Raw genomic sequence first — 57,017 nt, 5'->3', positions numbered from 1 at the left:
GTGCGTAGCATCGCGGCGCTGGGTTATCACCGTCGCCGAGGTTGAAGTCCCCGGCGGAATAAGCTGCCAGGTCGCGTCCCAACTGAAGGGCTGAGTAGCGTGTTCAAGTTCGGTCAGGCGCATCAGGTACTGGCGGCGCAAACAGGCCGTCTGCTCACCACAGGCGTTGCGATTTTTCAGCCACTGCCGCTGGTCAGTCTTGAGGACTTGGGCATCGGGGACATTAGCCAATGTCGAATGCCACAGCTTGCCCAGCTTCTCGTCGAACAGCGAAATCTGCGGATCGCCACAAATGGCTTTTTCAGCTTTGCTGTTGGCCGTTGCGCAATCGAAACTGCTGGCTTGGGTGACAGCGGCAACCGCAAGGGACATCAGCGCCAAGGCATGACGCAGGGAGATCGCGAACATCGAGAGATTCCATTCTTCGGACGGCGCGCAGTATGCCAGTGCTGCTGCCGGAAATCCCCACTGTAGGAGTGAGCCTGCTCGCGATAGCGTTCAGTCAGACGATGCTGCGCCAACTGACACACTGCTATCGCGAGCAGGCTCACTCCTACAGGTTTTGTGTGGGTTGTCAGAACGTGATTCCGGCTGCGGGTATGACGTCGATCCGCGCCACGGAGCCAGTCAGATGCGCCAGATCCTTGTTGTGTTCGGCGATGATGTCTTCGGCGCTCATGTTGCCGTTGTCGACGGTGGAATGCGCGTCCGCAACGAGCACCACGTCATAACCCAGTTGATGAGCCTGACGCACGGTGGCGTTGACGCAGTAATCGGTTTGCAAACCACAGATGACCAGTTTTTCGAAATCTTCGCTCGGCAGCAGTTTGCGCAAGTCTGTCTGGTAGAACGAGTCCGGCGTGGTTTTGCGTACGCGCAGGTCTTTGGGCGAAGTCTCAAGCCCTTCGGCCAATTGCCAGCCTTCGGCACCATGGGCCAAGGGGCTGTCCTTCTCTTCGTGCTGAATCAGCACCACTGGCACACCTGCCTGGCGGGCGCGGGTGCTGAGACCGTTGATGGTGTCGATCACCCGGTGAATGTCATGGCACTGATATTCGCCCGAACAGAGGGCGCGCTGGACGTCGATGATCAGTAATGCAGTGGTCATGATGAGCCTTCCTTGATCAGTCCTTGAGACAGGGGCGGACGTGAGCCCGCCCCCTTTTTACGCCCCTCAGTAACCCAGTGACAAGCCGGTGTTGCGGCGCGGATCATTGGCGCCGTAGAAACGGTTTTTGCCAACGGGCTTACCGCCCAGCGACGGTGCGCCGACCAGAATCGCGGCGATGTGGTTGGCGTCCTGCGGCCCGGCGAACTTGTGCCCCCAGCTCTCGAGAATCTTCTTCGTGTCCGGGCTGGCGGCGAAGTCTTCGAGGTTGGTTTCCTCCGGCATCCACTGCTGGTGGAAGCGTGGCGCATCGACCGCCTCCTGCAGGCCCATGCCGTAGTCAATGACATTGAGCATGGTCAGCAACGTCGCGGTGATGATGCGGCTGCCACCCGGAGTGCCGACCACCATTACCACTTTGCCGTCCTTGGTGACGATGGTCGGACTCATCGAGGACAGCGGTGCCTTGCCCGGAGCAATCGCATTGGCTTCGCCCTGCACCAGACCGTACATGTTCGGCACGCCGACCTTGGAGGTGAAGTCATCCATTTCATCGTTGAGGATCACCCCGGTCTTGCTCGCCATCACGCCCGCGCCGAACCAGTCGTTGAGGGTGTAGGTGACTGACACCGCATTGCCCCACTTGTCGACGATCGAATAGTGGGTGGTGTTGCTGCCTTCATGGGGCGCTACACCGGGCTTGAGCTCAGCCGAGACACCGGCCTTCTGCGGCTGGATGGCGTCGCGCAGTTTGGTCGCGTAGTTCTTGTCCAGCAGATGCTCGATCGGGTTTTTGACAAAATCCGGATCGCCGAGGTAGCTGTTGCGATCGACATACGCGTGGCGCATCGCTTCGATCTGATAGTGCATGCCCTGGGCCGAATGGAAGCCCAGATCCTTCATCGGATAGCCTTCGAGGATGTTCATGATCTGGCAGATCACTACCCCGCCGGAGCTTGGCGGTGGCGCCGAGACCACATGATAACCACGGTAGTCACACTCCACCGGCGCCAGTTCGCGAGTCTTGTATTTGTCGAGGTCGGCCTGGGTGATGATGCCTTTGTTGGCCTGACTCGAGGTGACGATGGCATCCGCGACCCAGCCTTTATAGAAGCCGTCGGCGCCTTTTTCGGAAATGGTCCGCAGGGTCTTGCCGAGGTCCTTTTGCACCAGTTTCTGCCCGACCTGCATCGGCTCGCCGTTGTGCAGGAAGATCGAGCCGGAATCGCGCATGTCCTTCTTGAACACGTCGGTGGCGTATTCCAGCAGCTCGACGTCACCTTGCTCAAGCTCGAAACCGTCTTCCGCCAGTTTGATCGCCGGGGCAATCATCTCTTTGCGCGGTTTGGTCCCGTATTTGCTCAGTGCCAGCTCCATGCCTGAGACCGTGCCGGGCACGCCCACCGCCAAGTGGCCGCGCGTACTCAGGTCGGGAATGACGTTGCCTTCCTTGTCGAGGTACATGTTGGCAGTCGCCGCCAACGGCGCTTTTTCGCGGAAATCGAGGAAGGTCTTGCGCCCGTCCGCCAATTGAATGGTCATGAAACCGCCACCACCGAGGTTGCCGGCTGCGGGATAAACCACCGCCAGCGCGTAACCCACGGCGACCGCCGCATCGACGGCGTTACCGCCACTTTTCAATACGTCGACGCCCACATGGGTCGCCAGATGTTGCGCGGTGACTACCATGCCGTTTTCGGCAGCAACGGGTGCGACTGACGCCGCGTGAGCCATGAGACAGCTGAGTGCCAGTGAGGTCGCTATCAGCGATTTGGCCAAAGGTTCGTACTTCATGAGTCGATCTCTTTTTTGTTGTTTTCAGGGTCTGTGCAAAACAGAGGAGGAACGCTTCAAGAGCACCAAGCAGTATGGTCGGCTTTGCGTATTGCGCCTCCCCGATCAGGCAGTATGCTGGGCACTGTTGCCGCCCTGATCCGGAGTCTGCCGTCATGTCCTATACGTTCATCACCCTGCCCTCGCCCGTCGGCGAGTTGAAGCTGGTCGCGAACGGCTTACGACTGGCAGCCATCCTCTGGGAAAACGACAAGCCGAACCGGGTGCGCCTCGGGCCGATGAGCGAGGCACACAACAACCCGATCCTGATTCGAACGGCTCGACAACTTGAAGAATATTTTTCCGGGACGCGGGACTGTTTTGATCTGGAACTGGATTTCGCTGGCACCGACTTTCAGAAAAAGGTCTGGGCGGCGTTGCTGACCATTCCATTCGGCGAGACGCGGACCTACAGCCAGATTGCCGAGCAGATAGGCAGCCCCAGCGCCGTGCGGGCAGTGGGCGCCGCGAACGGACGCAACCCGATTTCCATTGTCGCGCCGTGTCATCGGGTGATCGGCGCGTCCGGAAAGTTGACCGGGTTTGCCGGTGGACTCGAGGCGAAAGAGCGCTTGCTGACCCTGGAGGGTGGCAACTGGTCGACGGTTGGCAAAACCGGGGATTTGTTTTAGTCAGTCAATACAGATCAAGAGATCGCAGCCTTCGGCAGCTCCTACCTGGAATGCGTTTTCCTGTAGGAGCTGCCGAAGGCTGCGATCTTTTGATTTATCAGTTAAACAAGTTATTCATCGCCGCATACTGCAACAGCATGATGGTCTTGGCGTCGCAGATCTCACCGCGCTGAAACGCCGCCAACGCTTCCTCGAATCGCCACTCCAGCACTTCGAGTTCTTCGGTCTCCTCTTCCAGACCACCACCGTCGCTGACCTTCGCTGCCGCGTCGTATTCGGCAATGAAAAAATGCAGCTTTTCGGTCACCGAACCGGGACTCATGTACGCCTCGAACACCTTCTTCACGTCGTGTACGCGATAGCCGGTTTCCTCTTCGGCTTCATCGCGAATCCGTTGCTCCGGCGCAGCGCCTTCAAGCAACCCGGCAGCCACCTCGATCAGCAATCCGTCATGGCCATTGACGAACACCGGCAAGCGGAACTGCCGGGTCAGTACCACTGTGCGCTGTTCACGGTTGAACAACAAAATCGCTGCACCGTTGCCTCGGTCATAGACTTCACGAGTCTGACGCTGCCACTCGCCGTTGTTGCGGTGATAGTCGAAGGTGATTTTCTTCAGCAGATACCAGTCATGGGACAACACCTGAGTGTCGACGATGTTGACCCGCTCGGCAGTGTTGGACATGACGCCTGATCCTTTTCATTGAAGGCCCCTGGGTAGGTAAAAGCCCTTTTTTGTGAACGAAAAAACGAAACCCTATACCGCCCCACAAACTATGCCGAAATATCCTACAGATATCGCCTACTCGCCCGACTTCTTTCCTGATTGATCCCCCGCAAAGTCCGCGCACCTTTTTGATGTGCGCGAGAGACTGCGAATGCTTCCAACCGATCGGCTGCGGGCCCTGAACAACAGCATCGGCCTGCTCGTTGTTGCTGCTTTGAATCCCGATGAGCCGGACTTCGAACACCTGATCCGCGAGTTCCGCCTGTGTCTGAACCACTACGACGCCTGGGCCGAGCAGTTCTGGACAGGCACCGCGCTGGATGTCGAGCAGGTGTTCACCGTCGGCAACGACGTGCGCCTCAGCGCGCCGATCAAGTCGCGCCAACCGCTCAGTTCATCGGTGGTCATGTGCTCGGCCAGCGGGGCGTTGACGCTGGTGCATATGTTCGAGGCCGCGCGGTTTGTGCCGATCGGCAACACCCCGGTGACGCTCGAACCGGTGCTTGCCGATGTCGGCGGTGTGCTGACTTTCGGCGAGCCGCTGCGTTACACCATCGGCCCCAGCGGCATTCTGCAGGTGACCGATTGCGATCGGGGCCAGCGTTATCGCATCACCTTCTTTCCCGATGTGTCCACGGACCATGTGCGTGCGCTGTATGCCTCTTATGAGGGTGTCATTGCAGGCCTGGAAGGCTGGCTGCGCGCTGAGTGGGCAGGGTTTCAACCACAGTGGACGGAGTTTTCCAGCGCTGGATTTCTTGAGCGTTACGGTCAGTTGCAACAGGCCGACTGGCGCGGGCTCGAGAAAGCCCTGAATGGCGTCTGGGACGACATTAAACAGGTATTCGCCCTCCTCGCCGACCTGCAGGCCAACAGCGAAAAATTGCTGGAGTACCTCAGCGAGGCCGAGCTTGAGGCGTTATTGAATGCCTCCAGCGACGCCATTGCCAACGGCTTGCTGGTCCTCAGTGACGAACCGTTGCTGTTCATTCATATGGCCGCGTTTAGCAGTTGGTTGAAGATGCTGCCGCCGCAGTATCTGGCTGAAGTGGTGGCCGAGGTTCGGGCCGAACTGCTGATCGGTTTTCTGCTGACGGCGTTGTCGGGTGGCGTCGGCGTGCCGGTGCGCTTGAGCAGCAAAGTGCTGGCGAAGGTCAAGTCACCACGCGCGCGGGAATGGCTGGCGGCCTCGGCGTTGCGCTTGGCCGAACTGACGTCCTCGGCGGATCTGACGCGGCACGCCAGCGTTTTGAAACCGCTGATGCTCAATGTGCGCGACGTTGAGTTGAAACCGACACCGGCGATACCGCTGAACATTCGTCAGGCCGATTCGCTGGTGTTGACGGTGCCGAATCCGGCGCCTGTTGTGCGGGACAAGTCTGGCGCTTCGAGCCGGTTGGAACGGCATGAACCTCACGACGACTCGCCGGATCAGGCGAAAAATCCCAACGGTGACAGCGCCGATTGCGTGCCCTTCACCTGCACGAACGGTTGTCCGGTGTCGATGGTCACTGGCGAAGAACTGCTGAACCTCACCGATGCGGTGCTCGATGGCGTGTTGCCGTTTGAGTTCACGCGGTTGTATCGCAGCAGTGCCGCTGAGATCGATGTCGGGTTGGGGTTTGGCTGGAGTCATTCGCTGGGGCATCGGCTGGTCTTTGAAGGCGACTTTGTGGTCTGGGTCGACCACGAGAACCGGCGTACGCAGTTTCCGCTGCCGAGCGCGGCGCGGCCGGCAATTCACAATAGCCTGTCGCGGGCGGCGATTTTCCTTGGCGATGAACCGGAGGAACTGATCCTCGCGCTGGCCGGGGAAACGGCGCGGTTCTATCACTTTCGTGCAGGACGGCTGACGGCGATCAGCGATGCCTATGGCAATCGTCTGACGGTACAGCGCGATCGGTCTGACCGGTTGCAGCGGCTGGACAACGGCGCCGGGCGTTCGCTGCTGTTGCGATATGACCGGGCGCAGTTGCTGGGTGTGGATTATCAGGTTTTTCAGAACGCGGAGTGGGTAACTGAACAAGCGCTGGTCAGTTACCGCTACGACCCTTATCGGCACCTGATCGAAGCGACCAACGCCGTCGGTGACAGCGAGCGTTACGACTACGACGACGCCCACGTGATTCTGCAGCGGCAACTGGCCGGCGGCGCGAGTTTCTTCTGGGAGTGGGAGCGCTCGGGGAAAGCCGCTCGGTGCGTGCGCCACTGGGCGTCGTTCTCGCAGATGGACACGCGTTACGTCTGGAATGACGACGGCAGCGTCGCAGTGCATTACGTCGACGGCACTGAAGAGACTTACGTGCACGACGAGCGTGCGCGGCTAGTGCGTAAAGTCTCGGCGGATGGTAGCGAGCAGCTCAAGGCGTATGACGATGCGGGGCGGTTGATCGCCGAGCAGGATGCCTTGGGTGCGGTCACCGAATACCGCTACGACGAGGTCGGACGGCTGATTGCGCTGATTCCGCCGGCTGACGCGCCAACGTCCTACGAGTATCGCAACGGTTTCCTGCATAAACGCTCTCGCGGTGACGCGGAGTGGATCTATCGGCGCAATGCCGAAGGCGATGTCACCGAAGCGGTCGATCCTGACGGTCAGGTCACCCATTACTACTACGACACCCGTGGCCAGTTGCTGTCGATCCGTTATCCGGACAGCAGCCGGCATCGCTTGGTCTGGAACAGCCTCGGCCAGTTGACCGAGGAAACCCTGCCCGACGGTGGCGTACGGCGTTTTTCCTACGACGCGCTGGGGCGCCGGACCACGGCTGCGGACGAACACGGTGCAGTCACCCGGCAACATTGGGATGCGGTTGGCCGACTGATTCAGACGACGTTTCATACCGGCAGCACCCGCGCCTACAGCTACGGCGCCTACGGTCAGGTCACCGCCGAGCGCGATGAGCTCGGGCGTATCACCCGTTATGAATATGACGACGACCTGCACCTGGTCTCGCGGCGAATCAACCCCGACGGCACACGGGTGCAGTACCGCTACGACCATGCGCAACTGCTGCTCACCGAGATCGAAAACGAGTCCGGGGAAAAGTACCGGCTGGATTACACGCCGACCGGACTGATTCGTCAGGAAAGCAGTTTTGACGGCCGCCGCACGGCGTACGCCTACGACCTCAACGGCCATCTGCTGGAAAAGACCGAGTTCGGTGATGACGGCTCGCAACGGGTCACCACTTATGAGCGCGATGCGGCCGGGCGTCTTCTGGCCAAAACCCTGCCCGACGGGATCAAGGTTTCCTACCAATACGACCGCCTCGGCCGACTGATCGGTGTCGACGACGGCCAGCAACACCCGCTGGCCTTCGAGTACGACCGTCAGGACCGCTTGATCACCGAGCATCAAGGCTGGGGCACCCTGCGTTACCGCTACGACGCCTGCGGCCAGCTCAAGCGCATGCGTCTGCCGGACAACAGCCTGCTCGACTACCACCACGCCAAGGGCGGCGCGCTGACCGGCATCGACCTCAACGGCACGCCGCTGACCCGTCACGTCTACCAGTCCGGGCGCGAACAACAACGTCAGCAGGGCCTGCTGCTCAGCGAATACTCCTACGACGATCAGGGACGATTACTCGCCCACGCCGTAGGCCATCAGCGTGATGCGCTGTACCGCCGCGATTATGCCTACAACGCCAACGGCAATCTCGCGCACATCGCCGACAGCCGCCACGGCCAACGCACCTACGGCTACGACGCCCTCGATCGCCTGATCCGCGTTCATCACTCACGCGACGAGCTGCCGGAATCCTTCGCCCACGACCCGGCCGGCAACCTGCTGATGCAGGACCGCCCCGGCCCGAGCCAGATCAAGGGCAACCGCCTGCTGATGCAGGGCGACCGCCACTACGACTACGACGCCTTCGGCAACCTGATCCGCGAACGCCGTGGCCGCGCGCAGACTCTCGTCACCGAATACCGCTACGACAGCCAGCATCGCCTGATCGGCCTGACCCGTCCCGACGGCCAGACCGCGACTTACCAATACGACGCCTTCGGCCGACGCATCCGCAAAACCGTCGGCGACGAGACCACCGAGTTCTTCTGGCAAGGCGACCACCTCGTCGCCGAAAGCAGCGAACACGAATACCGCAGCTACGTCTACGAACCCGGCACCTTCCGCCCCCTCGCCTTGCTCGATGGCAAAGGCCCGAAAAAAGCCTGTCCGTTTTATTACCAACTCGACCACCTCGGCACCCCGCAAGAACTCACCGACTACAGCGGCGACATCGTCTGGTCGGCGCAATACGACACCTACGGCAAAGTCGCCGCACTGACCCTGGCCGGCGACGACTACCTGAACCAGCCGCTGCGCTTTCAAGGGCAGTACTTCGATGGCGAAAGCGGCCTGCATTACAACCGCCACCGGTATTACGACCCGAGGCTGGGGCGGTATCTGACGCCGGATCCGATCAAGTTGGCGGGTGGGTTGAATCAGTACCAGTACGTGCCGAATCCGACGGGGTGGGTGGATCCGTTGGGATTGAGTTCCAATTGTCCGCCGCCGAATAAGCCTGGGTGTGAGGTGCCGGGTGGGATTAGCGGGGCTAAGGTTGATGAGGGTGAGTCACAATTACCGGACTTGATTCATGGTGTTGACCCACATTCAGTGAAGCGAACGCATGCAATTATGGGAAAAAATTCAACTAAACGCGTCGAAAAAATAAGAGATCAGATGCGAGCAGGTGGCTACGATGTCAGCTATCCCATAGACGTAGCAGAACATCAGGGCACCTTCTATATTCTAGATGGACATCACCGTGCAGCAGGTGCAAGACAAACAGCAACGCCAATAACTATAAATTTGATCACGAACATCAGAGAGCACAAAGGACAACTTAATACGATCGAAGAAGTCATTGAATCAGCTAACAATGTCGGACACGACCGATTGGAGCATCACAGACGAAGATGAAAACAGCCGATAAAAATCTTGAGGACCTAATAACCGACTTCCTTTCAAAAGTTGAAAGTGCTACGGAGTTGCTGCAGAAAAAATTTGGAACCCGAAATATTTTAAGACTATGGCGGAGTGAGCAAATCGAACGCTGCGGAGAAATAACCAATGGAATTCAATATGAGCTGCACGGCGTAGGGTGCGCTATTCACTTCCCATCAGAATCAGTGGACTTCGATTACGGCTCGAACAGCAGAATCGACGGCTTTGACGTATGGCGCCTTTACATTTACGCTTCGGACAGGCCGCTTACATATGAAAAATACTGCAACAAGAAAACACTCGAAAAAGAATTCAAAGAGCTTATCTATTTAAACAGAATCGAAAAGATGTCGATCAATGACAATCTTTATGTCCTGGTTAAAACCGAATAAAAACATACCCACACGCATTCCAAACCAACAAAAAAGCCCGGCAGCACTACCGGGCTTCTTTATTTGCAACTAACGAGCGATGTGCGAAAGCTTGTCATCGACATCCGACTCGGCGGAACTCACTCCATGAATCAACGGCCCATAACGCCGACTGAACTCCCAGTTGTACGGCAAGCCATCCTTGCTGGTGCCGTTGTCCCAGTTCACCGACCAGGTCATCAGGCCTTTGATCGGTATCCCCTTGATCGCCAGACGTTTGAGGACATTCCCGACCACGGTTTTGTCGATCACATAACCGGTGGCAGCCGCATCGTTGTTGGCCGGCAGGCCGATCACGAACTTGTCCGCCGGGATCCGTGTGAAGCCGCGCGTGCCGGTCACCAGACTCTCGGTCAGGTAGTAGAGGAAATCCTCTTTCAGCGGATCGTTGTTCTGCGCAATCCACGCACCCGCGCCATTGTTGGCTTCCGGTACCCAGACACCGTCGCCACCCTGGTTGTAGAACTGCGGGGCGATGAAGTCGTAGTAGCCTTCCAGTGCCTGCAAATAACTGATGTATTTGCCGGTGCTGGTCAGGTATGGAAACTCCGGGGCCATGCTGATGATGAAGTGCTTGCCCTGACCTGCGTAGTGATCCTTGACCAGTTTCAGTGCGGCTGGCAGAACGGTCTTGTTGGCAGCGAAGTCAATCGCGCTCTGTTCAAGATCGATGTCCAGCCCGTCGAAACCATAGGTTTCCACCAGACGGATGATTTCATTGGCCAGCGCTTGTTCCTGACCACTGCGCAATTCGATGTGCGCATCGGCGCCACCGAGGGAAATCAACACTGCTCGCCCCTGGCTGTTGAGCACGCCGACCTGGCGGCGGAACTCGGCATCGGAAACGTTGAACGGCTTGAAGGTCGGAATCCCGCTGCCCTTCATGAAGGCCACCGCGACCACGTTGTACTCCTTGGGCACTTCCTCCAGCGAAAGGCTGGCGAAGCGGCCCTGGCGGTAACCATCATTCGAGCCTGCAGGCCAGTTGTGCCAGAAGCCCATGAGGATCTTTTTGCCGGCAATGCTCGGCATCAGCGAAGCGGCATCGCTCGCGGCGTTTTGCACTAAAGAGAAATCGATTTTTGACATGTTCTAATCCTTCAGAACGTGTGGGTTTGGCGACGCAGCGCCGTTATTTGAAGTCGACGTCGAAAGCCTGATAGAAGGCGTTGCCAGTGTTGGCGACGATCCACATCAGCACGATCACGTGATGGCCCTTCTTGTTGGCCGGTAGTTTCACCGCGTGATTGACCTTGGCCTTCAGCTCATTCGGATAGCTGTAATAAGGCACCTGAGTGTAGAAGTCCTCGAAGAACGGTTGCGCTTCCAGTTGCGCGCGGCTGATGCGTTGTTTCGGGTCCCAGCCATCCTTGGTGATCAGCCAGCGGTAGCCGCGGGTGGTGTGCGGCGCGGTGTATTCCCATTTGATTTCGAGGGTCTGCCCCGGGGTGACGTTAAGCAGCGGCCAGGTGAACGGACGAGCGAGCTTCTTGCTCATTTCGTCACTGGTGAAGTTCACGCAATCGCGAGCATCGGCCTTGCCGCCACTGAGGATGTAGCCATCGGCCGGTGGCGTGACACTGTCCGAGTCGCTCTGGTAAGGCGCCGGAAATGGCCCCGCTGCCAGCGCCGGGAAATTCTTCCCGCCTTCCATTTCGTTGACCTGCCAGGCGCCGAGCAATCCTTGCTCGATCGCTACCGCACCGCGGCTTGCAGGGGAAATGACACGACCGTGTCGCAGTTGGGTTTGTGCTTGTGGTTGATTCATGTTTTTCACTCCGTTGATTTAAGAACTCTCCTTTCCGAGGAGAGGCCTTCAAGCTAACGGAGAGGGATTTTTTGTCCATCGGCGGTTTTGTCGCAGTCAGCAGCCTTGAACCGTAAAAACATCGAAAACACTGGATGCATATACAGCCTTCTGCGACAACGCCCACCTGAGATGTGGTCAAAAGATTACACGGCAATGCTGCAAAAGCTGCCATTCAGTACTCATGGCAACTGTGCGTTGAACTCCTTTTCGTACTGCCCGGCGAGTTGCTCTTTCTGTTTTTCGTTGAGCAACTTGCCGGCCATCTGGAAGAACTTCTGCTCTTCTTCCTTGAGATGGTGATGAACCTTGTCAGAAAGCTTTTTCGCGATGACCAGCCAGGCCGGGCTGGACATCTCGGTCTCATCGAGCTCTTCCATCATCTCGTCCATTTCATGGTGTTCGGCGATGGCATGGCGGCTCAGATCGACACCGTCATCAAGCTCCATCAACGGAATGTAGAAATGGCGCTCTTCCGCAGTTTCATGGGCCTGGAGCTCTGCCTTGAGCTGTTTGTAGGCTTCAACCCGCTCCGGCGTGTCGCCACTGGTTTCGATCAAGGTCTTGGCGTAGCTGCGCTGGCGATCATGGCTTTCACGAAGGGCTTCGAAAATATTCATGGGGGTTCCTTATCAACCGCGTGCTGGAATGACGCTGTAAAGGCTAGACCCCGACGTGAGAGCGGCAGTTCCACCGGGTTGAGGCAGGGCTTGGAAGACAGGCGTCGGGCAGGATAGGCTGCGGATTCAAACCACAAGGAAGTCCTGCATGAACTTGCGCATCGAGCTGTCGCAACATTCCACAGAAGAGGAACGCCAGGCCATTTTGGCGCCCCTGCATGCTTATAACGTGGCCAAGGCCGGGATCGCGGTATCCGAGCCGCTCACCCTGCTGGTGCGCGATGATCACGACCAGATTCTGGGCGGACTTTATGGCCGTCTGGTCTGCCAGTGGTTGTTCATCGATTTGCTGTCAGTGCCTGAAGCAGGCCGGGGCCAGGGAATTGGCTCGAAGCTGATGCACATGGCCGAAGAGCTGGCGCGTGAGAAAGGCTGCATCGGCGCATGGCTCGACACGTTCGACTTTCAGGCACCGGAGTTCTACAAGAAGCTTGGATATAGCCAGTTTGGTGAGATCGTCGACTATCCGCCGGGGCACAAGCGGCACTTTTTCCAGAAGCGACTTGTAGGTTGAATGTACCGACCCCTTCGCGAGCAGGCTCGCTCCCACATTTGGAATGCATTCCACGGTAGGAGTGAACCTGCTCGCGATGCCGACAGCCGCCTCAACACATGATCAGAGACACGTCGCCAACGCCGCCAACCGGCGCTTGGCGACAAAGTCATCCTTCTGCGCGTAGTAATTCAGCGTCGTACCCGATGCCTCGGTAATCACGTCGACAAACGACTCAGCCGACCGGGTATACACCGTCGTCCCACCCGACTTGCGCGGTTCCAGATACGCCGCCGCGTCCACGCCGAACACCGCCTCGTCCTGCCAGCCGAACTGCACACACTGCGCCACGACTTTCTCGGCTTTGTCCGAAGTCAGTACTTTATAGGGGGCTTTGGTGCGAGCATCGTCCATCACCGAGCCTGCGCAACCGGCCAGCAGCGTTGCCGCCAGCGCTACCATCAGAATTCGCATTGCATTCGCTCATTCAGAAAAAAGCGGACTGTATCACCGCAGCAGCAGAAATCGTTCTGCTTTACTGCATTTATAGCGCGACACGCGCGGGCCGCTGCGGCAACCTAAGGTCATCAGCCTCACAAGGAAAACACATGGCGCCTACCGACCAGCGACATGAACATGCCCTGAAAGTATTTCTCGACGCGCGTCCCGAACTGCGCGAAACCCTCGATCACCTCAACCCGTTACTGGCCCAGGCCAAAGGCGAGACTCAAGCGCAATATCGTGAAGAGCGACTGCATGAAGCGTTTGAGGCCGAAGCAGAAAGTCTCGGGCTGTTTGCCTGGGAGTTGACCCTGCAACTGGCGGCTGACTCGCCTGAGGAGTATCAGGCGCAGCGGCTGGAAGTTCACCGTGAAGTCGCGGAAATGGCCGGGATGGATTGGCTGGAGTATTGCGATCTGTATGGCATAGAACCGTAACTGTCGCCCAAGGACACCGCACTCATGCTGCCATCCGCCTCAACTCACCGCGCCAGCCCTGGCCATCTGCACACACAAAAGTGGCGCGGGCGGATTGGTCTGGCGCTGGTGGCCAGCCTCTCGGTGCTGGCCGGAATGACCGACGCCATTGGCTTTATGGCCAGCGGCGACTTCGTCTCGTTCATGAGCGGCAACACCACCCGACTCGCCGTGGCGATCAGCGATGGCGATGTCGGGTTGACTGTGCGTCTGTCGATCCTCGTCGCAACATTTATTGTCGGCAATGCCTTGGGGGTCGTCGTCGCACGTTTCGGCGGCCGCCGGGCGCTTCCTCTGCTGCTTTGTATCGCCACCCTGCTGTGCGCGGCGGCGGCCTGGCCATTCGACACGCAACTGCCAGCGCTGCTGGCGGCGATCATAGCGATGGGCATGCTCAACGCGGCGGTCGAAGAGGTGAATGGCTTACCGGTCGGGCTGACTTACGTGACTGGCGCGTTGTCGCGATTCGGCCGTGGATTGGGTCGCTGGATGCTTGGCGAACGGCGCAGTGGCTGGCGGGTGCAACTGGTGCCATGGAGCGGGATGTTTATCGGCGCAATTCTGGGGGCGGTACTGGAACATCATTTGGGACTGAAGGCGATGTTTGTCAGCGGGTTGCTGGCCGCGATGATCGGGCTGCTCTCGCTGAAGATTCCGCGGCGCTGGCAGTTGGGGTACATGCCGCGCTAACTGAGGACAACAGAATTCTCTGGAGCGAGCCTGCTCGCGAAGGCGCCGGCACATTCTTCATCTTCACCAGCTGACAGACCGCTATCGCGAGCAGGCTCACTCCTACAAGGTTTCGCGGCGGCTTCGATAAAGCTTTATCATGGCCGCAGTTTTGCTGATCGAGTCCGTCATGAAGTTCGCCATTGCGCTGTTTTCCGCCGCCCATGCGCCCTCCTCGCGCCGCGCCCTGCTGTTTGCACAGACTGCGCTGGCCGGTGGGCATGAGATTGTCCGGCTGTTTTTCTATCAGGACGGCGTTTATAACGCTTCGGATGCGGTGGTCACTCCGCAGGACGAACTGGATTTGCCCAAGCAATGGCGCAGCTTCATCACCGAGCAAAAGCTGGACGGCGTAGTCTGCATCGCTGCGGCCCTGCGCCGAGGCGCGCTGAACGCGGAAGAAGCCAAGCGCTACCAGCGTGAAGCGATTTCGATCAGCGTGCCGTGGGAATTGTCTGGTCTCGGTCAGTTGCATGACGCGGTGCAAGACGCCGACCGTTTGATCTGCTTCGGAGGTGCGTGAGATGGCCAAGTCCCTGTTGATCATCAGCCGCCAATCGCCATGGTCAGGCCCCGCTGCCCGTGAGGCGCTGGACATCGTGCTGGCCGGTGGCGCCTTTGATCTGCCCATTGGCTTGCTGTTTCTCGATGACGGCGTGTTGCAACTGGCTGCCGGGCAGAACGCCAAGGCCCTGCAGCAAAAAGACCTCAGCGCCAACCTGCAAGCGCTGCCGATGTTTGGCGTTGAAGAGTTGTTCTACTGCGCCGAGAGCGCCACCATCCGTGGCCTCGGCAACTTCTCGCTAGACGAAGCGCAGCCGCTCGCTACCGAGCAAATCACCGCCCTTATTGACCGTTACGACCAGGTGATCACCCTCTGATGTCGACTTTGCATGTGTTGTCTCATTCCCCGTTTGGCGACGATCGCCTGACCAGTTGCCTGCGCCTGATCGGCAGCGCTGATGCATTGCTGCTCTCCGGCGATGCGGTGTATGCGTTGCAACCAGGCACCGCGCCGTTCACTGCACTGGAACAACGCCAGATCAAATTGTTGGTTCTGGCCGAAGATGCACAGGCTCGCGCCCTCGAAGTCCCGGACTGGGCCGACGCCATCGATTACCCGGCCTTCGTCGAACTGTCGATCCACCACGACAAGGTCAACAGCTGGCTATGAAATCCATGACCGTCGGCGCCCGCGCCATCGAACTGGACAAAGACGGCTTTCTCGTCGACCTGAGCGACTGGTCTGCCGACGTTGCCAGCGCCCTCGCCGCCGCCGAAGACATCGAGTTGACCACGGAGCACTGGGAAGTCCTCGAACTGCTGCGCAGCTTCTACGAAGAATTCCAGCTGTCCCCGGCCACCCGGCCGCTGATCAAGTACACCGCGTTGAAACTCGGCCCGGACAAAGGCAACAGCCTGCACCTGAACCGACTGTTCAAAGGCACCCCCGCCAAACTCGCCGCGAAACTGGCGGGCCTGCCCAAACCGACGAATTGCTTATGACCGACTTTCCAGCACTGACCCTCGAAACGCCTGCCGAACACCCGTTCGCCCAATTCGTGCGCATTCTCGGCAAGGGCAAACGCGGCGCCCGCGATCTGACTCGTGAAGAAGCCCGCGAAGCCATGGGCATGGTGCTCGACGACAAGGTTGAAGACACCCAGCTCGGCGCGTTCCTGATGTTGCTGCGGCACAAGGAAGAAAGCGCCGAGGAGATGGCCGGTTTCACCGAAGCCCTGCGCGAGCGCTTGCAGGCGCCGGCGCTGAACGTCGATCTGGACTGGCCGACCTATGCCGGCAAGAAGCGCCATCTGCCGTGGTATCTGCTGGCGGCCAAATGCCTGGCACAGAACGGCGTGCGCATCTTCATGCACGGCGGCGGCGCGCACACCGCGGGGCGTCTGTACAGCGAGCAACTGCTCGGTGAGTTGAACATCCCGTTGTGCCGCACCTGGCAGCAGGTCGGCACAGCACTGGACAACGGCGGACTGGCATTCATGCCGCTGGTGGACTGGGCGCCGCAGTTGCAGAACATGATCGACCTGCGCAACACCTTGGGCCTGCGTTCGCCGATTCATTCCCTGGCGCGGATTCTCAATCCGCTGGGCGCACGCTGCGGCCTGCAAAGCATCTTCCACCCCGGCTATCAGGCGGTGCATCGTGATGCCAGCGGCCTGCTCGGCGACACGGCGATTGTGGTCAAAGGCGATGGCGGCGAAATCGAGATCAACCCGGATGCCGACAGTCACCTCTACGGCACCACAGGTGGCGAGAGCTGGGACGAGGAATGGCCGCAATTGTCGGCGCAACGCCACGTCAAACCGGCGACCCTGGACGTTGAACATCTGAAAGCCGTGTGGCGTGGCGACGTGGTCGACAGCTACCCACAAATGGCCCTGATTGCGACTATGGCCTTGGCCTTGCGCGGCCTCGGTCAAAACCGTGAGCAGGCCTTCGCAACCGCCGAGCAGTATTGGGCCGCGCGGAACAAATCGATTTAACCGATCATTCGCGCCCGATCTTTGCGCTTTTTGTTCGAACTCATCGGAATAGACTCGACTCCAACGATTATTGGTTTACGGAGTCTTGATCATGGGTTTACTCGTCGATGGCCACTGGCAGGACAAGTGGTACGAAAGCAGCAAGGACGGCGCGTTCCAGCGCGAACAGGCCAAGCGCCGCAACTGGGTGACCGCTAACGGCGAACCCGGCCCCAGCGGTGAAGGCGGTTTTGCCGCTGAATCCGGGCGCTATCACCTCTACGTTTCCCTCGCCTGTCCGTGGGCGCATCGCACGTTGATCCTGCGCAAGCTCAAAGGCCTGGAAAATCTGATCGATGTTTCAGTGGTCAGTTGGCTGATGCTGGAAAACGGCTGGACCTTCGACACGGCACTCGGCTCAACCGGCGACAAGCTCGACGGCTTTGAATTCATGCATCAGCGCTATACCGCCGACACTCCCGATTACACCGGCCGCGTCACCGTGCCAGTGCTGTGGGACAAAAAGCTCAAGCGCATCGTCAGCAATGAATCGGCGGAGATCATCCGCATGTTCAACAGCGCGTTCGACGAACTGACCGGCAATGATCTGGATTTCTACCCGGCGCCGTTACGCGGCGAGATCAATGCGCTGAACGAGCGAATTTATCCGGCCGTGAACAACGGCGTGTATCGCGCAGGCTTCGCGACTTCGCAACAGGCTTATGAAGAAGCGTTCGATGAGGTGTTTGCCGAGCTGGATCATCTGGAGCAGGTACTGGGTGCCAATCGCTACTTGTCGGGTGAATACCTGAGCGAAGCCGACATCCGCTTGTTTACTACGATGATTCGGTTTGACGCGGTGTATCACGGGCACTTCAAGTGCAACCTGCGGCGGATTGCCGATTACCCGAATCTGTCGAACTGGCTGCGTGAGGTGTATCAGTGGCCGGGGATTGCCGAGACGGTGGATTTCCAGCACATCAAGAATCACTACTACGGCAGTCACAAGACGATTAACCCGACAGGGGTTGTACCGAAGGGGCCGGAGCAGGATTTCACTGTGGCCCATGATCGGGCGCAGTTGGCTGGGAAAGGGGTTTGGTTGAAGGGTTAATAGCAAAAAGCAAAAGATCGCAGCCTTCGGCAGCTCCTACAGGGAACGCATTCTCATGTAGGAGCTGCCGAAGGCTGCGATCTTTTGATCTGACTCAGACCTGCGCCTGAGCCCCTTCGAACCACGCCAGTTTCTCGCGCAGTTGCACCACTTCACCAACGATCACCAGTGTCGGCGCATGCACTTCATGCTCCGCCACCAGTCGCGGCAGATCAGCCAGCGTGCCGGTAAAGACGCGCTGATTGACCGTGGTGCCCTGCTGAATCAATGCCGCCGGGGTATCGGCTGAACGACCATGCTTGATCAGTTGTTCGCAGATAACCGGCAAGCCGACCAGGCCCATGTAGAACACCAGCGTCTGCGCCGGGGCGACGAGGTCGACCCATGGCAGATCAGTGGAACCGTCCTTCAAATGCCCGGTGACAAAGCGCACCGACTGCGCGTAATCACGATGGGTCAGCGGAATCCCGGCATACGCCGCGCAACCGCTGGCTGCGGTGATACCTGGCACCACCTGAAACGGAATGCCGTGAGCGGCCAGTTCTTCGATCTCTTCGCCGCCACGGCCGAAGATAAACGGATCACCACCCTTCAACCGCACCACACGCTTGCCGGCGTTGGCCAGATCCACCAGTTGCTGGTTGATCTGATCCTGCGGCACGGCGTGATCTGAACGGCGCTTGCCAACGTAGACCCGCTCGGCATCACGACGGCACAGCTCAAGAATCGCTGGCGCGACCAAACGGTCGTAGAGCACCACGTCGGCTTGCTGCATCAGACGCAAAGCCTTGAAGGTCAGCAGATCCGGATCGCCCGGGCCCGCGCCGACCAGATACACCTCGCCGGTGGTGACCATGGCCTCGCCATCGATCTTGGCTTGCAGCAGACGCTCGGCTTCAGCGCCCTGCCCGGCCAGTTGACGATCGGCAATCGGCCCCTGAAACACGTCTTCCCAGAAACCACGACGCTGCTGCACATCCGGAAACAGGCTTTTCACCTGATTGCGGAAACGCGCGGCGAGTCCGGCCAATTGGCCGTAGGTCGACGGAATCCAGGTTTCGATCTTGGCGCGAATCAACCGCGCCAGTACCGGTGCGTCACCGCCGCTGGACACGGCAATGATCAGCGGCGAACGATCGACGATCGCCGGGAAGATCACGCTGCACAAGGCAGGCGCATCGACCACGTTGACCGGCACGCAGCGCTTGTGAGCATCGGTGGAAACCTGTGCGTTGAGCATCTCATCGTCGGTAGCGGCAATGATCAGCCCGCAACCGTCGAGATCCGCCTCGACGTAACCGCGCAACAGGCATTCACCGCCAGAAGCAGTAACCAGTTCACGCAGTTGCGTTTCGATTTCAGGTGCGACCACCCGCAGCAGCGCACCGGCATCGGCCAGCAGGCGGGATTTGCGCAAGGCAATTTCCCCCCCACCGACGACCAACACACGACTGCCGCGCAGGTTGTGAAACAGCGGCAGATATTTCATTTAGCCGATGACCTCAAGGCCACCCATGTACGGCTTGAGCACGTCCGGCACACGGATCGAACCGTCGGCCTGCTGGTAGTTTTCCAGCACGGCAACCAGCGTACGGCCAACAGCCAGACCGGAACCGTTCAAGGTGTGTACCAGCTCAGGCTTGCCAGTTTCCGGGTTACGGAAACGCGCTTGCATACGACGGGCCTGGAAGTCGCCGCAGTTCGAGCACGAGGAGATTTCGCGGTACTTGTCCTGGCTCGGAATCCACACTTCCAGATCGTAAGTCTTGACCGCGCTGAAGCCCATGTCGCCGGTGCACAGCGCCAGGGTGCGGTAAGGCAGACCGAGCAGTTGCAGAACTTTTTCGGCGTTGGCGGTCAGGCCTTCCAGCGCTTCCATCGAGGTCGACGGCTCAACGATCTGGACCATTTCGACTTTGTCGAACTGGTGCTGACGGATCATGCCGCGCGTGTCGCGACCCGACGCGCCGGCTTCACTGCGGAAGCAAGGGGTATGCGCGACGAACTTGATCGGCAGCAGTTTCGAATCGACGATTTCGCCGGCAACGATGTTGGTCAGCGACACTTCAGCGGTCGGGATCAGGTACAGATCGGCTTCGCCTTCGCGAGCGATCTTGAACAGGTCTTCTTCGAACTTCGGCAGTTGACCGGTGCCTTGCAGCGCCGGGGCCTGGACCAGATAAGGCGTGTAAGCCTCCTCGTAGCCGTGCTCGTTGACGTGCAGGTTGATCATGAACTGCGCCAGTGCGCGGTGCAGACGGGCGATCGGGCCACGCAGCAGGGCGAAACGCGCGCCGGACAGTTTGGCGGCGGTTTCAAAGTCCAGCCAGCCGAACTTCTCGCCCAGGGCAACGTGGTCTTTCACTTCAAAATCGAAAGCGGTCGGCGTGCCCCAGCGGCGCACTTCAACGTTGTCGTCTTCGTCTTTGCCGACCGGAACCGATTCGTGCGGCAGGTTGGGAATACCGAGCAGGATCGAGTCCAGTTCGGTCTGGATCGCGTCCAGTTCGACTTTACCGGCACTCAGTTCGCCCGCCATGCGCTCGACGTCCGCCATCAACGGCGCGATGTCTTCGCCGCGCTGCTTGGCCTGACCGATGGATTTGGAACGCGCGTTACGCTCAGCCTGCAGTGCTTCGGTGCGGGTCTGGACGGTCTTGCGCTGTTCTTCCAGCGCTTCGATGCGCGCGGTATCCAGGGCGAAGCCACGGGAAGCCAGGCGGTCCGCTACGTCCTGAAGGTTGCTACGTAACAGTTTGGAATCGAGCATGTCGGTTTCTCGTTATCAAAGTTTGGTCAAAGACAGGCCGGCCCACGTCGCGAGCAGCCCGCCGAATACGCTGAGTGCCGCATAGCCCAGGGCCAGCAGCACTTGCCCGCTTTCCAGCAAGCGCACCGTATCCAGTGAAAAGGATGAAAAAGTCGTCAGCCCCCCGAGGAAGCCGACCATCAGCCCGGCACGCACCTCGATCGGCACCTCCGGGCGTATCAAAAACAGGCCGTACAACACGCCAATCAGCAGACAGCCCACGATATTAACGGCCAGCGTCGCGGTATAGAAGTGCCGCGGCCAATTGGCGTTGACCCAATTTCCGGTGGCGAAGCGCAACAAGGTGCCGGCAACCCCGCCGGCGGAGACCGCAATGATCAATGGAAGCACTATTTTCTCCGCTGCCGAGGGCTTAAACGATCAAGTTGAGCGAGGTGGTTGAGCTTCTCGCCGATCTTCAACTCCAGGCCGCGCGGCACCGGTTGGTAGAACGGGATCGGATCGAGCTCTTCCGGGAAATAGTCTTCGCCAGCGGCATAAGCGTCCGGCTCGTCATGGGCGTAGCGGTATTCGTCACCGTAGCCCAATTGTTTCATCAGTTTGGTTGGTGCGTTGCGCAGGTGCAGCGGCACTTCCAGCGAACCGTTTTCAGCGGCCGCGCGCAGGGCGGTTTTGAAACCCATATAAACAGCGTTGCTTTTCGGCGCGCAGGCCAGATAAGTGATGGCCTGGGCCACGGCCAACTCGCCTTCCGGACTGCCGAGGCGCTCCTGCACTTCCCACGCCGCGAGGCACAGGCTGAGGGCGCGCGGGTCGGCGTTGCCAATGTCTTCGCTGGCCATGCGCACCACGCGCCGCGCCAGGTATAGCGGATCGCAACCGCCGTCGATCATCCGCGCAAACCAATACAGCGCGCCGTCGGGGTTGGAGCCGCGTACCGACTTGTGCAGCGCCGAGATCTGGTCGTAGAACGCCTCGCCACCCTTGTCAAAACGCCGACGGGTGTCGCCGAGCAGGCTTTGCAGCAGCTCGGTGCCGATTTCGCTGTTGTCCTCGGCCAGGTCAGAGGCGTTTTCCAGCAGATTGAGCAGACGCCGGCCATCGCCATCGGCGGCGGACAGCAACATCTGGAAGCCTTCGTCGTTCAGCGTCAGGTTGCGCTTGCCCAGACCGCGTTCTTCGGTGAGCGCGCGGTGCACCAGTTTGCGCAGCGCCGCTTCGTCGAGGCTTTTCAGCACGTAGACGCGGGCACGCGACAGCAGAGCGTTGTTGAGTTCGAATGAAGGGTTTTCGGTGGTGGCGCCGATGAAGATCAGCGTGCCGTCTTCAACATACGGCAGGAACGCGTCCTGCTGGGATTTGTTGAAGCGGTGCACTTCATCGACAAACAGAATCGTGCGCTTGCCGTACTGGCCGGCCTGCTGTTTGGCGATTTCAACGGCCTGACGGATCTCCTTGACCCCGGCGAGTACTGCCGAGACTGTTTCGAAGTGTGCATCGGAGACTTCTGCGAGCAACCGCGCCAGGGTGGTTTTACCCACGCCCGGCGGCCCCCAGAAGATCATCGAATGCAGGGCACCCTGCTCCAGCGCCTCCCGCAGAGGCTTGCCGCGAGCAAGCACGTGCTCCTGACCGACATACTCATCCAGATTGGTCGCACGCAAACGCGCGGCCAGTGGCTGGGCAATCGGTGCACTGCGAAACAGATCCATCACGTAGCGTTGAAACCTCTATTTTGCCGATCATTGCCCCTGTAGGAGTGAGCCTGCTCGCGATAGCGGTGGGTCAGACGATGAAGATGTGACTGACAAATCGAATCGCGAGCAGGCTCACTCCTACAAAGGGTTTTTCGTTTATTCCTGGATCACGTCGGCACCCTTGGGGATGTCGAACTTGAACTTGGAGGCTGGCACCGGCTCGTTGGCCTTGACCCCGGTAAACAGGATGTTGGTGCGCTGGCCAACACTGTCAATCAGTTGCATGTCATTGAGCAGACCGTTGCGGAACGACAGACGCAGGTTGTCGAACAGGGTGTCCTTGGTTTTCGGCTTGAGGGTGAAGTCGATCACGCCGCCCGCCTCTTTCGCGCTGATATCAAAGCTCTGGCTGATCTTCGACACATCACCGGACAGCAGCAGCGCCGGGGTCTGGGTCAGACGCTCGTCGAGCTTTTTGATGGTCGCCTGTTCCAGATCAGGGTCCCATAGGGTGACCTTCTTGCCATCAGACACCATGGTCTGCTCGGCCGGCGCATTGGTGTGCCAGTAGAACAGGCCCGGACGCTGCAGGGTCATGTCGCCGGTGGTTTCCTGCAACTGCGTGCCGCTGCCGTCGAGGGTCAGCTGCGAGAAGTTCGCACTCAGGGTCTTGGATGTTTCCAGCAATTGGGTCAGACGCGCCACGTCCTTTTGATCGGCGTGCGCCGTGAGAGTGGTCAGCGCCAGTACTGGCAGCAACATGCGGATAAGACGCATGGGAGTCCTCTTGAATACTCGTTGGGAGAGCGGCGGCACATCATTGTCCCGCCTCTTGCTTTGGAATCAGTCGCGTACCGGGCCTGGGGCCAGGACTTCACGGGAACCGTTGGTGTTCATCGAGGTGACGACCCCGGCCATTTCCATGGCTTCGATCATCCGTGCGGCGCGGTTGTAGCCGATCTTCAACTTGCGCTGTACCGCGGAAATCGAGGCGCGACGGCTTTCCAGCACAAACTGTACAGCTTCGTCGTACAGCGCGTCGGCTTCCGGATCATCGCCGTCGCCGCCACCGCTGCTGCCTTCAAAACCGCTGCCCGCTTCTTCGACACCGTTGAGGATGTCGTCGTTGTATTCCGGTGCGCCGCGCAGTTTCCATGCTTCGACCACACGGTGTACTTCATCGTCGGAAACGAACGCACCGTGAACGCGGATCGGCAGGCTGGTGCCCGGCGGCATGTAAAGCATGTCACCGTGGCCGAGCAGTTGTTCGGCGCCGCCCTGATCGATGATGGTGCGGGAGTCGATCTTGCTCGACACCTGGAACGCCATACGCGTCGGAATGTTGGCCTTGATCAGACCGGTGATCACGTCCACCGACGGCCGCTGGGTTGCAAGGATCAAGTGAATACCGGCAGCACGGGCCTTCTGGGCGATACGGGCGATCAGTTCTTCAACCTTCTTGCCGACGATCATCATCATGTCGGCGAATTCGTCGACCACCACGACGATGGTTGGCAGCTTCTGCAACAGCGGTGCTTCGTCGTGAATGCTTTCGCGCTTGTACAGCGGATCGCTCAACGGCTCACCGGCGTCCTGAGCTTCCTTGACCTTGGCGTTAAAGCCGGACAGATTTCGCACGCCCATCTTCGCCATCAGCTTGTAGCGGCGCTCCATCTCGGCGACGCTCCAGCGCAGGGCGTTGGCGGCGTCTTTCATGTCGGTCACAACCGGGCACAGCAAATGCGGAATGCCTTCGTAGATCGACAGTTCCAGCATTTTCGGGTCGATCATGATCAGCTTGGCGTCTTCTGGACCCGACTTGAACAGGATCGACAGGATCATCGCGTTCACACCCACCGACTTACCGGAACCGGTGGTACCGGCCACCAGCAGGTGCGGCATCTTCGCCAGGTCAGTGATGACCGGTTTGCCGCCGATGTCATGGCCCAGCGCCAGGGTGACCGGCGATTTGAAGTTGTCGTATTCAGGCGTCGACAGCACTTCCGAGAAGCGCACGATCTGCCGATCTTCGTTGGGAATCTCGATACCGACGGTGGTCTTGCCCGGAATCACCTCGACCACCCGCACGCTGGTCACGGCCAGCGAACGCGCAAGGTCTTTCGCCAGGTTGGCGATGCGGCTGACTTTGACGCCGGCGGCAGGCTGGATTTCGTAACGGGTAATCACCGGGCCAGGATGGATCGAATCCACCGTAACCTCGACACCGAACTCCTTGAGCTTGATCTCGAGCAAATGGCCGACTGCCGCCAGGGATTCCGGTGAGTAATTGAGTTGTTTCTTTTCCGCAGGATCAAGAATCGAGATCGGTGGCAAGGTGCCTTCCACGGCGCTGTCGACGAACAACGGCACCTGTTTCTCTTTCTGCACGCGTTTGCTTGGCTCGGGCGCTTTGGCCGGGGCCGGGGCGATAACCGGCGGCACTTGTTTCTCGCGATCGGACATGTGCTTGCTCAGGGCTTGCTCACGTTCGATCAGGCGTTCTTTGACTTTGGCTTGCTCGCGCTTGTCGGTGACCGTCGGAGCGACCACGTCATGCACGCGATCATCGACTTCACGCAGTTGCGCAACCAGTTGTTTGCGTTCGGTACGTGCCGACCACCAGCGATTGAGCGCACCTTGGAACAGTTCGAACAGGTCGAGAGTGATTTTGCCGGTGATGTCCATCACCTTGAACCACGACAGGTCGGTAAATACCGTAAGGCCAAACAGGAATAACGCAATGAACAGCAACGTGCTGCCCTGAATGTTCAGCGCGTTCTTTGCCAGATTGCCGAGGCTTTCGCCCAGCGCACCACCGGCACCCGCCGGCAGACCCGAGGCCGCGTGAAAGTGCAGATGTGCCAGCGCAGCGCCGGACAGCACCAGAAACACCAGACCGATCAGACGCCAGGAGAACAGCCAGCCGCTCCACTGCCACGGTTCGTGGCGCTGGCGGAAGATCTGGTAGGCCTTGATCGCCAGCAGCAACGGGAAGATGTAGGCGAAGTAACCCAGCACCATGAACAGGATGTCGGCGCTGTAGGAGCCCGCCGGGCCGCCAAAATTCTGCACGTCGTCGATCTTGCTGTTGTGGCTCCAGCCCGGATCGTCCTTGCCGTAGGTCAGCAAAGCCATCATCAGGAACAGGCACAAGGCACCGATGGCGATCAATGCACCTTCCTTGAGCCGGTAGTGCAACTGTTGGCGCCAGAGCGGAACGACGGTTTTTGGTGCTTCGGTGGATTTCTTCAAAACGCTTCTTTTCCTGCGCCCGAGGCGCGTCCATCTATTGAATGACGATAAAAAACTGCCCAATCCAGGCAGGTAAAAAAGTTGACGGGCACAACTGAGACTACTTTTAACACTGCGCTGCTGCTTTTATAAACACAGGTATCAAAACAGTGCCCGGCGAATATTCTGTAACAGCCCGGCATTGTACGGGTTTGTGCGTCGGATGCCATGCTTCAAACCCCAGCATTGAGCATAGCCAAGCGCATAAAACCTGCGCTTCAATTTGAGCACGCATTGTCTTTTGTCACAAAGGCTTATGAGGTGTATTTGATGAACGTAGCGAAGCATTGCCATCCAGACCTTCTGAACTGTCGCTGAGCGCTCGCCATGCCGGCCAGGCGCCGGGCCACAGCGCTCGGTTACGACCGCGTCCGTCTCGCCAAGTTGCAATGCGGCGAACGTCGCGCAGGATCGAGACGACATTCGCAACGTTTAGCGGCACACTTTACCGCGAGCCCAACAGCTCGCCCCGCCCACCCCTTCTGCAAGCCCGGATGCCATGCTGACTTGGTTACAACGTAACTCCCTGACCTTTCCACCGCTGGAAAGGGCCATGCGCGACCCCAACGGATTGCTCGCCGCCGGTGGCGATCTGTCCGCCGATCGTTTGATCGAGGCTTATCGCCATGGCTGTTTTCCGTGGTTTTCCGAGGGCCAACCGATTCTCTGGTGGTCACCGGATCCGCGGACAGTGTTGTTTCCCGACGAACTGCATGTCTCGCGCAGCCTCGGCAAACTGCTGCGTCAGAAACGCTATCGAGTGACCTTCGATCAGGACTTCAACGCCGTGATCCGCGCTTGTGCTGCACCACGGGATTACGCCGACGGCACCTGGATCACCGAAGCCATGCAGGATGCCTACATTGAATTGCATCGCCGCGGCTTCGCCCATTCCGTGGAAGTCTGGGATCAGGGCGAGCTGGTCGGCGGACTGTATGGCCTGGCAATGGGCCAACTGTTTTTCGGCGAATCGATGTTCAGCCGCGCCGACAATGCTTCCAAATACGGCTTTGCCACCCTGGTGCGCCATCTGAAAGACTCGGGATTCGTGCTGATCGACTGTCAAATGCCCACCGATCATCTGCACAGCCTCGGCGCGCGGGCGATTCCTCGCCAGCAATTCGCCGAATACCTGGCTCATCACCTGGATCAACCCAATCGTGCCACCTGGGTTTGCTGAGCGACTTTTGCGCGCGTGGCTTACACTTATCTCACCAGCTTATCCCGAGGGTTGATCATGACCGAGTTGGCGCGTTTGAAGTTTTATGCCACTCAGCCTCACTCTTGCAGTTATCTGCCCGAGGAGCAGGCCACGACCCTGTTTCTCGATCCGAGCCAGCCCATGGATGTGCATGTCTACGCAGACCTGTCGGAAATGGGCTTTCGTCGCAGCGGCGATCATCTGTACCGCCCGCATTGCCAGAACTGCAATGCGTGCGTGCCTGCGCGCATTCCGGTGGCGCAGTTCACGCCTAATCGTCAGCAAAAGCGGATTTTCAAGCGCAACACGGATTTGCAGGTGCGCCCGGCCAAGCCGCAGTTCAGCGAAGAATATTTCGATCTGTACCAGCGCTATATCGAACAACGCCACGCCGACGGTGACATGTACCCGCCGAGCCGTGATCAATTCTCGACTTTTCTGGTACGCGATCTGCCCTTCTCGCGCTTTTACGAGTTCCGACTCGACGGACGGTTGCTCGCCGTGGCGGTGACCGATTTACTGCCGAACGGTTTATCCGCCGTATACACCTTCTACGAACCCGACGAAGAGCGTCGCAGCCTTGGCCGATTTGCCATCCTCTGGCAAATCGCCGAGGCACAGCGCCTCGGGCTTGAGGCGGTGTACCTCGGGTACTGGATCAAGAACTGCAAAAAGATGAACTACAAGACGCAATACCGACCCATCGAATTGCTGATTAATCAGCGCTGGGTCATCCTCAACTAAACCCAAGCCGTAAACCCCTTGGCGTAAACACCATTTTTCGGGCACAATGCACGCCGCTTTTGCCTGGCGCAGTTGCACCGGGCCATTCATTGGATACCGAGGGCTTTACTGCATGTCGAAAGAAGACAGCTTCGAAATGGAAGGCACTGTCGTCGACACCCTGCCCAACACCATGTTTCGTGTGGAGTTGGAAAATGGGCACGTCGTAACCGCGCATATTTCCGGCAAGATGCGCAAGAACTACATTCGTATTCTTACCGGTGACAAAGTGCGCGTCGAGCTGACGCCCTATGACTTGAGCAAAGGGCGCATTACTTACCGCGCTCGTTAATCAAGTCAATACAGAACGCCCGGTTTATGCCGGGCGTTTTTGTTTGTCTGCGTTTTTGGGGTTTGGGGGCATATCCGTTTTCTCGGGTGCTGCCGCTGGCGGTTTCGCTCTTACAGCGAGCCCCCTTTTCAAACGCCAAAAAGGAACCAAAAGGCTTTGCCCCTGGCGTACGGCACTTCGCTGAGGCTCAGTGTTCCCTCGCTACGGTGTCCATCCGGGGGCATCGCCTACGGTTTGCTTCGCTGCACCTCCTCTCGATGTATGCGGCTGCGCCGCACGGCGCTGCGCGCCTACCCCCGGATGAACACCTCCGCTCGGCCTGCCGATGGGGCAAAAGATCAAGAGCCAAAGCAAGATCACAAGCCAAATCAAAAGCCAGATCAAGAGCCCCTCACCCTAGCCCTCTCCCGGAGGGAGAGGGGACTGACCGGGGTGTTTGGGAGAGGTGCGCCGACGTGCGATACCGCGTTGAACTCAGGTTTTGAAAAACACACAAATCGGCCCCTCTCCCTCCACTCCGGGATATAGAGGGGACTGACCAGGGTGTTTGGGAGAGCTACGCCGACGTGCGATACCGCGTTGAACTCAGGTTTTGAAAAACACACAAATCGGCCCCTCTCCCTCCACTCCGGGATATAGAGGGGACTGACCAGGGTGTTTGGGAGAGCTACGCCGACGTGCGATACCACGCTGAACTCAGGTTTTGAAAAAAACACAGATCGGCCCCTCTCCCTCCACTCCGGGATATAGAGGGGACTGACCAGGGTGTTTGGGAGAGGTGCGCCGACGTGCGATACCGCGTTGAACTCAGGTTTTGAAAAACACACAAATCGGCCCCTCTCCCTCCACTCCGGGATATAGAGGGGACTGACCAGGGTGTTTGGGAGAGCTACGCCGACGTGCGATATCGAGTCGAACTCAGATTCTGAAAGACCCACAAACCGGCCCCCTCTCCCTCGGGAGAGGGCTGGGGTGAGGGGCAGCAACAATGCAAATCAAAAGCCGAACACCCACGCTCTTCACCACTCAACAGGATGAGCGTTAGCTCGGCTGCAGCTCTTGATCTTGATCTTGATCCACGGGCGACGTCGGAAGGCTGAGTGGAGGGATTGATCCGGGCGTGGGAGCGCAGCGACCGTTTGGCGCAGCCAAACACAGCGAGAGGAGGTGCAGCGAAGCAAACCGTAGGCGCCGCGCCCGGATCGATCCCGCAGCGAAGGGACGCCGAGCCCCAGCGAGCGGGCCGCACGTAGGAGCAAGCGTTTTTTGCTTACTTTTTTTAGCGTTTGAAAAAAAGTGAGTCGCCGTAAGGGCGAAACCGTAATAAGCCGCCACCGCAGCAACGGATATTCACCCAAAAAACCCAAACGACAAATAACAAAAAGGCGCCCGAAGGCGCCCTCTTGATCTCAGGCCATCAGGCCATTTCTGCGGTGGTCTCGAAGTCAAACGTCAACTCACCATCCTTGATGTCGATGTGCACCACACCGCCATGCTCGGCCAGCTCGCCAAACAGAATCTCCTCCGCCAACGGACGCTTGATCTTGTCCTGGATCAGACGCGCCATCGGACGTGCGCCCATCGCCGAGTCATAACCACCCGCCGCCAGCCAACTACGCGCGGCATCAGTGACCTCAAGCAGCACACGCTTGTCTTCCAGCTGCGCCTGAAGCTCGGTGAGGAACTTGTCCACCACACTTTTGATGACCTCATGACTGAGGCGACCAAACTGGATAATGGTGTCCAGTCGGTTACGGAACTCCGGCGTAAAGCTCTTCTTGATCACTTCCATCGCATCAGACGAGTGGTCCTGATGGGTGAAACCGATCGAAGCACGCGCGGCCGTTTCGGCACCGGCGTTGGTAGTCATGATCACGATCACGTTGCGGAAGTCCGCTTTGCGCCCGTTGTTGTCGGTCAGTGTACCGTGGTCCATCACCTGCAACAGCAGGTTGAAGACTTCCGGATGCGCCTTCTCGATTTCATCGAGCAGCAATACGCAGTGCGGCTGCTTGGTGATCGCCTCGGTCAACAGACCGCCCTGGTCGAAACCGACATAGCCCGGAGGCGCACCGATCAGACGCGATACGGTGTGACGCTCCATGTATTCGGACATGTCGAAGCGAACCAGCTCGATCCCCAGCGCCTTGGCCAATTGCCGCGCAGCCTCGGTTTTACCAACACCGGTCGGACCTGCGAACAGGAACGAACCAACTGGCTTGTCAGGCGACTTGAGGCCGGCACGCGACAGCTTGATCGCAGTCGACAGCGAATCGATCGCTGCGTCCTGACCAAACACCGTCAGCTTCAGGTCACGCTCCAGGTTACGCAGCAGTTCCTTGTCGGAACTGGTGACGTGCTTAGGCGGAATCCGCGCGATTTTCGCGACGATGTCTTCGACCTGTGGCACTTCAATGCGCTTAACACGTTTTTCGACCGGTTGCAGACGCTGGTAGGCGCCCGCCTCGTCGATCACGTCGATGGCCTTGTCCGGCATATGCCGGTCATTGATGTAGCGCGAAGCCAGCTCAGCAGCGGCGCGCAACGACTCATCGCTGTATTCGATGTTGTGGTGCTGCTCGAAACGCCCTTTCAGGCCGCGCAGGATACCGATGGTGTCTTCCACCGACGGCTCGACGACATCGACCTTCTGGAAGCGACGCGCCAAGGCACGATCCTTTTCGAAGATGCCGCGGAATTCCTGGAACGTGGTCGAGCCGATGCAGCGAATGTCGCCAGACGACAGCAGCGGTTTGAGCAGGTTCGAAGCGTCCATCACGCCACCGGACGCAGCGCCGGCACCGATGATGGTGTGGATCTCGTCGATGAACAGGATCGCCTGCGGACGTTTTTTCAGTTCATTGAGCAGCGCCTTGAAGCGCTTCTCGAAATCACCGCGATACTTGGTGCCTGCGAGCAGAGCGCCAAGGTCAAGCGAGTAAACAACGCTGTTGGCCAGCAGATCCGGCACCTGGTTGTCGACAATGCGCTTGGCCAGACCTTCGGCAATTGCGGTTTTACCCACGCCTGCTTCACCGACCAGCAGCGGATTGTTTTTGCGTCGACGCGCGAGAATCTGCGCGACACGCTCGACTTCCGATTCGCGGCCGACCAGCGGATCGATGCGACCCTGACGCGCGAGTTCGTTGAGGTTGCTGGCATAAGCATCCAGAGGATTGCCTGAAGAAGAAGACTCACCGCCCTCGTCGTCCTGCATATCTTGTTCACCTTCAGAGTGATCGCCATGCCCCGGCACTTTCGAAATGCCGTGCGCGATGTAATTGACGACATCGATGCGCGCAACGCTCTGCTGTTTCAGCAGGAACACTGCCTGACTCTCTTGCTCACTGAAGATGGCAACCAGCACGTTAGCGCCGGTTACTTCGCGTTTGCCCGAGCTCTGTACGTGGAAAACAGCACGTTGCAGTACACGCTGAAAGCCCAGGGTTGGCTGGGTTTCGCGATCTTCGTCATGAACGGGGATCAGTGGCGTGGTGGAGTCGATGAACTCCTGCAGGTCGTGCTTGAGTTTGTCGAGGTTTGCGCCACAGGCACGCAAAACGGTGGCGGCAGCCTCATTGTCCAATAGGGCCAGCAAAAGGTGTTCGACGGTCATGAATTCATGACGTTTCGAACGAGCCTCCTTGAAGGCTAGATTGAGGGTGACTTCGAGCTCGCGGTTTAACATAGCTTCACCTCATACCCAAGTGGTCGGCGATTAACCGTCCTTCTCGATTTCACAGAGTAGCGGATGCTGGCTTTCCCTGGCGTACTGGTTGACCTGCATGGCCTTTGTCTCGGCGATGTCGCGGGTAAACACTCCACATACTGCCCGTCCTTCTGTGTGGACGGCCAGCATGACCTTGGTCGCCAGCTCGCGATTCAGGTTAAAAAACACCTCGAGCACTTCGACGACGAAATCCATCGGTGTGTAGTCATCGTTGAACAAAACCACCTTGTACATCGGCGGCGCCTGTAACGCAGGCTTTGCTTCCTGAACAGCAACGCCTGCCGAATCGTCGTCGTGCTCCTGTGGAAGATCCTTTTGGAGAAGCGGGCGATCCTGATTGAATGTTAGTCGAATCTGGCTGATTGCATGCATGGAAAGAAAGGTTCGTCAGTTGTGCAAATACAGTGGTGGGGGCGGCTGTCCACGTTTTCAACTCCGACTGCCCGGTCACCTTGACTATCGGGAAAACGGTGTTACAACCAATAGAACCCACAGTGGGTAAAAAAGATCCGCGGAGTCAATTCTTTTAACGAATAAGATTGCGGATGAATTGGATGATACTCCAGCGATGGAGTCTGTTGCAGAGGGATTTGAGCATGGCTGTCGGCAAGGTGAAATGGTTCAACAATGCCAAGGGTTTTGGATTCATTATCGAGAACGGCCAGACAGAAGACCTGTTTGCCCACTACTCGGCTATCCAGATGGAAGGCTATAAAACCCTGAAGGCAGGCCAAGAGGTGTACTTCGAACTCCTTCAAGGCCCCAAAGGCCTGCACGCAATCGCGATTCAGGACAAAAACACAGTGGATGAAGCTGTGGGCGCAGCAGGAGCCGCTACCGCCGCAACCAGTGGCATCAACCACGTTGCAGTCGTGAGCTGAGCAACCTCGCCCAAGACACCCGGCCATAAAAAAACCGCCTGACTCAATTCATCGAGTCAGGCGGTTTTTATGTGCCCGCGTTTTACATATGCGAAATCAACGCATCCCCGAAGCCCGAAGACGAAACCAGCTTGGCCCCGTCCATCAGACGTTCGAAGTCATAAGTCACGGTCTTGGCACCAATGGCGCCGTTGGTGCCCTTGATGATCAGATCCGCCGCTTCAGTCCAGCCCATGTGCCGCAGCATCATCTCGGCCGAGAGAATCAGCGAACCCGGGTTGACCTGATCCTTGCCGGCGTACTTCGGCGCAGTACCGTGAGTCGCTTCGAACATCGCCACGGTGTCGGACAGGTTGGCGCCCGGTGCGATACCGATACCACCCACTTCCGCCGCCAGGGCGTCAGAAAGGTAGTCGCCGTTCAGGTTCAGGGTCGCGATCACATCGTATTCGGCCGGGCGCAGCAGGATCTGCTGGAGCATGGCGTCGGCGATGGCATCTTTGACCACAACATTCTTGCCGGTTTTCGGGTTTTTGAACTGCATCCACGGGCCGCCGTCGAGCAGGGTCGCGCCGAATTCTTCAGCGGCCACTTCGTAGGCCCACTCCTTGAAGGCACCTTCGGTGAACTTCATGATGTTGCCCTTGTGCACGATGGTCAGCGAATCGCGGTCGTTATCGACCACATATTGCAAAGCCTTGCGCGCCAGACGCTTGGTGCCTTCCAGCGAAACCGGCTTGACGCCGATGCCGCAGTTTTCGTCGAAACGGATCTTGGTGACGCCCATTTCTTCTTTAAGGAATTTGATGACCTTGGTGGCTTCCGGCGAACCGGCCTTCCACTCAATGCCGGCATAGATGTCTTCGGAGTTCTCGCGGAAGATGGTCATGTCGACGTCGCCAGGCTTTTTCACCGGGCTTGGCACGCCTTCGAACCAGCGCACCGGGCGCAGGCAGACGTACAGATCGAGTTGCTGACGCAGGGCCACGTTCAGCGAACGGATGCCGCCACCGACCGGCGTGGTCAGCGGGCCTTTGATGGAAACCACGTAATCCTTGACTGCGTCCAGGGTTTCCTGAGGCAGCCAGGTGTCCTGATCGTAAACCTGAGTGGCTTTTTCCCCGGCGTAGACTTCCATCCAGGAAATCTTGCGTTTACCGCCGTATGCCTTTTGAACTGCAGCATCGACAACCTTGATCATCACCGGGCTGATGTCGACACCAATGCCGTCACCTTCGATGAAGGGGATGATCGGGTTATCAGGAACATTGAGAGAATGGTCTGCATTGACGGTGATTTTGTCGCCGACGGCTGGAACCTGAATCTTCTTGTAACCCATGCTGAACTCCATTGTTTGGATTGAACATCTGGCTTGGTTCGAGCGTAACCCAGTTAAATCAACACGCAAACCCTCTGTTCGTGGCGCGCCTACATCTCGTTTCGTACAAGCCTGAAAGCAAAGGGAAAAGCGCCAAACTCAAGCATTCGCGACGACTCTACGCCCCACCCTGCCCTGCGACCTTTAGACCAATGGACGAGAATCGTTGCATATGAACCATCGGCAGATTGCCAGCTACCTATGTATAATGCCGCCCGCTGACCACAGGGTCACGACGGCTGGCCTCTCTAGCACGAGACTTTCCGCCTGATTGGTCGGGTTGTTACCGCAGTCCGACTGCTTGACGCTCTACTGATGCACCCAACATCACCGCGAAGAATCTCGACATTCGGTTCATGGATGACTTTGAACGAACGCGCTTACCCGGCGCCCCTCGAGTTTCTGCGCACGCTTTAGCAAAGAAGAGAGAGTTAATCCGAATATGCCCACCCGCTCGAAGATCATCTATACCTTCACCGACGAAGCTCCAGCCCTCGCCACCTATTCCCTGCTGCCGATCATCGAGGCTTACACCGCCTCGGCCGATATCGCCGTGGAAACCCGCGATATCTCTCTTGCAGCACGTATTCTGGCCAGCTTCCCCGAGCAACTGGGCGACAAAGCCGTAGCCGACCACCTCGCCGAACTGGGCGACCTGGCCGTTACGCCTGAAGCCAACATCATCAAGCTGCCGAACATCAGCGCTTCGGTGCCACAGCTGCAAGCCGCGATCAAAGAGCTGCAAGCTCAGGGTTACAACCTGCCGGACTACCCGGAAACTGTGACCAGCGACGCCGACAAAGACGCCAAGGCGCGTTACGACAAGGTCAAGGGCAGCGCCGTGAACCCGGTTCTGCGTGAAGGCAACTCCGACCGTCGCGCACCGCTGTCGGTTAAAAACTACGCTCGCAAGCACCCGCACAAAATGGGCGCCTGGGCCAAAGACTCCAAGTCCCACGTTGCTCACATGAGCACCGGCGATTTCTACGGCAGCGAAAAAGCTGCCCTGATCGACGCCGCTGACGCCGTGAAGATCGAACTGATCGCCAAGGACGGTACCGCTACCGTTCTGAAAGAAAAAACCACCGTTCAGGCCGGCGAGATCCTCGACTGCGCCGTGATGAGCAAAAACGCCCTGCGCGCGTTCATCGCTGCTGAAATCGAAAGCGCCAAGGCGCAAGGCGTGCTGCTGTCGGTGCACCTGAAAGCGACCATGATGAAGGTCTCCGACCCGATCATGTTCGGCCAGATCGTTGCCGAGTTCTATAAAGACGCGCTGACCAAGCACGCTGCCGTGCTGGCCGAGATCGGTTTCAACCTGAACAACGGCATCGGCGATCTGTACGCGCGCATCAAGGCCCTGCCGGCTGAGCAACAGGCTCAGATCGAAGCAGACATGGCTGCGGTCTACGCTGCTCGCCCATCGCTGGCGATGGTCAACTCCGACAAAGGCATCACCAACCTGCACGTGCCGAGCGACGTGATCGTCGACGCCTCGATGCCAGCAATGATCCGTGACTCCGGCAAAATGTGGGGCACCGACGGTCAGCTGCACGACACCAAGGCGGTGATCCCGGATCGTTGCTACGCAACCATCTACCAGGCCGTGATCGAAGATTGCAAAGCCAATGGCGCTTTCGATCCGACCACCATGGGCAGCGTGCCAAACGTTGGCCTGATGGCGAAGAAAGCCGAAGAGTACGGCTCGCACGACAAGACCTTCCAGATCAAGGCTGACGGCGTGGTTCGCGTCACCGACAGCAAGGGCAACCTGCTGATGGAACAGGCTGTTGAAGCCGGCGACATCTTCCGCATGTGCCAGACCAAAGACGCGCCGATCCAGGACTGGGTCAAACTGGCCGTCAACCGCGCTCGCGCAAGCAGCACCCCAGCGATCTTCTGGCTGGACCCAATGCGCGCTCACGACGGCGTAGTGATCGAGAAAGTTCAGGCTTACCTGAAGGATCACGACACCACCGGTCTGGACATCCAGATCATGGCGCCGGTCGACGCCATGAAGTACACCCTGCAGCGCACCCGCGAAGGCAAGGACACCATTTCGGTGACCGGCAACGTACTGCGCGACTACCTGACCGACCTGTTCCCGATCATGGAACTGGGCACCAGCGCCAAGATGCTGTCGATCGTGCCGCTGATGAACGGCGGTGGCCTGTTCGAAACCGGCGCCGGCGGTTCGGCGCCGAAGCACGTGCAGCAACTGGTTGAAGAAAACTTCCTGCGCTGGGATTCGCTGGGCGAGTTCCTCGCACTGGCAGCCTCCCTTGAGCACCTGGGTGTGAACTACAACAACCCGAAAGCACTGGTGCTGTCGAAGACCCTGGATCAGGCCACCGGCCAGTTCCTCGACAACAACAAGTCGCCATCGCGCAAAGTCGGCAACATCGACAACCGCGGCAGCCACTTCTATCTGGCGATGTACTGGGCTCAGGCCCTGGCAGCCCAGACTGAAGACGCTGCACTGCAAGCGCAGTTCGCGACCCTGGCAAAAACCCTGACCGAGAACGAAGCAACCATCGTTGCCGAGCTCAACGCCGTTCAGGGCAAGCCAGTCGACATCGGCGGTTACTACCACGCCAATGCCGAGCTGATCAGCAAGGCCATGCGCCCAAGCGCAACCCTCAACGCGGCGATTGCTGCGCTGGTTTAAGGTTGTAGCGCGGTAAACAAACCCCGGCCTCGTGCCGGGGTTTGTGTTTCCAGAGTTCACACAAAACCCATTGTAGGAGTGAGCCTGCTCGCGATAGCGGTATACCATTCAGCATTAATGGCGGCTGATGCACCGCTATCGCGAGCAGGCTCACTCCTACATTGGATTGGGGGTTTAACCAAAAGATTGAGGAAGGTTTTATGGAATGGCTCCCCCACATCACCGTCGCCACCATCGTCGAGGACAACGGTCGCTTCCTGATGGTCGAAGAACACAAAGCCGGGCGTAACGTGCTCAACCAGCCCGCCGGCCATCTCGACCCGGACGAAACCCTGATCGACGCAGCCATCCGCGAAACTCTCGAAGAAACCGGCTGGGATGTTGAACCCACCGGCGTGATCGGCATTTACCTGTACACCGCGCCGAGCAACGGCGTGACCTATCAGCGCGTGTGTTTCAGCGCCAAAGCAGTCAAACACAATGCGGATTATCAACTCGACGACGGCATCGTCGGCGCCAAGTGGCTGACCCGCGACGAATTAATCGCCCAACGCGACAACTGGCGCAGCGAGCTGATCATCCGTTGCATCGACGATTATCTGGCCGGTCATCACTTCAGCCTCGAACTGATGCGCCCTTCTCTTTAGCCTTGAGGCCGCGAGCCTGCTAGAATCGCGTCCTTTTTCAAGACACTCATTGAATCCCTATGCGTGATCCAGCCCCTTCTGACACATCCAAGAAGCGCGTCATTGTCGGCATGTCCGGCGGCGTGGACTCTTCCGTTTCCGCTCTCCTGCTGATCGAGCAGGGATATGAAGTGGAAGGCCTGTTCATGAAGAACTGGGAAGAAGACGACGGAACGGAATACTGCACCGCCATGGACGACCTGGCGGATGCCCAGGCTGTCTGCGACAAGATCGGCATCAAGCTGCACACGGCCAACTTCGCCGCCGAGTACTGGGACAACGTGTTCGAGCACTTTCTGGCCGAATACAAGGCCGGTCGCACGCCGAACCCGGACATCCTCTGCAACCGCGAGATCAAGTTCAAGGCGTTCCTCGACTACGCCATGATGCTCGGCGCCGACCTGATCGCCACCGGTCACTACGTGCGCCGCCGCGACATCGATGGCTGCACCGAACTGCTCAAAGGCCTCGATCCGAACAAGGATCAGAGCTACTTCCTGCACGCCGTTGGCGGCGAACAGATCGCCAAGACTCTGTTCCCTGTCGGCGAACTGGAAAAGCCGGAAGTTCGGGCGATTGCCGAGAAATACGAGCTGGCCACCGCCAAAAAGAAAGATTCCACCGGGATCTGCTTCATCGGCGAGCGGCGTTTCAGCGACTTCCTCAAGCAATACCTGCCGGCGCAACCGGGCGAGATCAAGACCACCGAAGGCGAAGTCATCGGCCGTCACCACGGCTTGATGTACCACACCATCGGTCAGCGCCAGGGCCTCGGCATCGGCGGCTTGAAAGACGCTGGCGATGAGCCATGGTACGTGCTGCGCAAGGATCTGGACACCAACGAGTTGATCGTCGGCCAGGGCAACAACCATCCGTGGCTGTTTTCCGCAGCCCTGCTCGCTTCGGAAATCTATTGGGTCAACCCGATCGACCTGAGCCAGCCGCTGCGCCTGACCGCGAAAGTGCGTTATCGCCAGAGCGATCAGGCCTGCACCCTGGAAAAAACCGCCAGCGGCTACCGCGCCGTGTTCGACGAGCCGCAACGCGCAGTGACGCCGGGCCAATCGGTGGTGTTCTATGACGGTGAAATCTGCCTCGGTGGCGGTGTGATCGAAGTCGCCGAGCCGTGGAGCGGCCAGGCATGAGCCCGACTCAGGAGCAACTGACGGCGCTCGGCGGCGTGTTTCTCGCCGCCGTGCTGGTCGACCGGATCGCCAAGACCGGACAGACCAGCGAGGCAGGCCTGAGCTGCATGCTCGGCAGCCTGCTGGTGCGCGACCCGAAGGACACGCTGGATGTGTACGGCGGCGACGACATCAATCTGCGCGAAGGTTACCGCGCGTTGATCGGCGCCCTCGAACGCGACCCGAGCACACTGCAGCGCGAGCCATTGCGTTATGCGCTGTCGATGCTCGGTCTTGAGCGTCAACTGGCCAAACGTGACGACATGCTCGACATCATCGGCAAGCGTTTGCCGCAGATCCAGTCGCAGGTTGAGCATTTCGGCCCGGCCCACGAAAACGTGGTCGCGGCTTGCGGCGCGCTGTATCAGGACACCCTGAGCACGCTGCGCCAACGCATTCAGGTGCACGGCGACATGCGCAACCTGCAGCAACCGAGCAATGCCTCGAAGATTCGCGCCCTGCTCCTCGCCGGCATCCGTTCGGCACGCTTGTGGCGGCAGCTCGGCGGCCATCGCTGGCAGTTGGTGATCAGCCGGCGCAAGCTGCTCAAAGAGCTGTATCCGTTGATGCGCAGCGAGTAAAACGCCGCGCAATAAAAGCTTTGTAGTCTGTAACGCGTAATACGCCGGTCAGTTGGCAACGGACCGGCGGATTTTTTCATGTATGATACGCGCCCCATTTCGTTGCCCGACTGTCCGAGAACACCCCATGCAGCTTTCTTCGCTCACTGCGGTTTCCCCTGTTGACGGCCGCTACGCCGGCAAAACCCAGGCCCTGCGCCCGATTTTCAGCGAGTACGGTCTGATCCGTGCCCGTGTTCTGGTTGAAGTACGCTGGCTCCAGCGTCTGGCCGCCCACGCTGGTATCCCTGAAGTGCCAGCCTTCTCCGCCGAGGCCAACGCCGTTCTCAATGAACTGGCTGAAAACTTCTCGCTGGAGCACGCCGAGCGCGTCAAAGAGATCGAGCGCACCACCAACCACGATGTCAAAGCGATCGAATACCTGCTCAAAGAGCAGGCGGCCAAGCTGCCGGAGCTGGCCAAGGTCAGCGAGTTCATCCACTTTGCCTGCACCAGCGAAGACATCAACAACCTGTCCCACGCCTTGATGCTGCGCGAAGGCCGTGACGACGTGATGCTGCCGCTGATGCGCCAGACTGCCAACGCCATCCGCGAACTGGCCATCCGTTTCGCTGACGTGCCGATGCTGTCGCGCACTCACGGCCAACCAGCCTCCCCGACTACTTTGGGTAAAGAGCTGGCGAACGTGGTTTACCGTCTCGAGCGTCAGATCGCTCAAGTCGCTGCCGTGCCGCTGCTGGGCAAGATCAACGGCGCTGTCGGCAACTACAACGCGCACCTGTCGGCCTACCCGCAGATCGACTGGGAAGCCAATGCCCGCGCCTTCATCGAAGACGAGCTGGGCCTGGGCTTCAACCCGTACACCACGCAGATCGAACCGCACGACTACATCGCCGAGCTGTTCGACGCAATTGCGCGCTTCAATACCATCCTGATCGACTTCGACCGTGACATCTGGGGCTACATCTCCCTGGGTTATTTCAAGCAGCGCACCATCGCTGGCGAAATCGGCTCGTCGACCATGCCGCACAAGGTCAACCCGATCGACTTCGAAAACTCCGAAGGCAACCTGGGCATCGCCAACGCATTGTTCCAGCACCTGGCGAGCAAACTGCCGATCTCCCGCTGGCAGCGCGACCTGACCGACTCCACCGTTCTGCGCAACCTCGGTGTCGGCTTCGCCCACAGCGTGATCGCCTACGAAGCCAGCCTCAAAGGCATCAGCAAACTCGAGCTCAACGAGCAGAAGATTGCCGCTGACCTCGACGCTTGCTGGGAAGTCCTGGCTGAGCCGATCCAGACCGTGATGCGCCGCTACAACATCGAAAACCCGTACGAGAAGCTGAAAGAACTGACGCGCGGCAAAGGCATCAGCCCGGAAGCGTTGCAGACTTTCATCGATGGTCTGGACATGCCTGCCGAAGCGAAAGCCGAGCTCAAGCAACTGACCCCGGCCAACTACATCGGCAACGCTGTAGCGCAAGCCAAACGCATCTGATCGACCGCTTGACCCGTTTGAGACGCCCGGCCGCGCCGGGCGTTTTTATTCCCGTCTGAAAAGTGCTTTTTTTCAATAGGTTACATATGAATCCCGATATTCCTCTTCAACTTCTGGGCGGCATCACGGCACGCGAATTCCTGCGCGACTACTGGCAGAAAAAGCCGCTGCTGATCCGCCAGGCGATTCCTGACTTCGAAAGCCCGATCGACGCCGACGAACTGGCCGGCCTGGCCCTGGAAGAAGAAGTCGAATCGCGTCTGGTGATCGAGCACGGCGAGCGCCCTTGGGAACTGCGTCGCGGCCCGTTCGCTGAAGACGAATTCAGCAAATTGCCGGAAAAAGAGTGGACCCTGCTGGTTCAAGCGGTCGATCAATTCGTCCCGGAAGTCAGCGAGCTGCTGGAAAACTTCCGCTTCCTGCCGAGCTGGCGCGTCGACGACGTGATGATCAGCTTCGCCGCCCCGGGTGGCAGTGTTGGTCCGCACTTCGATAACTACGACGTGTTCCTGCTGCAAGGCCACGGCAAGCGCAACTGGAAAATCGGTCAGATGTGCGATTCCGAGAGCCCGCTGCTGCAGCACGCAGACCTGCGCATCCTCGCCGAATTCCACGAGACCGAAGAATGGGTGCTGGAACCGGGCGACATGCTCTACCTGCCGCCGCGTCTGGCTCATTGCGGTGTCGCGGTCGATAACTGCATGACCTACTCGGTTGGTTTCCGTGCGCCAAGCGCTTCCGAAGTGCTGACTCACTTCACCGACTTCCTCAGCCAGTTCCTGACTGACGAAGAGCGCTACACCGATGCCGACGCACAGCCAGCAGCCGATCCGCACCAGATTCAACACGATGCACTGGATCGTCTGAAAGCCCTGCTCGCCGAGCACATGAGCGACGAGCGCCTGCTGCTGACCTGGTTCGGCCAGTACATGACCGAGCCGCGTTATCCGGAACTGGTGGCCGGCCCGGAAGAAATCGAAGAAGAAGACTTCCTCGCCGCCCTGCAGGATGGCGCCATTCTGATCCGCAACCCGAGTGCGCGTCTGGCTTGGTCGGAAGTCGATGACGACCTGCTGCTGTTCGCCAGCGGCCAGAGCCGTTACCTGCCGGGCAAACTGCGCGAACTGTTGAAGCTGATCTGCGCCGCTGACGCCCTGCACACTGACAACCTCGGTGAGTGGCTGAACGACGAAGACGCTTGCGGCCTGCTGTGCCAACTGGTCAAGCAAGGGAGCCTGGGGTTCGCCGATGAATAAGATTCGCGTACGTGTCGCAGACTGGCAGAAGGACATCGCCGAGATCCGGCGCATTCGTGAAACGGTGTTTATCGCCGAGCAATCGGTGCCACCTGAGCTGGAATGGGACGCGGACGACGCGACCGCCGTGCATTTTCTGGCGTTTGAAGGCGACTTTCCGATTGGCACTGCGCGCTTGTTGCCCGACGGGCACATTGGCCGGGTATCCGTGCTGAAAGACTGGCGCGGGATGAAGGTCGGTGATGCGCTGATGCAAGCGGTGATCGCCGAAGCCGAAGAACGTGGTTTGAAGCAGCAGATGCTCAGCGCTCAGGTGCAGGCCACAGCGTTCTATGAGCGCTTGGGTTTCAGCCTGGTCAGCGAGGAATTCCTCGAAGCCGGGATTCCGCATGTCGACATGGTTCGGCATTCGGCATAAAACCGCGGCGCGGCGATCGCGAGCAGGCTCGCTCCCACAGGGGATCTCCAGCGGACACGATATTTGTGTCAGGCAGAGATTCAATGTGGGAGCGAGCCTGCTCGCGAATAGGCCCGCAAGCACACCCCAAAACGCCCCGACATCAACCGATGCCGGGGCGTTTTGCTGTCTACGATTCAACTTGCCCCACCCAAGGCCGACAAACTGGCAATATCAAGCCTTTCGAAAGCGGAGATAACGGACATGTCCCTACGCACCCTGCTCACCACCCTGCTGCTCGGTTGCAGTTTTTCGGTGATGGCAGCCACAGAAATCGTGCCCCTCAATTACCGCACCAGCGCCGACATGCTGCCGATGGCACAAGACTTCCTCGGCAAGGACGGTCAGGTCAGCGCCTACGGCAACCAGCTGATCATCAAGGCCGAGCCGGACAAGATCCAGGAACTCAAGGCACTGATCACGCAACTGGACACTGCGCCCAAGCGCTTGCTGATCAGCGTCGACACCAATGAAAACAATGGCCGTGGCGACGAAGGTTATTCGGTTAACGGCGCTCAACCGAAACAGACCCGCATCATCAGCCGCAGCACCACCAGCCGTGAAGGCGGCGTCCAGCAGGTGCAGGCCACCGATGGCATGCCGGCGCTGATTCAGGTTGGTCAGAGCGTGCCGATCACCAATGTTCAGAGCGACTCCTACGGCGGTTACAACAGCCAAACCCAATATCGCAACGTCACTCAAGGGTTCTACGTCACCGCCAGCGTCACCGGCGACATCGTTCACCTGGCGATCAGTACCAACCGTGACCGCATGAGCCAGGAACGTCCCGATGTAGTGAACGTGCAAAGCACCGACACAAGTGTCAGCGGGCGCCTCGGTGAGTGGATCACCCTCGCCGGCGTCAATCGCCAGACTCAGGCCGACAAACAGGGCCTGACCCGCAGCTACTCGACTCAAGGTCGGGATGACATGACCTTGCGGGTGAAAGTCGACGCCCTGGACTAAAGCACCGAAAACTGACTGATTAGTCGTATTAGACGAAAGATGTAGTGCTTGAAAAAAAGCACTACAAAACGTTTGACGAGGCAAAAAAGCGAAGGCATGATGGCCTCGCTCCCGCTAATCAGAGGCCCTGGCAAGGGCCTTCGAAGCGATGTTCGCACCTACCCCGCGAACCGCTTCGTGTCTGTACCGCCCACAAGGCGTGTTTGACGAGGTTGCCGACTGGAACGAAGTTGTCCCGAGGGACGGAAGCGTAATTAGGTAACCCGGCTCCACGCTGTAGATCGTATAGAGGCCCACGACGCCCGCATGCGCCCGCAGTCCGCCACTACCTGCTCACTTCCCCTCGAGCCCATCGTTCATCCCGTCGCCTACCCCGCCAAATCCGACTTGACCACCTAAGCTTCTGGTCAGCGAGCGCAGGAATTTTCCACCGCAGAACAACTTTTCATAAAAGACGCGACGAGGTTTATCTCCATGGCACTGACACGCGAACAGCAAATTGCAGCCCTCGAAAAAGACTGGGCTGAAAACCCGCGCTGGAAAGGCGTGACACGCACTTACTCCGCTGCTGACGTCGTCCGTCTGCGTGGCTCGGTTCAACCTGAGCACACCTTTGCAAAAATGGGCGCCGACAAGCTGTGGAACCTGGTCACCCAGGGTGCCAAGCCGTCCTTCCGTCCTGAGAAAGATTTCGTCAACTGCATGGGCGCCCTGACCGGCGGCCAGGCTGTTCAACAGGTTAAAGCCGGTATCCAGGCGATCTATCTGTCGGGCTGGCAAGTGGCTGCGGACAACAACTCCGCTGAATCCATGTACCCGGACCAGTCGCTGTACCCGGTGGACTCGGTGCCTACCGTGGTCAAGCGCATCAACAACTCGTTCCGTCGTGCTGACCAGATCCAGTGGAAAGCCGGCAAGAACCCGGGCGACGATGGCTACATCGACTACTTCGCGCCGATCGTGGCTGACGCTGAAGCCGGTTTCGGCGGCGTTCTGAACGCTTACGAGCTGATGAAGAGCATGATCGAAGCAGGCGCCGCTGGCGTTCACTTCGAAGACCAACTGGCTTCCGTGAAAAAATGCGGTCACATGGGCGGTAAAGTACTGGTTCCTACTCAGGAAGCTGTACAGAAGCTGACCGCTGCTCGTCTGGCTGCTGACGTTGCCGGCACCCCGACCATCATCCTGGCCCGTACCGACGCTAACGCTGCTGACCTGCTGACTTCCGATTGCGACCCGTACGACCAGCCGTTCGTGACTGGCGAGCGCACTCAGGAAGGTTTCTACAAGGTTCGCGCCGGCCTCGATCAAGCCATCGCCCGTGGTCTGGCTTACGCGCCATACGCCGACCTGATCTGGTGCGAAACCGCCAAGCCGGATCTGGACGAAGCTCGTCGCTTCGCCGAAGCGATCAAAAAGGAATACCCGGACCAACTGCTGTCGTACAACTGCTCGCCTTCCTTCAACTGGAAGAAAAACCTCGACGACGCGACCATCGCCAAGTTCCAGCGCGAACTGTCCGCCATGGGTTACAAGCACCAGTTCATCACCCTGGCCGGCATTCACAACATGTGGCACAGCATGTTCAACCTGGCGCACGACTACGCCCGCAACGATATGACTGCCTACGTGAAGCTGCAGGAGCAGGAATTCGCTGACGCCGCCAAGGGTTACACCTTCGTGGCTCACCAGCAGGAAGTGGGCACCGGCTACTTCGACGACATGACCACAGTGATTCAAGGTGGCTCGTCGTCGGTCACCGCACTGACCGGTTCGACCGAAGAAGAACAGTTCCACTGATTCTGCTTCGCCTGAGCAAACGGCCTCTGCGGATCGTATAGAAAGCTAACCGCAGAGCCGCAAAACTGACGCCCCGACTGGTTCGGGGCGTTTTTTTTGCCCCGATTTAATGAACACCACAAATCCCTGTAGGAGTGAGCCTGCTCGCGATGGCGGTGGGTCAGTCACCGCATGCACAAGCTGACACACCGCTATCGCGAGCAGGCTCACTCCTACAGGGATCGGTGTCGTTCGGAGAAAACATTGATCCAGCGCGGTACATCCGTCAGAAAAATCCGCTAAAACGGGCGCCGTCGCTACTTGCAGTAACGTGCAAGTAAGACAACTTCCCAACTGACATCCCGTTAAACAGTTACAAATCCACTCCAAACGATATCAATTATCATTTAGCCGCAACTATGTTCGTTACATTCCCTACAAAACATTATTTGCATAAACCCGCCTAATGCCCGCAACGCATGGGCTGCAGGGCATTGGAGATGCGCTATGTCCTTATTCCAATAAATAATTTCGCTATAGGAATTTTACTTGCAGGGTGTTTAGCCATAAAATCAGCGCGATTGATTGCTGCGACATATCGTCACTGCCTATTTCTTTATCAAGCTCAGAGACCTTTGCTCTCTGTTAAGGATTACCAGCATGCCCGAAGCGACAGGACTCATGGCCCACAACTGGGGCTTTGCCATTTTCCTTCTGGGTGTCGTCGGCCTGTGTGCCTTCATGCTTGGCGTCTCCAGCCTCCTTGGGTCAAAAGCCTGGGGTCGCAGCAAAAACGAACCGTTCGAGTCCGGCATGCTACCTACCGGTGGCGCCCGCTTGCGGCTCTCAGCCAAATTCTATCTGGTCGCGATGCTCTTCGTGATCTTCGATATCGAAGCCCTCTTTCTCTTTGCATGGTCTGTGTCCGTCCGCGAAAGCGGCTGGACCGGATTCGTCGAAGCTCTCGTTTTCATAGCAATTCTGTTGGCAGGTCTTGTCTACCTGTTCCGAGTGGGCGCCCTTGACTGGGCTCCGGAAGCTCGTCGCAAGCGGCAGGCGAAGCTGAAACAATGAGGCTTTGGCAATGCAATACAATCTCACCAGGATCGACCCCGATGCTCCTAACGAGCAATATCCGATTGGCGAACGGGAAACCGTTTCCGATCCGTTAGAAGATCAAGTCCACAAAAACATTTTCATGGGCAAGCTGGAAGACGTGCTGAGTGGCGCGGTCAACTGGGGACGTAAGAACTCCCTGTGGCCGTACAACTTCGGCTTGTCGTGCTGCTACGTGGAAATGACCACCGCCTTCACGGCGCCCCACGACATCGCGCGCTTTGGCGCCGAAGTTATCCGGGCATCGCCGCGTCAGGCCGACTTCATGGTTATCGCCGGTACCTGCTTCATCAAGATGGCGCCGATCATCCAGCGTCTCTACGAGCAGATGCTCGAGCCGAAGTGGGTTATCTCCATGGGTTCGTGCGCTAACTCCGGCGGCATGTACGACATCTACTCTGTGGTTCAAGGGGTGGACAAGTTCCTGCCCGTGGACGTCTACGTACCTGGCTGCCCGCCCCGTCCGGAAGCATTTCTGCAAGGCTTGATGCTGTTGCAGGAATCGATTGGACAGGAGCGTCGTCCGCTTTCCTGGGTCGTTGGTGATCAAGGCGTTTATCGCGCCGACATGCCTTCGCAGAAGGAACAGCGCCGCGAACAGCGAATCGCAGTCACCAACCTGCGCAGCCCTGACGAAGTCTGATCCAGATCTGTTCTGACAAAGAAACGAGAAGCTGGCTTCATTCTTTACGTTGACCGAAAGCGAAAAAATAACCATGACTACAGGCAGTGCTCTGTACATCCCGCCTTATAAGGCAGACGACCAGGATGTGGTCGTTGAATTGAACAACCGTTTTGGCCCGGAGGCGTTCACCGCCCAGCCGACCCGCACCGGCATGCCGGTGCTGTGGGTGGCGCGTGCCAAACTCGTCGAAGTCCTGACTTTCCTGCGTAACCTGCCCAAGCCGTACGTCATGCTCTATGACCTGCACGGCGTGGACGAGCGTCTGCGCACCAAGCGTCAAGGGCTGCCGAGCGACGCCGAGTTCACCGTGTTCTATCACCTCATGTCGCTGGAGCGTAATAGTGACGTGATGATCAAGGTCGCCTTGTCCGAGAGCGACCTCAGCTTGCCGACCGTCACCAGCATCTGGCCGAACGCCAACTGGTACGAGCGTGAAGTCTGGGACATGTTCGGCATCGACTTCAAAGGTCACCCGCACCTGTCGCGCATCATGATGCCGCCGACCTGGGAAGGTCACCCGCTGCGCAAGGACTTCCCGGCGCGCGCCACCGAATTCGATCCGTACAGCCTCAACCTCGCCAAGCAACAGCTTGAAGAAGAAGCCGCGCGCTTCCGTCCAGAAGACTGGGGCATGAAGCGTTCCGGCCCGAACGAGGACTACATGTTCCTCAACCTCGGCCCGAACCACCCTTCCGCGCACGGTGCGTTCCGCATCATTCTGCAACTGGATGGTGAAGAGATCGTCGACTGCGTCCCGGACATCGGTTACCACCACCGTGGTGCCGAGAAGATGGCCGAGCGTCAGTCCTGGCACAGCTTCATTCCGTACACCGACCGTATCGACTACCTCGGCGGCGTGATGAACAACCTGCCGTACGTGCTCTCGGTCGAGAAGCTGGCCGGCATCAAGGTGCCCGAGAAGGTCGACGTCATCCGCATCATGATGGCCGAGTTCTTCCGGATCACCAGCCACCTGCTGTTCCTCGGGACTTACATCCAGGACGTCGGTGCGATGACCCCGGTGTTCTTCACCTTCACCGACCGCCAGAAGGCGTACACGGTGATTGAAGCCATCACCGGTTTCCGTCTGCACCCGGCCTGGTACCGCATCGGTGGTGTTGCCCACGACCTGCCGCGCGGCTGGGAAAAACTGGTGAAAGACTTCGTTGAATGGCTGCCAAAACGCCTCGACGAATACACCAAGGCTGCCCTGCAGAACAGCATCCTCAAGGGCCGTACCATCGGCGTTGCCCAGTACAACACCAAAGAAGCCCTGGAATGGGGTGTCACCGGTGCTGGCCTGCGTTCGACCGGTTGCGATTTCGACCTGCGTAAAGCGCGTCCGTACTCCGGCTACGAGAACTTCGAGTTCGAAGTACCGCTGGCTGCCAACGGCGATGCCTACGACCGCTGCATGGTTCGCGTCGAAGAAATGCGCCAGAGCATCAAGATCATCGACCAGTGCATGCGCAACATGCCGGAAGGCCCGTACAAGGCGGATCACCCGCTGACCACGCCGCCGCCGAAAGAGCGCACGCTGCAGCACATCGAAACCTTGATCACGCACTTCCTGCAAGTTTCGTGGGGCCCGGTGATGCCGGCCAACGAATCCTTCCAGATGATCGAAGCGACCAAGGGCATCAACAGTTATTACCTGACGAGCGACGGCGGCACCATGAGCTACCGTACCCGGATCCGCACTCCAAGCTTCCCGCATCTGCAACAGATCCCTTCGGTGATCAAAGGCAGCATGGTCGCGGACATGATTGCGTACCTGGGTAGTATCGATTTCGTTATGGCCGACGTGGACCGCTAAGCATGAACAGCACGCTTATCCAGACAGACCGTTTCACCCTCAGTGAAACCGAGCGCTCGGCCATCGAGCACGAGCTGCATCACTACGAAGACCCGCGCGCGGCGTCGATCGAAGCCCTGAAGATCGTTCAGAAAGAACGCGGCTGGGTGCCGGATGGCGCCTTGTACGCGATCGGCGAGATCCTCGGCATCCCGGCCAGCGACGTTGAAGGTGTGGCGACGTTCTATAGCCAGATTTTCCGTCAGCCGGTTGGCCGTCACATCATTCGCGTCTGCGACAGCATGGTCTGCTACATCGGCGGCCACGAGTCGGTGGTCAGCGAAATCCAGAACAATCTGGGCATCGGCCTGGGTCAGACCACCACCGACGGTCGTTTCACCCTGCTGCCTGTCTGCTGCCTCGGCAACTGCGACAAGGCACCGGCGCTGATGATCGACGACGACACCTTTGGTGATGTGCAGCCTGCTGGCGTCGCCAAACTGCTCGAGGGCTACGTATGACCCTGACATCTTTCGGTCCTGCCAACCGCATTCAGCGTTCGGCCGAGACTCACCCGCTGACCTGGCGTCTGCGTGACGACGGCGAAGCCGTGTGGCTCGACGAGTACCAGGCCAAGAACGGTTACGCCGCTGCGCGCAAAGCCTTCGCCGACATGGATCAGGACGCTATCGTCCAGACCGTGAAAGACGCCGGCCTCAAAGGTCGCGGCGGTGCAGGCTTCCCCACTGGCGTGAAGTGGGGCCTGATGCCCAAAGACGAATCCATCAACATCCGCTACCTGCTGTGCAACGCGGATGAAATGGAGCCGAATACCTGGAAAGACCGCATGCTGATGGAGCAACTGCCCCATCTGCTGATCGAAGGCATGCTGATCAGTGCTCGCGCGCTGAAAACCTACCGTGGCTACATCTTCCTGCGCGGCGAATACACCACTGCCGCCAAGCACCTCAACCGTGCCGTGGAAGAAGCCAAGGCTGCGGGCCTGCTGGGCAAGAACATCCTGGGCAGCGGCTTCGATTTCGAGCTGTTCGTCCACACCGGCGCCGGGCGTTACATCTGCGGTGAAGAAACCGCACTGATCAACTCCCTCGAAGGCCGCCGCGCCAACCCGCGCTCCAAGCCGCCCTTCCCTGCCGCCGTCGGCGTGTGGGGCAAGCCGACTTGCGTGAACAACGTGGAAACCCTGTGCAACGTGCCGGCGATCATTGCCGACGGCGTGGACTGGTACAAATCGTTGGCCCGCGAAGGCAGCGAAGACATGGGCACCAAGCTCATGGGCTTCTCCGGCAAAGTCAAAAACCCGGGCCTGTGGGAGTTGCCGTTCGGCGTCACCGGTCGCGAGTTGTTCGAAGACTACGCGGGCGGCATGCGCGACGGTTTCAAACTCAAGGCCTGGCAGCCAGGTGGCGCCGGTACCGGTTTCCTTCTGCCAGAACACCTCGACGCGCAAATGTATGCCGGCGGCATCGCCAAAGTGGGCACCCGTATGGGTACCGGCCTGGCGATGGCGGTGGATGACAGCGTCAACATGGTCTCGCTGCTGCGCAACATGGAGCAGTTCTTCGCCCGCGAATCCTGCGGTTTCTGCACCCCGTGCCGCGATGGTTTGCCATGGAGCGTCAAGCTCTTGATGGCCATCGAACAAGGCCGCGGTCAGCCAGGCGATATCGAGACCCTGCTGGGTCTGGTCAACTTCCTCGGCCCTGGCAAGACCTTCTGTGCTCACGCACCGGGTGCCGTGGAACCGTTGGGCAGTGCCATCAAATACTTCCGTCCAGAGTTCGAAGCCGGTATCGCGCCAGTCAGCGCCGCCGTCCCGCCTCTGGCAAGGCCGATCGTAATCGGCGCGTAAACGCTTAAAAAGGCGAAGGGTCCGTGCCCTTCGCCTTTCGTCCGATGACGCCTTTCAGGGCTGACTGGATTCGGACGGATAACAAGATTCCATTAGCCACGCCCGCTGACACCGGGCCAACGAAGACCTTTGAACCATGGCCACTATCCACGTAGACGGCAAAGCGCTCGAAGTCGACGGGGCAGACAACCTGTTACAGGCATGTCTGTCGCTGGGCCTCGACATCCCTTATTTCTGCTGGCACCCCGCGCTTGGTAGCGTCGGGGCCTGCCGCCAGTGCGCGGTCAAGCAGTACACCGACGAGAACGACACCCGTGGTCGCATCGTCATGTCCTGCATGACCCCGGCCACCGACAACACCTGGATCTCCATCGACGATGAAGAATCCAAGGCGTTCCGCGCCAGCGTTGTCGAATGGCTGATGACCAACCACCCGCACGACTGCCCGGTGTGCGAAGAAGGCGGTCACTGCCACCTGCAAGACATGACGGTGATGACCGGCCACAACGAGCGCCGTTATCGCTTCACCAAACGCACCCACCAGAACCAGCAACTGGGCCCGTTCATTTCCCACGAAATGAACCGCTGCATCGCTTGCTACCGCTGCGTGCGTTTCTACAAGGATTACGCTGGCGGCACCGACCTCGGTGTGTTCGGTGCCCACGACAATGTGTACTTCGGTCGCGTTGAAGACGGCACCCTCGAAAGCGAGTTCTCCGGCAACCTCACCGAGGTTTGCCCGACCGGTGTGTTCACCGACAAGACTCACTCCGAGCGCTACAACCGCAAGTGGGACATGCAGTTCGCACCGAGCATCTGCCACGGCTGCTCGAGCGGTTGCAACATCTCCCCGGGCGAGCGTTACGGCGAACTGCGCCGCATCGAAAACCGTTTCAACGGTTCGGTGAACCAGTACTTCCTGTGCGACCGTGGCCGTTTCGGTTATGGCTACGTCAACCGCACCGACCGTCCACGTCAGCCGCTGCTGGCCGACGGCACCAAGCTCGGTCTGGATGCCGCGCTGGATAAAGCCGCTGACCTGCTGCGCGGTCGCAACATCGTCGGTATCGGTTCGCCACGTGCCAGCCTTGAAAGCAACTACGCGTTGCGCGAACTGGTCGGCGCCGAGCACTTCTACTCCGGCATCGAAGCCTCCGAACTGGAGCGCATCCGTCTGGTCCTGCAAGTGCTGAAAGACAGCCCGCTGCCAGTGCCGAACATGCGCGACATCGAAGACCACGACGCCATCTTCGTCCTCGGTGAAGACCTGACTCAGACCGCCGCCCGTGTGGCGCTGTCGCTGCGTCAATCGGTCAAAGGCAAAGCTGAAGACATGGCCGAAGCCATGCGCGTTCAGCCTTGGCTCGACGCTGCCGTGAAGAACATCGGTCAGCACGCGCTGAACCCGCTGTTCATCGCCAGCCTTGCGGAAACCAAGCTCGACGACATCGCCGAAGAATGCGTACACGCCGCTCCAGACGATCTGGCACGCATCGGTTTCGCCGTTGCTCACGCTCTGGATGCCAGCGCCCCGGCCGTTGAAGGTCTGGACGCCGAAGCACTGGAACTGGCTCAGCGCATCGCTGACGCCCTGCTCGCTGCCAAACGTCCGCTGATCATCGCCGGCACTTCGCTGGGCTCCAAAGCCCTGATCGAAGCTGCCGCGAACATCGCCAAGGCCCTGAAGCTGCGCGAGAAGAACGGTTCGATCAGCCTGATCGTGCCGGAAGCCAACAGCCTTGGCCTGGCCATGCTCGGTGGCGAATCGGTGGATGCGGCGCTGCAAGCCGTCATCGACGGTAAGGCTGACGCGATCGTTGTGCTGGAAAACGATCTGTACACCCGCACCGCCAAAGAAAAAGTCGATGCTGCACTGAACGCTGCGCAAGTGGTGATCGTTGCTGACCATCAGAAAACCGCTACCAGCGACCGCGCGCATCTGGTTCTGCCAGCGGCAAGCTTCGCCGAAGGCGACGGTACGCTGGTCAGCCAGGAAGGTCGCGCCCAGCGCTTCTTCCAGGTTTTCGACCCGCAATACATGGACGCGAGCATCCTGGTTCACGAAGGCTGGCGCTGGCTGCACGCCCTGCGCGCGACCCTGCTGAACCAGCCGATCGACTGGACGCAACTCGACCACGTCACCGCTGCCGTTGCTTCGAGCACCGAGCAACTGGCGCGCATCGTCGACGCTGCACCGTCCGCCGCGTTCCGCATCAAGGGTCTGAAACTGGCGCGTGAGCCGCTGCGTTACTCCGGTCGCACCGCGATGCGCGCCGACATCAGCGTTCACGAACCACGCACCCCGCAAGACAAAGACACCGCGTTCGCCTTCTCCATGGAAGGTTACTCGGGCTCTGCCGAACCGCGTCAGCAGGTGCCATTTGCATGGTCGCCGGGCTGGAACTCGCCGCAAGCGTGGAACAAGTTCCAGGACGAAGTCGGTGGTCACATCCGCGCTGGCGACCCAGGCACCCGCCTGATCGAAAGCACCGGTGATTCGCTGAACTGGTTCGCTGCCGCACCGCGCGCATTCAACCCGGCGCCGGGTACCTGGCAAGCCGTGCCGTTCTTCCACCTGTTCGGCAGCGAAGAAAACTCTTCGAAAGCCGCGCCGGTTCAAGAGCGCATTCCGGCTCCATACGTGGCTCTGGCCAAGTCGGAAGCGGATCGTCTGGGCGTCAACGACGGTGCCCTGCTGAGCCTGAACGTGGCCGGTCAGACCCTGCGTCTGCCGCTGCGCATCAATGAAGAACTGGGCGCCGGTCTGGTGGCATTGCCTGCGGGCATCGCCGGCATTCCACCGGCATTCGCCGGCGTATCCGTCGACGGTCTGCAGGAGGCAGCGCAATGACCTGGTTCACCCCTGAAGTGATCGATGTGATCCTCTCGGTCGTCAAAGCCATCGTGATTCTGCTGGCCGTTGTGGTGGCAGGCGCGTTGCTCAGCTTTGTCGAACGTCGCCTGCTGGGCTGGTGGCAGGACCGTTACGGTCCGAACCGCGTTGGTCCGTTTGGTATGTTCCAGATCGCCGCCGACATGCTGAAGATGTTCTTCAAGGAAGACTGGACTCCGCCGTTTGCCGATAAAGTGATTTTCACTTTGGCACCGGTGGTGGCCATGTCGGCCCTGCTGATCGCCTTCGCGATCATCCCGATCACCCCGACCTGGGGCGTCGCGGACCTGAACATCGGCCTGCTGTTCTTCTTCGCCATGGCCGGTCTGTCGGTCTACGCGGTGTTGTTCGCCGGCTGGTCGAGTAACAACAAGTTCGCCCTGCTCGGCAGCTTGCGTGCGTCGGCGCAGACCGTGTCCTACGAAGTGTTCATGGGCCTGGCCCTGATGGGCATCGTGGTGCAGGTCGGCTCGTTCAACATGCGCGACATCGTCGAGTACCAAGCGCAGAACCTGTGGTTCATCATTCCGCAGTTCTTCGGCTTCTGTACTTTCTTCATCGCTGGCGTCGCCGTGACTCACCGTCACCCGTTCGACCAGCCGGAAGCGGAACAGGAACTGGCCGACGGTTACCACATTGAATACGCCGGTATGAAATGGGGCATGTTCTTCGTCGGTGAATACATCGGCATCATCCTGATCTCGGCGCTGCTGGTCACCCTGTTCTTCGGTGGCTGGCACGGTCCGTTCGGCATCTTGCCGCAACTGGCGTTCGTCTGGTTCGCACTGAAGACCGCGTTCTTCATCATGCTGTTCATCCTGCTGCGCGCTTCCATTCCGCGTCCGCGTTATGACCAGGTGATGGATTTCAGCTGGAAATTCTGCCTGCCACTGACCCTGATCAATTTGCTGGTGACCGCTGCGGTCGTGTTGTGGAACACGCCTGCAGTCGCGGTTCAGTGAGGATTTGACCCATGTTCAAATATATTGGCGACATCGTTAAGGGTACTGGTACCCAGTTGCGCAGCCTGGTCATGGTCTTCGGCCATGGCTTCCGCAAGCGCGACACCCTGCAATACCCGGAAGAAGCGGTCTACCTGCCACCACGCTACCGTGGTCGCATCGTCCTGACCCGTGACCCCGATGGCGAAGAGCGTTGCGTAGCCTGCAACCTGTGCGCCGTGGCTTGCCCGGTGGGTTGCATCTCGCTGCAGAAAGCTGAAACCGAAGACGGTCGCTGGTACCCGGACTTCTTCCGTATCAACTTCTCGCGCTGCATTTTCTGCGGTCTCTGCGAGGAAGCCTGTCCGACCACCGCAATCCAGCTGACCCCGGATTTCGAGATGGCCGAGTTCAAACGTCAGGACCTGGTGTACGAGAAAGAAGATCTGTTGATCTCCGGCCCCGGCAAAAACCCTGATTACAACTTCTATCGTGTTGCAGGTATGGCAATCGCTGGCAAGCCGAAAGGCTCCGCGCAGAACGAAGCCGAACCGATCAACGTGAAGAGCTTGCTGCCTTAAGGAAGAACGATGGAATTCGCTTTCTATTTCGCATCGGGTATCGCTGTTGTGTCCACGCTTCGCGTAGTCACCAACACCAACCCTGTGCACGCCCTGCTCTACCTGATCATCTCGTTGATCGCCGTGGCCATGACCTTCTTCGCACTCGGCGCACCGTTCGCCGGCGTGCTCGAAGTGATCGCCTACGCCGGCGCCATCATGGTGCTGTTCGTGTTCGTGGTGATGATGCTCAACCTCGGCCCGGCCTCGGTTCAGCAAGAACGCGTCTGGCTCAAGCCCGGCATCTGGGCAGGGCCGGTGATTCTCGCCGCGCTGCTGCTGGCCGAACTGCTGTATGTGCTGTTCGCTCACCAGAGCGGCCAGGCCATCGGCCACACCACCGTAGACGCGAAAGCCGTGGGCATCAGCCTGTTCGGTCCGTACCTGCTGGTGGTCGAACTCGCCTCGATGCTGCTGCTTGCTGCAGCCGTCACGGCGTTCCATTTGGGCCGTAACGAGGCGAAGGAGTAAGTCATGCCTGCTATCCCTCTCGAACATGGATTGGCCGTTGCCGGCATCCTGTTCTGCCTTGGTCTGGTCGGCCTGATGGTCCGCCGCAACATTTTGTTCGTGTTGATGAGTCTGGAAGTGATGATGAACGCCTCTGCACTGGCGTTCATTGTTGCAGGCGCCCGTTGGGGCCAGCCGGATGGACAGATCATGTTCATTCTGGTGATCAGCCTTGCAGCCGCCGAGGCCAGTATTGGTCTGGCGATCCTGCTGCAACTGTATCGCCGCTTCCACACGCTCGATATCGACGCTGCCAGTGAGATGCGCGGATGAATCTTATCTTTCTGACTTTCGTATTCCCTCTGATCGGTTTCCTGCTGCTGTCGTTCTCCCGTGGACGCTGGTCGGAAAACCTCTCGGCGCTGATCGGCGTGGGTTCCATTGGCTTGTCGGCGATTGTCGCCGCCTACGTCATCTGGCAATTCAACGTCGCGCCACCGGAAGGCGGTCACTACACGCTGGTACTGTGGAAGTGGATGGCGGTCGAAGGCTTCAAGCCTGACTTCGCCCTCTACGTCGACGGCCTGTCGATCACCATGCTCGGCGTGGTCGTTGGCGTCGGCTTCCTGATCCACCTGTTCGCGTCCTGGTACATGCGCGGTGAAGCGGGTTACTCGCGCTTCTTCTCGTACACCAACCTGTTTATCGCCAGCATGCTGTTTCTGGTGCTCGGCGATAACCTGTTGTTCCTGTACTTCGGCTGGGAAGGCGTGGGCCTGTGCTCGTACCTGTTGATCGGTTTCTACTACAGCAACCGCAACAACGGTAACGCCGCACTCAAGGCCTTCATCGTGACCCGGATCGGCGACGTGTTCATGGCCATCGGCCTGTTCATCCTGTTCCAGCAAGTGGGCACGCTGAACATCCAGGAACTGCTGGTGCTGGCACCGCAGAAATTCCAGGTCGGCGACTTCTGGATCACCTTGGCGACTCTGATGCTGTTGGGTGGTGCGGTCGGTAAATCGGCACAACTGCCACTGCAAACCTGGCTCGCGGACGCGATGGCCGGTCCTACCCCGGTTTCGGCACTGATCCACGCCGCCACCATGGTGACTGCCGGTGTTTACCTGATCGCCCGTACCCACGGTCTGTTCACCCTGGCGCCGGAAATTCTCCACCTGGTCGGCATCGTCGGTGGTGTGACCCTGGTTCTGGCAGGTTTCGCCGCACTGGTTCAAACCGACATCAAACGTATCCTCGCCTACTCGACCATGAGCCAGATCGGCTACATGTTCCTGGCGCTGGGCGTTGGCGCCTGGGATGGCGCGATTTTCCACCTGATGACCCACGCCTTCTTCAAGGCCCTGCTGTTCCTTGCTTCCGGTGCGGTGATCGTTGCCTGCCACCACGAGCAGAACATCTTCAAGATGGGCGGTCTGTGGAAAAAACTGCCACTGGCCTACGCCAGCTTCATCGTCGGTGGTGCTGCGCTGGCCGCTCTGCCACTGGTCACCGCAGGCTTCTACTCCAAGGACGAAATTCTTTGGGAAGCGTTCGCCAGCGGCAACCACGGTCTGC

53 protein-coding genes and 1 pseudogene (2 of these 54 running past the window's edge) are annotated in these 57,017 nt (G+C 59.0%); 36 read left to right on the top strand and 18 right to left on the bottom strand.

Annotated features, from left to right (window positions below):
• From ACOYXJ_RS20690 to ggt, 3 genes are all read right to left on the bottom strand, one after another.
• Window positions 1–408 carry the 5' end (the start) of a lysozyme inhibitor LprI family protein gene (locus tag ACOYXJ_RS20690; RefSeq protein WP_460371230.1) on the bottom strand. 606 nt of this gene lie to the left of the window's left edge, so 408 of the gene's 1,014 nt are visible here — the first part of the coding sequence; it begins with the start codon at window positions 406–408; its stop codon lies beyond the left edge, outside the window.
• Between the two features lie 166 nt (window positions 409–574).
• Complete coding sequence (locus ACOYXJ_RS20685) at window positions 575–1,108, bottom strand: cysteine hydrolase family protein (protein WP_460371229.1); 534 nt, start codon at window positions 1,106–1,108, stop codon at window positions 575–577.
• Between the two features lie 66 nt (window positions 1,109–1,174).
• Complete coding sequence (gene ggt / locus ACOYXJ_RS20680; protein WP_457464934.1) at window positions 1,175–2,902, bottom strand: gamma-glutamyltransferase; 1,728 nt, start codon at window positions 2,900–2,902, stop codon at window positions 1,175–1,177.
• A gap of 155 nt (window positions 2,903–3,057) precedes the next feature.
• Here ggt and ACOYXJ_RS20675 point away from each other — a divergent pair, with 155 nt between their 5' ends.
• Window positions 3,058–3,573, top strand: a complete 516-nt coding sequence (locus ACOYXJ_RS20675; RefSeq protein WP_460371228.1) for a methylated-DNA--[protein]-cysteine S-methyltransferase — start codon at window positions 3,058–3,060, stop codon at window positions 3,571–3,573.
• Window positions 3,574–3,670: 97 nt separating this feature from the next.
• Here ACOYXJ_RS20675 and ACOYXJ_RS20670 read toward each other — a convergent pair whose 3' ends face one another.
• Window positions 3,671–4,258 carry an NUDIX domain-containing protein gene (locus tag ACOYXJ_RS20670; RefSeq protein WP_460371227.1) on the bottom strand — a complete coding sequence of 196 codons (588 nt, stop codon included), beginning with the start codon at window positions 4,256–4,258 and terminating at the stop codon, window positions 3,671–3,673.
• 193 nt (window positions 4,259–4,451) lie between these two features.
• On the opposite strand from ACOYXJ_RS20670, the gene ACOYXJ_RS20665 reads away from it, so the two are divergent.
• A complete protein-coding gene (locus ACOYXJ_RS20665) occupies window positions 4,452–9,230 on the top strand; it encodes an RHS repeat-associated core domain-containing protein (RefSeq protein ID WP_460371226.1) in 4,779 nt (1,592 codons plus the stop codon).
• Window positions 9,227–9,646, top strand: a complete 420-nt coding sequence (locus ACOYXJ_RS20660; RefSeq protein WP_460371225.1) for a DUF6896 domain-containing protein — start codon at window positions 9,227–9,229, stop codon at window positions 9,644–9,646. The genes ACOYXJ_RS20665 and ACOYXJ_RS20660 overlap by 4 nt, the downstream gene beginning before the upstream one ends.
• 126 nt (window positions 9,647–9,772) lie before the next feature.
• On the opposite strand, the pseudogene ACOYXJ_RS20655 reads toward ACOYXJ_RS20660, so the two are convergent.
• The 3 genes and pseudogenes from ACOYXJ_RS20655 to ACOYXJ_RS20645 all read right to left on the bottom strand — a co-directional run.
• Window positions 9,773–10,774: pseudogene (locus tag ACOYXJ_RS20655) on the bottom strand (chitinase); the annotation flags it as partial.
• A 43-nt stretch (window positions 10,775–10,817) separates the two neighbouring features.
• Entirely contained in the window at window positions 10,818–11,453 is a 636-nt protein-coding gene (locus tag ACOYXJ_RS20650; RefSeq protein WP_150793633.1) for a lytic polysaccharide monooxygenase auxiliary activity family 9 protein, read from the bottom strand.
• A gap of 221 nt (window positions 11,454–11,674) precedes the next feature.
• Window positions 11,675–12,112 (bottom strand): hemerythrin domain-containing protein, encoded by a 438-nt coding sequence (locus ACOYXJ_RS20645; protein ID WP_150793632.1) that lies wholly within the window; start codon window positions 12,110–12,112, stop codon window positions 11,675–11,677.
• Window positions 12,113–12,260: 148 nt separating this feature from the next.
• Between ACOYXJ_RS20645 and ACOYXJ_RS20640 the strand changes: the two genes are divergently transcribed.
• Window positions 12,261–12,686: a GNAT family N-acetyltransferase gene (locus ACOYXJ_RS20640; protein ID WP_150793631.1), complete on the top strand. Its 426-nt coding sequence runs from the start codon at window positions 12,261–12,263 to the stop codon at window positions 12,684–12,686.
• Between the two features lie 102 nt (window positions 12,687–12,788).
• Here the strand turns inward: ACOYXJ_RS20640 and ACOYXJ_RS20635 are convergent, their stop codons facing one another.
• A complete protein-coding gene (locus tag ACOYXJ_RS20635; RefSeq protein WP_077573583.1) occupies window positions 12,789–13,139 on the bottom strand; it encodes a hypothetical protein in 351 nt (116 codons plus the stop codon).
• A 134-nt stretch (window positions 13,140–13,273) separates the two neighbouring features.
• Between ACOYXJ_RS20635 and ACOYXJ_RS20630 the strand changes: the two genes are divergently transcribed.
• From ACOYXJ_RS20630 to ACOYXJ_RS20595, 8 genes are all read left to right on the top strand, one after another.
• Window positions 13,274–13,603, top strand: coding sequence for a DUF6388 family protein (locus ACOYXJ_RS20630; RefSeq protein ID WP_460371224.1), 330 nt, complete (start codon window positions 13,274–13,276; stop codon window positions 13,601–13,603).
• A gap of 24 nt (window positions 13,604–13,627) precedes the next feature.
• Window positions 13,628–14,332, top strand: coding sequence for a YoaK family protein (locus tag ACOYXJ_RS20625; RefSeq protein ID WP_460371223.1), 705 nt, complete (start codon window positions 13,628–13,630; stop codon window positions 14,330–14,332).
• Window positions 14,333–14,501: 169 nt separating this feature from the next.
• Window positions 14,502–14,894 carry a sulfurtransferase complex subunit TusD gene (gene tusD / locus ACOYXJ_RS20620; RefSeq protein ID WP_460371222.1) on the top strand — a complete coding sequence of 131 codons (393 nt, stop codon included), beginning with the start codon at window positions 14,502–14,504 and terminating at the stop codon, window positions 14,892–14,894.
• Window position 14,895: 1 nt separating this feature from the next.
• Window positions 14,896–15,252 (top strand): sulfurtransferase complex subunit TusC, encoded by a 357-nt coding sequence (tusC, locus tag ACOYXJ_RS20615; RefSeq protein ID WP_150793628.1) that lies wholly within the window; start codon window positions 14,896–14,898, stop codon window positions 15,250–15,252.
• Window positions 15,252–15,545 (top strand): sulfurtransferase complex subunit TusB, encoded by a 294-nt coding sequence (gene tusB, locus ACOYXJ_RS20610; RefSeq protein ID WP_460371221.1) that lies wholly within the window; start codon window positions 15,252–15,254, stop codon window positions 15,543–15,545. Before tusC ends, tusB begins: the two co-directional genes overlap by 1 nt.
• Window positions 15,542–15,877: a TusE/DsrC/DsvC family sulfur relay protein gene (locus ACOYXJ_RS20605; protein WP_460371220.1), complete on the top strand. Its 336-nt coding sequence runs from the start codon at window positions 15,542–15,544 to the stop codon at window positions 15,875–15,877. The genes tusB and ACOYXJ_RS20605 overlap by 4 nt, the downstream gene beginning before the upstream one ends.
• Window positions 15,874–16,875, top strand: coding sequence for a glycosyl transferase family protein (locus ACOYXJ_RS20600; protein WP_460371219.1), 1,002 nt, complete (start codon window positions 15,874–15,876; stop codon window positions 16,873–16,875). Before ACOYXJ_RS20605 ends, ACOYXJ_RS20600 begins: the two co-directional genes overlap by 4 nt.
• Window positions 16,876–16,966: 91 nt before the next feature.
• Window positions 16,967–17,968 carry a glutathione S-transferase family protein gene (locus ACOYXJ_RS20595; RefSeq protein WP_460371218.1) on the top strand — a complete coding sequence of 334 codons (1,002 nt, stop codon included), beginning with the start codon at window positions 16,967–16,969 and terminating at the stop codon, window positions 17,966–17,968.
• 94 nt (window positions 17,969–18,062) lie between these two features.
• Here ACOYXJ_RS20595 and cysG read toward each other — a convergent pair whose 3' ends face one another.
• From cysG to ACOYXJ_RS20565, 6 genes are all read right to left on the bottom strand, one after another.
• A complete protein-coding gene (cysG, locus tag ACOYXJ_RS20590) occupies window positions 18,063–19,457 on the bottom strand; it encodes a siroheme synthase CysG (RefSeq protein ID WP_460371217.1) in 1,395 nt (464 codons plus the stop codon).
• Complete coding sequence (serS, locus tag ACOYXJ_RS20585; protein WP_007908080.1) at window positions 19,458–20,738, bottom strand: serine--tRNA ligase; 1,281 nt, start codon at window positions 20,736–20,738, stop codon at window positions 19,458–19,460.
• A gap of 15 nt (window positions 20,739–20,753) precedes the next feature.
• Entirely contained in the window at window positions 20,754–21,128 is a 375-nt protein-coding gene (crcB, locus tag ACOYXJ_RS20580; protein ID WP_095189687.1) for a fluoride efflux transporter CrcB, read from the bottom strand.
• Entirely contained in the window at window positions 21,128–22,450 is a 1,323-nt protein-coding gene (locus ACOYXJ_RS20575; RefSeq protein ID WP_034155144.1) for a replication-associated recombination protein A, read from the bottom strand. The genes crcB and ACOYXJ_RS20575 overlap by 1 nt, the downstream gene beginning before the upstream one ends.
• Before the next feature lie 141 nt (window positions 22,451–22,591).
• Window positions 22,592–23,212: an outer membrane lipoprotein chaperone LolA gene (gene lolA, locus ACOYXJ_RS20570; RefSeq protein WP_038369698.1), complete on the bottom strand. Its 621-nt coding sequence runs from the start codon at window positions 23,210–23,212 to the stop codon at window positions 22,592–22,594.
• Between the two features lie 66 nt (window positions 23,213–23,278).
• Window positions 23,279–25,687 (bottom strand): DNA translocase FtsK, encoded by a 2,409-nt coding sequence (locus tag ACOYXJ_RS20565; protein WP_034155142.1) that lies wholly within the window; start codon window positions 25,685–25,687, stop codon window positions 23,279–23,281.
• 538 nt (window positions 25,688–26,225) lie between these two features.
• On the opposite strand from ACOYXJ_RS20565, the gene aat reads away from it, so the two are divergent.
• The 3 genes from aat (at window position 26,226) to infA (ending at window position 28,002) form a co-directional block, all read left to right on the top strand.
• Window positions 26,226–26,906, top strand: coding sequence for a leucyl/phenylalanyl-tRNA--protein transferase (aat, locus tag ACOYXJ_RS20560; RefSeq protein WP_150793621.1), 681 nt, complete (start codon window positions 26,226–26,228; stop codon window positions 26,904–26,906).
• Between the two features lie 57 nt (window positions 26,907–26,963).
• Window positions 26,964–27,671 (top strand): arginyltransferase, encoded by a 708-nt coding sequence (locus ACOYXJ_RS20555; RefSeq protein ID WP_110719379.1) that lies wholly within the window; start codon window positions 26,964–26,966, stop codon window positions 27,669–27,671.
• A gap of 112 nt (window positions 27,672–27,783) precedes the next feature.
• Window positions 27,784–28,002, top strand: a complete 219-nt coding sequence (gene infA / locus ACOYXJ_RS20550; protein ID WP_002553999.1) for a translation initiation factor IF-1 — start codon at window positions 27,784–27,786, stop codon at window positions 28,000–28,002.
• A gap of 380 nt (window positions 28,003–28,382) precedes the next feature.
• On the opposite strand, the gene ACOYXJ_RS20545 is transcribed toward infA, so the two are convergent.
• From ACOYXJ_RS20545 to clpS, 3 genes are all read right to left on the bottom strand, one after another.
• Window positions 28,383–28,940 (bottom strand): hypothetical protein, encoded by a 558-nt coding sequence (locus ACOYXJ_RS20545; protein ID WP_460371216.1) that lies wholly within the window; start codon window positions 28,938–28,940, stop codon window positions 28,383–28,385.
• Window positions 28,941–29,419: 479 nt separating this feature from the next.
• The gene (clpA, locus tag ACOYXJ_RS20540; protein WP_016987404.1) at window positions 29,420–31,690 is read right to left on the bottom strand and encodes an ATP-dependent Clp protease ATP-binding subunit ClpA; all 2,271 of its coding nucleotides are present in this window, start codon (window positions 31,688–31,690) and stop codon (window positions 29,420–29,422) included.
• A gap of 30 nt (window positions 31,691–31,720) precedes the next feature.
• Window positions 31,721–32,104: an ATP-dependent Clp protease adapter ClpS gene (gene clpS, locus ACOYXJ_RS20535; RefSeq protein ID WP_011334948.1), complete on the bottom strand. Its 384-nt coding sequence runs from the start codon at window positions 32,102–32,104 to the stop codon at window positions 31,721–31,723.
• Window positions 32,105–32,328: 224 nt separating this feature from the next.
• Here clpS and cspD point away from each other — a divergent pair, with 224 nt between their 5' ends.
• Window positions 32,329–32,613: a cold shock domain-containing protein CspD gene (gene cspD, locus ACOYXJ_RS20530; RefSeq protein ID WP_150793620.1), complete on the top strand. Its 285-nt coding sequence runs from the start codon at window positions 32,329–32,331 to the stop codon at window positions 32,611–32,613.
• Between the two features lie 82 nt (window positions 32,614–32,695).
• Here the strand turns inward: cspD and icd are convergent, their stop codons facing one another.
• Window positions 32,696–33,952 (bottom strand): NADP-dependent isocitrate dehydrogenase, encoded by a 1,257-nt coding sequence (gene icd / locus ACOYXJ_RS20525; protein ID WP_034155137.1) that lies wholly within the window; start codon window positions 33,950–33,952, stop codon window positions 32,696–32,698.
• Window positions 33,953–34,433: 481 nt separating this feature from the next.
• On the opposite strand from icd, the gene ACOYXJ_RS20520 reads away from it, so the two are divergent.
• The 20 genes from ACOYXJ_RS20520 to nuoL form a co-directional block, all read left to right on the top strand.
• A complete protein-coding gene (locus ACOYXJ_RS20520; RefSeq protein ID WP_460371215.1) occupies window positions 34,434–36,659 on the top strand; it encodes an NADP-dependent isocitrate dehydrogenase in 2,226 nt (741 codons plus the stop codon).
• A 200-nt stretch (window positions 36,660–36,859) separates the two neighbouring features.
• Complete coding sequence (locus ACOYXJ_RS20515) at window positions 36,860–37,306, top strand: NUDIX hydrolase (protein WP_460371214.1); 447 nt, start codon at window positions 36,860–36,862, stop codon at window positions 37,304–37,306.
• A 59-nt stretch (window positions 37,307–37,365) separates the two neighbouring features.
• Window positions 37,366–38,490, top strand: a complete 1,125-nt coding sequence (gene mnmA, locus ACOYXJ_RS20510; RefSeq protein ID WP_460371213.1) for a tRNA 2-thiouridine(34) synthase MnmA — start codon at window positions 37,366–37,368, stop codon at window positions 38,488–38,490.
• On the top strand, window positions 38,487–39,110 hold the full coding sequence (gene hflD, locus ACOYXJ_RS20505; protein WP_122606186.1) for a high frequency lysogenization protein HflD: 624 nt from the start codon (window positions 38,487–38,489) through the stop codon (window positions 39,108–39,110). Before mnmA ends, hflD begins: the two co-directional genes overlap by 4 nt.
• Window positions 39,111–39,237: 127 nt before the next feature.
• Window positions 39,238–40,608: an adenylosuccinate lyase gene (gene purB / locus ACOYXJ_RS20500; protein ID WP_003223822.1), complete on the top strand. Its 1,371-nt coding sequence runs from the start codon at window positions 39,238–39,240 to the stop codon at window positions 40,606–40,608.
• A gap of 86 nt (window positions 40,609–40,694) precedes the next feature.
• Window positions 40,695–41,864, top strand: coding sequence for a ribosomal protein uL16 3-hydroxylase (locus ACOYXJ_RS20495; RefSeq protein ID WP_102899355.1), 1,170 nt, complete (start codon window positions 40,695–40,697; stop codon window positions 41,862–41,864).
• On the top strand, window positions 41,857–42,282 hold the full coding sequence (locus ACOYXJ_RS20490) for a GNAT family N-acetyltransferase (protein WP_034155132.1): 426 nt from the start codon (window positions 41,857–41,859) through the stop codon (window positions 42,280–42,282). Before ACOYXJ_RS20495 ends, ACOYXJ_RS20490 begins: the two co-directional genes overlap by 8 nt.
• A gap of 243 nt (window positions 42,283–42,525) precedes the next feature.
• On the top strand, window positions 42,526–43,287 hold the full coding sequence (locus tag ACOYXJ_RS20485; RefSeq protein WP_460371212.1) for a secretin N-terminal domain-containing protein: 762 nt from the start codon (window positions 42,526–42,528) through the stop codon (window positions 43,285–43,287).
• Between the two features lie 474 nt (window positions 43,288–43,761).
• The gene (gene aceA, locus ACOYXJ_RS20480; RefSeq protein WP_007920195.1) at window positions 43,762–45,087 is read left to right on the top strand and encodes an isocitrate lyase; all 1,326 of its coding nucleotides are present in this window, start codon (window positions 43,762–43,764) and stop codon (window positions 45,085–45,087) included.
• Between the two features lie 639 nt (window positions 45,088–45,726).
• On the top strand, window positions 45,727–46,140 hold the full coding sequence (locus ACOYXJ_RS20475) for an NADH-quinone oxidoreductase subunit A (protein WP_003223812.1): 414 nt from the start codon (window positions 45,727–45,729) through the stop codon (window positions 46,138–46,140).
• 10 nt (window positions 46,141–46,150) lie between these two features.
• On the top strand, window positions 46,151–46,825 hold the full coding sequence (locus tag ACOYXJ_RS20470; RefSeq protein WP_003223809.1) for a NuoB/complex I 20 kDa subunit family protein: 675 nt from the start codon (window positions 46,151–46,153) through the stop codon (window positions 46,823–46,825).
• A 73-nt stretch (window positions 46,826–46,898) separates the two neighbouring features.
• On the top strand, window positions 46,899–48,683 hold the full coding sequence (gene nuoC, locus ACOYXJ_RS20465) for an NADH-quinone oxidoreductase subunit C/D (protein ID WP_016987416.1): 1,785 nt from the start codon (window positions 46,899–46,901) through the stop codon (window positions 48,681–48,683).
• Between the two features lie 2 nt (window positions 48,684–48,685).
• A complete protein-coding gene (gene nuoE, locus ACOYXJ_RS20460) occupies window positions 48,686–49,183 on the top strand; it encodes an NADH-quinone oxidoreductase subunit NuoE (protein ID WP_007920186.1) in 498 nt (165 codons plus the stop codon).
• A complete protein-coding gene (gene nuoF / locus ACOYXJ_RS20455) occupies window positions 49,180–50,535 on the top strand; it encodes an NADH-quinone oxidoreductase subunit NuoF (protein WP_007920184.1) in 1,356 nt (451 codons plus the stop codon). Before nuoE ends, nuoF begins: the two co-directional genes overlap by 4 nt.
• A 136-nt stretch (window positions 50,536–50,671) precedes the next feature.
• Window positions 50,672–53,386: an NADH-quinone oxidoreductase subunit NuoG gene (gene nuoG, locus ACOYXJ_RS20450; protein WP_095118220.1), complete on the top strand. Its 2,715-nt coding sequence runs from the start codon at window positions 50,672–50,674 to the stop codon at window positions 53,384–53,386.
• Window positions 53,383–54,390 (top strand): NADH-quinone oxidoreductase subunit NuoH, encoded by a 1,008-nt coding sequence (gene nuoH / locus ACOYXJ_RS20445; RefSeq protein WP_007920179.1) that lies wholly within the window; start codon window positions 53,383–53,385, stop codon window positions 54,388–54,390. The genes nuoG and nuoH overlap by 4 nt, the downstream gene beginning before the upstream one ends.
• Before the next feature lie 11 nt (window positions 54,391–54,401).
• Complete coding sequence (gene nuoI / locus ACOYXJ_RS20440) at window positions 54,402–54,950, top strand: NADH-quinone oxidoreductase subunit NuoI (protein ID WP_007920177.1); 549 nt, start codon at window positions 54,402–54,404, stop codon at window positions 54,948–54,950.
• A gap of 9 nt (window positions 54,951–54,959) precedes the next feature.
• Window positions 54,960–55,460: an NADH-quinone oxidoreductase subunit J gene (nuoJ, locus tag ACOYXJ_RS20435; protein ID WP_007920176.1), complete on the top strand. Its 501-nt coding sequence runs from the start codon at window positions 54,960–54,962 to the stop codon at window positions 55,458–55,460.
• Between the two features lie 3 nt (window positions 55,461–55,463).
• Window positions 55,464–55,772: an NADH-quinone oxidoreductase subunit NuoK gene (nuoK, locus tag ACOYXJ_RS20430; RefSeq protein ID WP_003223790.1), complete on the top strand. Its 309-nt coding sequence runs from the start codon at window positions 55,464–55,466 to the stop codon at window positions 55,770–55,772.
• Window positions 55,769–57,017: the 5' portion of an NADH-quinone oxidoreductase subunit L gene (gene nuoL / locus ACOYXJ_RS20425; protein ID WP_007920175.1), read on the top strand. Its footprint extends 605 nt past the window's final position; only the first 1,249 of its 1,854 coding nucleotides appear in the window; its start codon is at window positions 55,769–55,771; its stop codon lies off the right edge, out of view. The genes nuoK and nuoL overlap by 4 nt, the downstream gene beginning before the upstream one ends.

The organism is Pseudomonas sp. Tul2A7, from assembly GCF_054790505.1.
The sequence above is the reverse complement of the archived record's forward strand: the minus strand, read 5'-3'. Positions and strand labels throughout refer to the sequence as shown.

What these genes read in the sequence shown, in the direction of transcription:
- purB (WP_003223822.1), top strand. Translation starts at nt 39,238, where the DNA reads ATGCAGCTTTCTTCGCTCACTGCGGTTTCCCCTGTTGACGGCCGCTAC.
- ACOYXJ_RS20495 (WP_102899355.1), top strand. Translation starts at nt 40,695, where the DNA reads ATGAATCCCGATATTCCTCTTCAACTTCTGGGCGGCATCACGGCACGC.
- ACOYXJ_RS20665 (WP_460371226.1), top strand. Translation starts at nt 4,452, where the DNA reads ATGCTTCCAACCGATCGGCTGCGGGCCCTGAACAACAGCATCGGCCTG.
- tusB (WP_460371221.1), top strand. Translation starts at nt 15,252, where the DNA reads ATGTCGACTTTGCATGTGTTGTCTCATTCCCCGTTTGGCGACGATCGC.
- tusC (WP_150793628.1), top strand. Translation starts at nt 14,896, where the DNA reads ATGGCCAAGTCCCTGTTGATCATCAGCCGCCAATCGCCATGGTCAGGC.
- mnmA (WP_460371213.1), top strand. Translation starts at nt 37,366, where the DNA reads ATGCGTGATCCAGCCCCTTCTGACACATCCAAGAAGCGCGTCATTGTC.
- ACOYXJ_RS20605 (WP_460371220.1), top strand. Translation starts at nt 15,542, where the DNA reads ATGAAATCCATGACCGTCGGCGCCCGCGCCATCGAACTGGACAAAGAC.
- ACOYXJ_RS20490 (WP_034155132.1), top strand. Translation starts at nt 41,857, where the DNA reads ATGAATAAGATTCGCGTACGTGTCGCAGACTGGCAGAAGGACATCGCC.
- infA (WP_002553999.1), top strand. Translation starts at nt 27,784, where the DNA reads ATGTCGAAAGAAGACAGCTTCGAAATGGAAGGCACTGTCGTCGACACC.
- ACOYXJ_RS20650 (WP_150793633.1), bottom strand. Translation starts at nt 11,453, where the DNA reads ATGAATCAACCACAAGCACAAACCCAACTGCGACACGGTCGTGTCATT.
- serS (WP_007908080.1), bottom strand. Translation starts at nt 20,738, where the DNA reads ATGCTCGATTCCAAACTGTTACGTAGCAACCTTCAGGACGTAGCGGAC.
- nuoF (WP_007920184.1), top strand. Translation starts at nt 49,180, where the DNA reads ATGACCCTGACATCTTTCGGTCCTGCCAACCGCATTCAGCGTTCGGCC.
- aceA (WP_007920195.1), top strand. Translation starts at nt 43,762, where the DNA reads ATGGCACTGACACGCGAACAGCAAATTGCAGCCCTCGAAAAAGACTGG.
- lolA (WP_038369698.1), bottom strand. Translation starts at nt 23,212, where the DNA reads ATGCGTCTTATCCGCATGTTGCTGCCAGTACTGGCGCTGACCACTCTC.
- ACOYXJ_RS20600 (WP_460371219.1), top strand. Translation starts at nt 15,874, where the DNA reads ATGACCGACTTTCCAGCACTGACCCTCGAAACGCCTGCCGAACACCCG.
- ACOYXJ_RS20685 (WP_460371229.1), bottom strand. Translation starts at nt 1,108, where the DNA reads ATGACCACTGCATTACTGATCATCGACGTCCAGCGCGCCCTCTGTTCG.
- nuoI (WP_007920177.1), top strand. Translation starts at nt 54,402, where the DNA reads ATGTTCAAATATATTGGCGACATCGTTAAGGGTACTGGTACCCAGTTG.
- clpA (WP_016987404.1), bottom strand. Translation starts at nt 31,690, where the DNA reads ATGTTAAACCGCGAGCTCGAAGTCACCCTCAATCTAGCCTTCAAGGAG.
- nuoC (WP_016987416.1), top strand. Translation starts at nt 46,899, where the DNA reads ATGACTACAGGCAGTGCTCTGTACATCCCGCCTTATAAGGCAGACGAC.
- ACOYXJ_RS20630 (WP_460371224.1), top strand. Translation starts at nt 13,274, where the DNA reads ATGGCGCCTACCGACCAGCGACATGAACATGCCCTGAAAGTATTTCTC.
- nuoG (WP_095118220.1), top strand. Translation starts at nt 50,672, where the DNA reads ATGGCCACTATCCACGTAGACGGCAAAGCGCTCGAAGTCGACGGGGCA.
- ACOYXJ_RS20670 (WP_460371227.1), bottom strand. Translation starts at nt 4,258, where the DNA reads ATGTCCAACACTGCCGAGCGGGTCAACATCGTCGACACTCAGGTGTTG.
- ACOYXJ_RS20485 (WP_460371212.1), top strand. Translation starts at nt 42,526, where the DNA reads ATGTCCCTACGCACCCTGCTCACCACCCTGCTGCTCGGTTGCAGTTTT.
- ACOYXJ_RS20660 (WP_460371225.1), top strand. Translation starts at nt 9,227, where the DNA reads ATGAAAACAGCCGATAAAAATCTTGAGGACCTAATAACCGACTTCCTT.
- ACOYXJ_RS20640 (WP_150793631.1), top strand. Translation starts at nt 12,261, where the DNA reads ATGAACTTGCGCATCGAGCTGTCGCAACATTCCACAGAAGAGGAACGC.
- ACOYXJ_RS20555 (WP_110719379.1), top strand. Translation starts at nt 26,964, where the DNA reads ATGACCGAGTTGGCGCGTTTGAAGTTTTATGCCACTCAGCCTCACTCT.
- ACOYXJ_RS20575 (WP_034155144.1), bottom strand. Translation starts at nt 22,450, where the DNA reads ATGGATCTGTTTCGCAGTGCACCGATTGCCCAGCCACTGGCCGCGCGT.
- aat (WP_150793621.1), top strand. Translation starts at nt 26,226, where the DNA reads ATGCTGACTTGGTTACAACGTAACTCCCTGACCTTTCCACCGCTGGAA.
- ACOYXJ_RS20645 (WP_150793632.1), bottom strand. Translation starts at nt 12,112, where the DNA reads ATGAATATTTTCGAAGCCCTTCGTGAAAGCCATGATCGCCAGCGCAGC.
- ACOYXJ_RS20625 (WP_460371223.1), top strand. Translation starts at nt 13,628, where the DNA reads ATGCTGCCATCCGCCTCAACTCACCGCGCCAGCCCTGGCCATCTGCAC.
- cspD (WP_150793620.1), top strand. Translation starts at nt 32,329, where the DNA reads ATGGCTGTCGGCAAGGTGAAATGGTTCAACAATGCCAAGGGTTTTGGA.
- ACOYXJ_RS20470 (WP_003223809.1), top strand. Translation starts at nt 46,151, where the DNA reads ATGCAATACAATCTCACCAGGATCGACCCCGATGCTCCTAACGAGCAA.
- ACOYXJ_RS20475 (WP_003223812.1), top strand. Translation starts at nt 45,727, where the DNA reads ATGCCCGAAGCGACAGGACTCATGGCCCACAACTGGGGCTTTGCCATT.
- nuoJ (WP_007920176.1), top strand. Translation starts at nt 54,960, where the DNA reads ATGGAATTCGCTTTCTATTTCGCATCGGGTATCGCTGTTGTGTCCACG.
- icd (WP_034155137.1), bottom strand. Translation starts at nt 33,952, where the DNA reads ATGGGTTACAAGAAGATTCAGGTTCCAGCCGTCGGCGACAAAATCACC.
- ACOYXJ_RS20515 (WP_460371214.1), top strand. Translation starts at nt 36,860, where the DNA reads ATGGAATGGCTCCCCCACATCACCGTCGCCACCATCGTCGAGGACAAC.
- ggt (WP_457464934.1), bottom strand. Translation starts at nt 2,902, where the DNA reads ATGAAGTACGAACCTTTGGCCAAATCGCTGATAGCGACCTCACTGGCA.
- nuoH (WP_007920179.1), top strand. Translation starts at nt 53,383, where the DNA reads ATGACCTGGTTCACCCCTGAAGTGATCGATGTGATCCTCTCGGTCGTC.
- nuoE (WP_007920186.1), top strand. Translation starts at nt 48,686, where the DNA reads ATGAACAGCACGCTTATCCAGACAGACCGTTTCACCCTCAGTGAAACC.
- hflD (WP_122606186.1), top strand. Translation starts at nt 38,487, where the DNA reads ATGAGCCCGACTCAGGAGCAACTGACGGCGCTCGGCGGCGTGTTTCTC.
- cysG (WP_460371217.1), bottom strand. Translation starts at nt 19,457, where the DNA reads ATGAAATATCTGCCGCTGTTTCACAACCTGCGCGGCAGTCGTGTGTTG.
- ACOYXJ_RS20595 (WP_460371218.1), top strand. Translation starts at nt 16,967, where the DNA reads ATGGGTTTACTCGTCGATGGCCACTGGCAGGACAAGTGGTACGAAAGC.
- ACOYXJ_RS20675 (WP_460371228.1), top strand. Translation starts at nt 3,058, where the DNA reads ATGTCCTATACGTTCATCACCCTGCCCTCGCCCGTCGGCGAGTTGAAG.
- ACOYXJ_RS20635 (WP_077573583.1), bottom strand. Translation starts at nt 13,139, where the DNA reads ATGCGAATTCTGATGGTAGCGCTGGCGGCAACGCTGCTGGCCGGTTGC.
- nuoK (WP_003223790.1), top strand. Translation starts at nt 55,464, where the DNA reads ATGCCTGCTATCCCTCTCGAACATGGATTGGCCGTTGCCGGCATCCTG.
- tusD (WP_460371222.1), top strand. Translation starts at nt 14,502, where the DNA reads ATGAAGTTCGCCATTGCGCTGTTTTCCGCCGCCCATGCGCCCTCCTCG.
- ACOYXJ_RS20520 (WP_460371215.1), top strand. Translation starts at nt 34,434, where the DNA reads ATGCCCACCCGCTCGAAGATCATCTATACCTTCACCGACGAAGCTCCA.
- clpS (WP_011334948.1), bottom strand. Translation starts at nt 32,104, where the DNA reads ATGCATGCAATCAGCCAGATTCGACTAACATTCAATCAGGATCGCCCG.